Annotated in this window: 57 protein-coding genes (2 of these 57 cut by a window edge); 7 read left to right on the top strand and 50 right to left on the bottom strand. The window is 54.3% G+C overall.

Features of this window, described 5'->3' with window-relative positions; all coding sequences use genetic code 11:
- A protein-coding gene (gene coaD, locus M4I36_RS09675; protein WP_258111509.1) for a pantetheine-phosphate adenylyltransferase crosses the window boundary here: on the bottom strand, positions 1-203 show its 5' end (the start). 304 nt of this gene lie to the left of the window's left edge; only the first 203 of its 507 coding nucleotides appear in the window; the start codon lies at positions 201-203; its stop codon lies beyond the left edge, outside the window.
- Positions 200-787, bottom strand: coding sequence for a 16S rRNA (guanine(966)-N(2))-methyltransferase RsmD (gene rsmD, locus M4I36_RS09670; RefSeq protein WP_258111508.1), 588 nt, complete (start codon positions 785-787; stop codon positions 200-202). Before rsmD ends, coaD begins: the two co-directional genes overlap by 4 nt.
- A 348-nt stretch (positions 788-1,135) precedes the next feature.
- On the opposite strand from rsmD, the gene M4I36_RS09665 reads away from it, so the two are divergent.
- Positions 1,136-1,807: a CBS domain-containing protein gene (locus M4I36_RS09665; RefSeq protein WP_258111507.1), complete on the top strand. Its 672-nt coding sequence runs from the start codon at positions 1,136-1,138 to the stop codon at positions 1,805-1,807.
- Between the two features lie 97 nt (positions 1,808-1,904).
- A complete protein-coding gene (locus M4I36_RS09660; protein WP_258111506.1) occupies positions 1,905-3,317 on the top strand; it encodes an amidase in 1,413 nt (470 codons plus the stop codon).
- Positions 3,318-3,461: 144 nt separating this feature from the next.
- Here the strand turns inward: M4I36_RS09660 and M4I36_RS09655 are convergent, their stop codons facing one another.
- From M4I36_RS09655 to M4I36_RS09625, 7 genes are all read right to left on the bottom strand, one after another.
- Positions 3,462-4,622 (bottom strand): glycosyltransferase family 4 protein, encoded by a 1,161-nt coding sequence (locus M4I36_RS09655; protein WP_258111505.1) that lies wholly within the window; start codon positions 4,620-4,622, stop codon positions 3,462-3,464.
- A gap of 7 nt (positions 4,623-4,629) precedes the next feature.
- A complete protein-coding gene (locus M4I36_RS09650) occupies positions 4,630-5,778 on the bottom strand; it encodes an NAD-dependent epimerase/dehydratase family protein (RefSeq protein WP_258111504.1) in 1,149 nt (382 codons plus the stop codon).
- A gap of 354 nt (positions 5,779-6,132) precedes the next feature.
- Entirely contained in the window at positions 6,133-6,963 is an 831-nt protein-coding gene (asd, locus tag M4I36_RS09645; protein ID WP_258111503.1) for an archaetidylserine decarboxylase, read from the bottom strand.
- Between the two features lie 139 nt (positions 6,964-7,102).
- The gene (locus tag M4I36_RS09640; protein ID WP_258111502.1) at positions 7,103-7,306 is read right to left on the bottom strand and encodes an alpha/beta-type small acid-soluble spore protein; all 204 of its coding nucleotides are present in this window, start codon (positions 7,304-7,306) and stop codon (positions 7,103-7,105) included.
- Positions 7,307-7,505: 199 nt separating this feature from the next.
- Positions 7,506-9,551: an ATP-dependent DNA helicase RecG gene (recG, locus tag M4I36_RS09635; RefSeq protein WP_258111501.1), complete on the bottom strand. Its 2,046-nt coding sequence runs from the start codon at positions 9,549-9,551 to the stop codon at positions 7,506-7,508.
- Positions 9,552-9,557: 6 nt separating this feature from the next.
- A complete protein-coding gene (locus M4I36_RS09630) occupies positions 9,558-11,273 on the bottom strand; it encodes a DAK2 domain-containing protein (protein ID WP_258111500.1) in 1,716 nt (571 codons plus the stop codon).
- A 9-nt stretch (positions 11,274-11,282) separates the two neighbouring features.
- A complete protein-coding gene (locus M4I36_RS09625) occupies positions 11,283-11,651 on the bottom strand; it encodes an Asp23/Gls24 family envelope stress response protein (RefSeq protein WP_258111499.1) in 369 nt (122 codons plus the stop codon).
- A 294-nt stretch (positions 11,652-11,945) separates the two neighbouring features.
- On the opposite strand from M4I36_RS09625, the gene rpmB reads away from it, so the two are divergent.
- Entirely contained in the window at positions 11,946-12,137 is a 192-nt protein-coding gene (gene rpmB / locus M4I36_RS09620; RefSeq protein ID WP_258111498.1) for a 50S ribosomal protein L28, read from the top strand.
- Positions 12,138-12,271: 134 nt separating this feature from the next.
- Here rpmB and spoVM read toward each other — a convergent pair whose 3' ends face one another.
- From spoVM to M4I36_RS09545, 15 genes are all read right to left on the bottom strand, one after another.
- The gene (spoVM, locus tag M4I36_RS16870; RefSeq protein WP_374985940.1) at positions 12,272-12,352 is read right to left on the bottom strand and encodes a stage V sporulation protein SpoVM; all 81 of its coding nucleotides are present in this window, start codon (positions 12,350-12,352) and stop codon (positions 12,272-12,274) included.
- Between the two features lie 97 nt (positions 12,353-12,449).
- Positions 12,450-13,106: a ribulose-phosphate 3-epimerase gene (rpe, locus tag M4I36_RS09610; RefSeq protein ID WP_374985938.1), complete on the bottom strand. Its 657-nt coding sequence runs from the start codon at positions 13,104-13,106 to the stop codon at positions 12,450-12,452.
- A 5-nt stretch (positions 13,107-13,111) separates the two neighbouring features.
- The gene (gene rsgA, locus M4I36_RS09605) at positions 13,112-13,987 is read right to left on the bottom strand and encodes a ribosome small subunit-dependent GTPase A (RefSeq protein WP_258111495.1); all 876 of its coding nucleotides are present in this window, start codon (positions 13,985-13,987) and stop codon (positions 13,112-13,114) included.
- Between the two features lie 34 nt (positions 13,988-14,021).
- A complete protein-coding gene (pknB, locus tag M4I36_RS09600) occupies positions 14,022-16,028 on the bottom strand; it encodes a Stk1 family PASTA domain-containing Ser/Thr kinase (RefSeq protein WP_258111494.1) in 2,007 nt (668 codons plus the stop codon).
- Positions 16,025-16,777: a Stp1/IreP family PP2C-type Ser/Thr phosphatase gene (locus M4I36_RS09595; RefSeq protein ID WP_258111493.1), complete on the bottom strand. Its 753-nt coding sequence runs from the start codon at positions 16,775-16,777 to the stop codon at positions 16,025-16,027. The genes pknB and M4I36_RS09595 overlap by 4 nt, the downstream gene beginning before the upstream one ends.
- A 112-nt stretch (positions 16,778-16,889) precedes the next feature.
- A complete protein-coding gene (gene rlmN / locus M4I36_RS09590; RefSeq protein WP_258111492.1) occupies positions 16,890-17,933 on the bottom strand; it encodes a dual-specificity RNA methyltransferase RlmN in 1,044 nt (347 codons plus the stop codon).
- A 27-nt stretch (positions 17,934-17,960) separates the two neighbouring features.
- Positions 17,961-19,331 (bottom strand): 16S rRNA (cytosine(967)-C(5))-methyltransferase RsmB, encoded by a 1,371-nt coding sequence (gene rsmB, locus M4I36_RS09585; RefSeq protein ID WP_258111491.1) that lies wholly within the window; start codon positions 19,329-19,331, stop codon positions 17,961-17,963.
- Positions 19,328-20,284 (bottom strand): methionyl-tRNA formyltransferase, encoded by a 957-nt coding sequence (gene fmt, locus M4I36_RS09580; RefSeq protein WP_258111490.1) that lies wholly within the window; start codon positions 20,282-20,284, stop codon positions 19,328-19,330. Before fmt ends, rsmB begins: the two co-directional genes overlap by 4 nt.
- Positions 20,281-20,790: a peptide deformylase gene (gene def / locus M4I36_RS09575; protein ID WP_258111489.1), complete on the bottom strand. Its 510-nt coding sequence runs from the start codon at positions 20,788-20,790 to the stop codon at positions 20,281-20,283. The genes fmt and def overlap by 4 nt, the downstream gene beginning before the upstream one ends.
- A gap of 42 nt (positions 20,791-20,832) precedes the next feature.
- Positions 20,833-23,175 (bottom strand): replication restart helicase PriA, encoded by a 2,343-nt coding sequence (gene priA, locus M4I36_RS09570; protein ID WP_258111488.1) that lies wholly within the window; start codon positions 23,173-23,175, stop codon positions 20,833-20,835.
- A 5-nt stretch (positions 23,176-23,180) separates the two neighbouring features.
- Positions 23,181-24,386, bottom strand: a complete 1,206-nt coding sequence (coaBC, locus tag M4I36_RS09565) for a bifunctional phosphopantothenoylcysteine decarboxylase/phosphopantothenate--cysteine ligase CoaBC (protein ID WP_258111487.1) — start codon at positions 24,384-24,386, stop codon at positions 23,181-23,183.
- A 92-nt stretch (positions 24,387-24,478) separates the two neighbouring features.
- Positions 24,479-24,682, bottom strand: coding sequence for a DNA-directed RNA polymerase subunit omega (rpoZ, locus tag M4I36_RS09560; RefSeq protein ID WP_258111486.1), 204 nt, complete (start codon positions 24,680-24,682; stop codon positions 24,479-24,481).
- A 14-nt stretch (positions 24,683-24,696) separates the two neighbouring features.
- Positions 24,697-25,317 (bottom strand): guanylate kinase, encoded by a 621-nt coding sequence (gene gmk, locus M4I36_RS09555; protein WP_258111485.1) that lies wholly within the window; start codon positions 25,315-25,317, stop codon positions 24,697-24,699.
- The gene (gene remA / locus M4I36_RS09550) at positions 25,314-25,580 is read right to left on the bottom strand and encodes an extracellular matrix/biofilm regulator RemA (protein WP_258111484.1); all 267 of its coding nucleotides are present in this window, start codon (positions 25,578-25,580) and stop codon (positions 25,314-25,316) included. Before remA ends, gmk begins: the two co-directional genes overlap by 4 nt.
- Before the next feature lie 213 nt (positions 25,581-25,793).
- On the bottom strand, positions 25,794-28,535 hold the full coding sequence (locus tag M4I36_RS09545; protein ID WP_258111483.1) for a calcium-translocating P-type ATPase, SERCA-type: 2,742 nt from the start codon (positions 28,533-28,535) through the stop codon (positions 25,794-25,796).
- A gap of 106 nt (positions 28,536-28,641) precedes the next feature.
- Here M4I36_RS09545 and M4I36_RS09540 point away from each other — a divergent pair, with 106 nt between their 5' ends.
- The gene (locus M4I36_RS09540) at positions 28,642-30,441 is read left to right on the top strand and encodes an Rqc2 family fibronectin-binding protein (RefSeq protein ID WP_258111482.1); all 1,800 of its coding nucleotides are present in this window, start codon (positions 28,642-28,644) and stop codon (positions 30,439-30,441) included.
- Here M4I36_RS09540 and M4I36_RS09535 read toward each other — a convergent pair.
- Positions 30,413-31,876 carry a DUF2254 domain-containing protein gene (locus tag M4I36_RS09535; protein WP_258111481.1) on the bottom strand — a complete coding sequence of 488 codons (1,464 nt, stop codon included), beginning with the start codon at positions 31,874-31,876 and terminating at the stop codon, positions 30,413-30,415. The two genes, M4I36_RS09540 and M4I36_RS09535, sit on opposite strands and share 29 nt — an antisense overlap.
- A 192-nt stretch (positions 31,877-32,068) precedes the next feature.
- Here M4I36_RS09535 and M4I36_RS09530 point away from each other — a divergent pair, with 192 nt between their 5' ends.
- Entirely contained in the window at positions 32,069-33,316 is a 1,248-nt protein-coding gene (locus M4I36_RS09530) for a Glu/Leu/Phe/Val family dehydrogenase (protein ID WP_258111548.1), read from the top strand.
- A gap of 100 nt (positions 33,317-33,416) precedes the next feature.
- On the opposite strand, the gene pyrE is transcribed toward M4I36_RS09530, so the two are convergent.
- The 10 genes from pyrE to lspA all read right to left on the bottom strand — a co-directional run bounded on the left by pyrE (position 33,417) and on the right by lspA (position 44,310).
- Positions 33,417-34,076, bottom strand: coding sequence for an orotate phosphoribosyltransferase (gene pyrE / locus M4I36_RS09525; protein ID WP_258111480.1), 660 nt, complete (start codon positions 34,074-34,076; stop codon positions 33,417-33,419).
- Positions 34,076-34,828 carry an orotidine-5'-phosphate decarboxylase gene (pyrF, locus tag M4I36_RS09520; RefSeq protein ID WP_258111479.1) on the bottom strand — a complete coding sequence of 251 codons (753 nt, stop codon included), beginning with the start codon at positions 34,826-34,828 and terminating at the stop codon, positions 34,076-34,078. The genes pyrE and pyrF overlap by 1 nt, the downstream gene beginning before the upstream one ends.
- Position 34,829: 1 nt before the next feature.
- The gene (carB, locus tag M4I36_RS09515) at positions 34,830-38,084 is read right to left on the bottom strand and encodes a carbamoyl-phosphate synthase large subunit (RefSeq protein ID WP_258111478.1); all 3,255 of its coding nucleotides are present in this window, start codon (positions 38,082-38,084) and stop codon (positions 34,830-34,832) included.
- Positions 38,062-39,183, bottom strand: a complete 1,122-nt coding sequence (locus M4I36_RS09510; RefSeq protein WP_258111477.1) for a carbamoyl phosphate synthase small subunit — start codon at positions 39,181-39,183, stop codon at positions 38,062-38,064. The genes carB and M4I36_RS09510 overlap by 23 nt, the downstream gene beginning before the upstream one ends.
- On the bottom strand, positions 39,180-40,484 hold the full coding sequence (locus M4I36_RS09505) for a dihydroorotase (RefSeq protein ID WP_258111476.1): 1,305 nt from the start codon (positions 40,482-40,484) through the stop codon (positions 39,180-39,182). Before M4I36_RS09505 ends, M4I36_RS09510 begins: the two co-directional genes overlap by 4 nt.
- Positions 40,481-41,401 carry an aspartate carbamoyltransferase gene (gene pyrB, locus M4I36_RS09500; protein WP_258111475.1) on the bottom strand — a complete coding sequence of 307 codons (921 nt, stop codon included), beginning with the start codon at positions 41,399-41,401 and terminating at the stop codon, positions 40,481-40,483. The genes M4I36_RS09505 and pyrB overlap by 4 nt, the downstream gene beginning before the upstream one ends.
- A gap of 19 nt (positions 41,402-41,420) precedes the next feature.
- Positions 41,421-41,981 carry a bifunctional pyr operon transcriptional regulator/uracil phosphoribosyltransferase PyrR gene (gene pyrR, locus M4I36_RS09495; protein WP_374985891.1) on the bottom strand — a complete coding sequence of 187 codons (561 nt, stop codon included), beginning with the start codon at positions 41,979-41,981 and terminating at the stop codon, positions 41,421-41,423.
- Between the two features lie 222 nt (positions 41,982-42,203).
- A complete protein-coding gene (locus M4I36_RS09490; protein ID WP_258111546.1) occupies positions 42,204-42,728 on the bottom strand; it encodes a YceI family protein in 525 nt (174 codons plus the stop codon).
- A 171-nt stretch (positions 42,729-42,899) separates the two neighbouring features.
- Positions 42,900-43,838: an RluA family pseudouridine synthase gene (locus tag M4I36_RS09485; RefSeq protein WP_258111474.1), complete on the bottom strand. Its 939-nt coding sequence runs from the start codon at positions 43,836-43,838 to the stop codon at positions 42,900-42,902.
- Complete coding sequence (lspA, locus tag M4I36_RS09480; RefSeq protein ID WP_258111473.1) at positions 43,831-44,310, bottom strand: signal peptidase II; 480 nt, start codon at positions 44,308-44,310, stop codon at positions 43,831-43,833. The genes M4I36_RS09485 and lspA overlap by 8 nt, the downstream gene beginning before the upstream one ends.
- Before the next feature lie 100 nt (positions 44,311-44,410).
- On the opposite strand from lspA, the gene comA reads away from it, so the two are divergent.
- Positions 44,411-45,253, top strand: a complete 843-nt coding sequence (gene comA, locus M4I36_RS09475; protein ID WP_258111472.1) for a phosphosulfolactate synthase — start codon at positions 44,411-44,413, stop codon at positions 45,251-45,253.
- A 22-nt stretch (positions 45,254-45,275) separates the two neighbouring features.
- Here comA and M4I36_RS09470 read toward each other — a convergent pair whose 3' ends face one another.
- Positions 45,276-45,878 carry a TraR/DksA C4-type zinc finger protein gene (locus tag M4I36_RS09470; RefSeq protein ID WP_258111471.1) on the bottom strand — a complete coding sequence of 201 codons (603 nt, stop codon included), beginning with the start codon at positions 45,876-45,878 and terminating at the stop codon, positions 45,276-45,278.
- Positions 45,879-46,048: 170 nt separating this feature from the next.
- Between M4I36_RS09470 and M4I36_RS09465 the strand changes: the two genes are divergently transcribed.
- Positions 46,049-46,228, top strand: coding sequence for a hypothetical protein (locus tag M4I36_RS09465; protein ID WP_258111470.1), 180 nt, complete (start codon positions 46,049-46,051; stop codon positions 46,226-46,228).
- Positions 46,229-46,325: 97 nt separating this feature from the next.
- On the opposite strand, the gene M4I36_RS09460 is transcribed toward M4I36_RS09465, so the two are convergent.
- The 14 genes from M4I36_RS09460 to M4I36_RS09395 form a co-directional block, all read right to left on the bottom strand.
- On the bottom strand, positions 46,326-46,829 hold the full coding sequence (locus M4I36_RS09460; RefSeq protein WP_258111469.1) for a DivIVA domain-containing protein: 504 nt from the start codon (positions 46,827-46,829) through the stop codon (positions 46,326-46,328).
- A 164-nt stretch (positions 46,830-46,993) separates the two neighbouring features.
- Positions 46,994-47,779: a YlmH family RNA-binding protein gene (locus M4I36_RS09455; protein ID WP_258111468.1), complete on the bottom strand. Its 786-nt coding sequence runs from the start codon at positions 47,777-47,779 to the stop codon at positions 46,994-46,996.
- The gene (locus M4I36_RS09450) at positions 47,772-48,068 is read right to left on the bottom strand and encodes a YggT family protein (protein ID WP_258111467.1); all 297 of its coding nucleotides are present in this window, start codon (positions 48,066-48,068) and stop codon (positions 47,772-47,774) included. Before M4I36_RS09450 ends, M4I36_RS09455 begins: the two co-directional genes overlap by 8 nt.
- A gap of 86 nt (positions 48,069-48,154) precedes the next feature.
- A complete protein-coding gene (locus M4I36_RS09445; RefSeq protein ID WP_258111466.1) occupies positions 48,155-48,937 on the bottom strand; it encodes a YggS family pyridoxal phosphate-dependent enzyme in 783 nt (260 codons plus the stop codon).
- Between the two features lie 134 nt (positions 48,938-49,071).
- Positions 49,072-49,878: a peptidoglycan editing factor PgeF gene (gene pgeF / locus M4I36_RS09440; RefSeq protein ID WP_258111465.1), complete on the bottom strand. Its 807-nt coding sequence runs from the start codon at positions 49,876-49,878 to the stop codon at positions 49,072-49,074.
- 55 nt (positions 49,879-49,933) lie between these two features.
- Positions 49,934-50,227: a YlmC/YmxH family sporulation protein gene (locus M4I36_RS09435; RefSeq protein ID WP_258111464.1), complete on the bottom strand. Its 294-nt coding sequence runs from the start codon at positions 50,225-50,227 to the stop codon at positions 49,934-49,936.
- Between the two features lie 66 nt (positions 50,228-50,293).
- Positions 50,294-51,073 (bottom strand): RNA polymerase sporulation sigma factor SigG, encoded by a 780-nt coding sequence (sigG, locus tag M4I36_RS09430; RefSeq protein ID WP_258111463.1) that lies wholly within the window; start codon positions 51,071-51,073, stop codon positions 50,294-50,296.
- Positions 51,074-51,268: 195 nt separating this feature from the next.
- Complete coding sequence (gene sigE, locus M4I36_RS09425) at positions 51,269-52,012, bottom strand: RNA polymerase sporulation sigma factor SigE (RefSeq protein WP_258111545.1); 744 nt, start codon at positions 52,010-52,012, stop codon at positions 51,269-51,271.
- On the bottom strand, positions 51,915-52,964 hold the full coding sequence (locus M4I36_RS09420; RefSeq protein ID WP_258111462.1) for a sigma-E processing peptidase SpoIIGA: 1,050 nt from the start codon (positions 52,962-52,964) through the stop codon (positions 51,915-51,917). The genes sigE and M4I36_RS09420 overlap by 98 nt, the downstream gene beginning before the upstream one ends.
- Positions 52,965-53,226: 262 nt before the next feature.
- Positions 53,227-54,354: a cell division protein FtsZ gene (gene ftsZ, locus M4I36_RS09415; protein ID WP_258111461.1), complete on the bottom strand. Its 1,128-nt coding sequence runs from the start codon at positions 54,352-54,354 to the stop codon at positions 53,227-53,229.
- A 41-nt stretch (positions 54,355-54,395) separates the two neighbouring features.
- Positions 54,396-55,625 (bottom strand): cell division protein FtsA, encoded by a 1,230-nt coding sequence (ftsA, locus tag M4I36_RS09410; protein WP_258111460.1) that lies wholly within the window; start codon positions 55,623-55,625, stop codon positions 54,396-54,398.
- Between the two features lie 170 nt (positions 55,626-55,795).
- Positions 55,796-56,161 (bottom strand): small basic family protein, encoded by a 366-nt coding sequence (locus tag M4I36_RS09405; protein WP_258111544.1) that lies wholly within the window; start codon positions 56,159-56,161, stop codon positions 55,796-55,798.
- A complete protein-coding gene (locus M4I36_RS09400; protein ID WP_258111459.1) occupies positions 56,161-56,895 on the bottom strand; it encodes a DUF881 domain-containing protein in 735 nt (244 codons plus the stop codon). The genes M4I36_RS09405 and M4I36_RS09400 overlap by 1 nt, the downstream gene beginning before the upstream one ends.
- A gap of 31 nt (positions 56,896-56,926) precedes the next feature.
- Positions 56,927-57,671 carry the 3' portion of a DUF881 domain-containing protein gene (locus tag M4I36_RS09395; RefSeq protein ID WP_258111458.1) on the bottom strand. The gene runs 8 nt beyond the window's last position, so only the last 745 of its 753 coding nucleotides appear in the window; its start codon lies off the right edge, out of view; the stop codon is at positions 56,927-56,929.

Raw genomic sequence — 57,671 nt, 5'->3', positions numbered from 1 at the left:
CCTTTTGGCAAGACTGCCGTCATCAGTTCCACTCGCTCCTCTACGCTAAACAGTGGTGTCTTAGCAGGGTTGTTTAAGACGCCAAAGACCAATTCGTCAAAGAGAGGTAGCGCCCGCCGTGCAATGGCCAGGTGACCATTCGTTATCGGGTCAAAGCTCCCGGGGTAGACAACGCGACGAATAACAATCCCTCCTCCACTCACTCTGCCGATTCACGAACTTGTCGAACTTCTTCAGAATCTTCGAAACGACGGTAGATAGACACGAAAATATCTCCGTACCGCCGCTGTCTGTCCATGGCGAGACTGCCTACCTGCGCGGACAGCTGTACGCTCTGGGGATGTTCCAATACCACCACGCGGACTCTGCTCGGGCTCTGCGCCAACACAGTGACCACTTCCGTCCACAAATTGGCAGGATAAGGCGGATCGACCAACGCCATATCCATTGGCACGCCGTCCGATGCAATGCGTTCCAGCGCTCGCCTCCAATCCAGCCGCCACAGTTCGCAACGGCTACGGGCGTGCAAATGGTCGACATTTCTCGCGACCACTTCCAGGCTACGCGCACTACTGTCGACAAAAATTGCATGAGACGCTCCGCGACTCAGCGCTTCCAAACCCAAAGCTCCAGAACCCGCAAACAAATCGAGAACCACTCCTCGACAGCCGTTCGGTCCGAGCAAATTAAACATCGACTCTTTGACACGGTCTGTCGTCGGCCTTACGGCTTTGCCGACCGGCGCAACCAAGGAATGGCCTTTCCATTCACCCGCAATGACACGCATACACCGACAGGCTCCTCACACTCCATTTCACCTACTGTAACACACTGTGACGAGTCGAGAAAACCGCAGCAGGAATGGACATTCCTGCTGATGAGAGGTTTATCATGAGAAAATCTTGTCCATGCTGAGAGTACCAACAGCGCGAGGTGTTGTTGGCAACCGAGAGTTCTGCGAGGTTTCCCCATCCTCACGAACTGCGGTTTCTCCTCTCCCAGAGATTGGTGTCCGCGTCTCGATGTGCCATGCGTCGAGATGCGGACACAGCAGAACTCACGCTTACCCGGGCGTGAGTTTTCTGCTGTTTTGATAGACGTTGCTCTGCAACCCGTGAAAGAACGTAGTATAATTTTGAAAACTGAATATAGTTTTGAAGAAGTGGAGGGGAGCACTCTGTTTATCCGTAACTGTCTGACCAAGCGGGATGCCTTGAACATCATCCATCCTGACGAGACGATTGCAACTGTATTAAAAAAAATGGAGAAGCACCTGTCTCTTCCCTGCGCTACGGCAAACCATGAATTTCTCGGCCTCATCAGCAAACGGACCATCTTCGACGCATTTTTAACAGCCCATCAAGAAGGCATTCTTTTTGATGAGTTTGCCAAAGAAAGCTGTGAGGTCTGTATCAATCGCGAGGTCTCTACCTTGACTCTCCGAAATCATTTCGAAGAAACGATTGAGATTATTACGCGGCAACCCTTTGTACCGATTGTCGAAGGAGACGTTTTACTAGGTATTGTCAAGCGTTCCGACGTTCAGCGCTCGCTGGCCATCGCTTTCGCGACCAACATCCACGCCGACCGACTGCTGCTCGGTGTTGCAGAAGCAGAGGGCGCTTTACAACGACTATTCACGGTAACACACCGACTCGGAATCAACGTTGTCACCTGTGTGGCGCTGGATGCCGAGGAATCCGCTCTCAATCGTCGCGTCATCCTGAAAGTTGAAAAGACACAAAAGTTGGACCAACTCATCCAACAACTCGAGCGAGCCGGATATCTCATTATTTCCGTCAACTGACCGGTGCGACCTCTGCTCGGCTGGGAGATGCGTCAGCCTACCTCCAGCCTCAGAGGGCCGCTCGTGGAATTTTGTTAGGGAAGGAACTCAGACCAACATGACGGCTTCAGGAACCCTCGCTCAAAATTCCCGCGATTTGCAGCAACAGCACATAAGTGCGGAAGAGTTGTGCACGCAATGCTTAGCGCAAATCACCGCGGGGAATCCCTCCCTTCACGCCTTCATTCACGTCCATGAGGATGTGGTAAAAGAAGCCAGGGCCATCGACGAGCAGCGTGCCCGTAACGAAACGCTACCACCTTTAGCGGGAATTCCCATCGCCATAAAAGACCTTTTCGATACGTCCAATCTCCCTACCAGCTACGGCGGTCGTGCACACGGTCACGCTCCAGCCCGTGCAGACGCTACGGCTGTCCTGCGCTTGCGCCAAGCTGGTGCACTGATTATCGGAAAAACCAATCTACATGAGTATGCATTCGGAACGACCAGTGAGAACCCGCACTTTGGAACCGTCAAGAACCCATACGGTCGTGGAAAAATTGCTGGTGGTTCAAGTGGCGGATCGGCCGTTGCTGTGGCCACTGGTATGGCCCCAGCTGCCCTCGGAACCGACACCGGTGGGTCGATCCGTATTCCTGCCGCCTTGTGTGGCGTGGTTGGCTTTAAGCCAACGTATGGAAGCATCGATGTAACGGGCGTCTTTCCACTGGCTCCGTCGCTCGATCACGTTGGGCCCCTGACCCGAACCGTTGACGACGCGGCTTGGCTGTTCAGTTTGTTGACGGCACCATCGACCTCGGCGATGCTGCGGATGAGCGCAGGGGATCATCCCTATATACCGATTCCTTTGACAGGGCCAATTCGCGTGGGAATTCCCAAGAACCACTTCTTTGAAAAATGCCATCAAGGTGTGAACGACACCGTTCAAGCCGCGCTCCGCGTTCTCGCCAGTCAGTGGTTGCGCCCTATCGACGTGTCCGTACCGCACATGGATGTTCTTCCAGAATGGCAACGGATTCTCATCACAACCGAAGCGTATTCGGTACATGCAGAGACTCTCGCGACGAGTCGTGCCCTCTATGGGAGTGACGTTTCCGAGAGACTGGAAAGTGCATTGGATATCCGAGCACCGCAACTCTTAGAGGCACAGCGAGGACAAGCCATGATTCGTGAGGAAATGAACAGGCTGTTTGACCAAATCGACGTCTTGGTCTCGCCAACCGTGCCTATGACGGCCACTGATACGGGACAGAGTAAGGCATTCCTCGGAGCTCTCGAAGTCCCCGTGCGAAGCCATTTGAACCGCTACACCAATCCATTCAACTTCTCAGGCCTTCCAGCCATCTCGATTCCCTGTGGATGGAACGCTGGTCTACCCGTGGGGCTTCAAGTCATCGGTGCCGCTCATTCGGAACGAAAGTTACTCTCGATTGCCAAGCTGTTCGAAGCCGCTTTGTCCTCTATCACGGAACCGACTTCGGAGCGATTTCACAAGCCCACAACGTCATAAAGCTACTCTCGCTTCTTACTCGGCTTGCACAAAGCAACTCGTGTGGCGCTAGTGAGGATGACATGCCATCTTCTGACTTATCGCCTCGAGTAGGACGCTGAATGTGGTACAGCCACGACAAAGACATTAAACCAAGGGAATCCATCAACTATGGGAGCGGCCGCTGACCATGGAACGCATGGGAGCCGTGCGCAATCCGAGCACAGATTCATAGTGCGAGATGAGTTGTTCTGTAGGACGGTCCCAGTCAAGAGTGGACGAAATTTCCTCCGCACGCGCGCAGACGCGATTCAGTCGATCGTTCTCTTCGAAAATGCGATTCGCAGTCGATAGAATCGAGCCGGGTTGCGTACTGTCATAAATGTAACCAGCGTCTCCGCCTTCTAGAATTTCCCTTGTTGGGGGGCTGTCTGCCGCGAGGATGGGCAGCCCACTCGCCATGGCCTCAAAGAGAACCAATCCCAGCGTCTCTGTCGTCGACGGGAAGGCGAAAACATCGGCCGAGCGATACGCCTCTGCCAAATCAGTCCCGTGCAGGTAGCCAAGAAATTTCGTGCGAGTACCCGCAAAATACGACTCTAACGCCTTGCGGTGCGGTCCATCCCCAACGATGGCAAGATGATACCGTGTGTCTCCTGTCAAACATTCCCGCAACTGTTCAATGTGCTTCTCAAAAGCCAATCGTCCGACATAAAGGAGAATTTTATCCGACTCTTTTGCCGTGGGTGCCAGCTTGCGGCGCATTTCTGGAGTTGAGTGGGAGAAGCGATACCTGTCCAAATCTACGCCGCGCTCCCACAGCTCCACGTTTTTGAACCCTTGTTGCACCAAAATTTCCTGCGTTGCTCGAGACGTACAGAGATTCATGACCGCCCGGTTGTGCAACGTTCGAAAGTACCACCATAAAGCTGGCTCGAGGAAATCGAGACGATAGTGCCGAGCATACGCTGGCACATTGGTGTGATAGGAAGCGACGAGAGGCAAGTTGTGGCGCCACGCATAGTAAATAGCACTGAGCCCTATGAACGCCGGATTGAGCGTATGAACGAGATCTGGTTGAAACTCAAGTAGAGGTTTTCGAACTTTGCGCGAGGGCATAGGAAACCGTTTTTCTGGATAAAGAAAAAAGCGCATGGATGGCAACGAAACAATTTTTGCTCCAGCATATTCGGGAGGAGCACCGTCGGGAGCAAAAAGAAGGACTTCGTGCCCTTCCTGCTGCAATCTCACCAGAGTGGCGACCAACCGCGTGACAATCCCGTCCGTACTTGGCAAAAAAGTTTCGGTGAACATCGCAATGCGCATAGTAGCTCTACCTCCAAGTCGCCGTCGGTGCAATCACGTTAAAATTGACTCGATCTCGATATTTCGTCGCAACCTCAATCAACTCCTGTATCATCCCATCGGAGAGCAGATGCGGCTTCAATCCTAAATCGAGTAATTTTGTATGAACGGCATGATAGTAGTGCTCTTCCTTTTCAACGCGAGGGTTTTCCAAATGTGCGATATTTGCTTGGAGCCCCATCTCAGCGGCGACACGCTGCACCCTTTCCGCCAACTCCAAAACAGAAAATTGCTCTGTGAATTGATTGAAGACGCGGAACTCTCCTCTGTCTGCAGGATTTTCTGCTGCTAACTCGACACACTGCAACGTATCCCGGATATCCAAAAATGCTCTTGTTTGACCGCCCTTACCATAAACGGTCAATTCGTGACCAACAGCCGCTTGGATGCAGAAACGATTCAAGGCGGTACCGAACACTCCGTCGTAGTCAATTCGGTTGTACAGTCGCTCGTCTCGCTTTGTCTCCTCGGTCCATAGACCGTATACGACTCCTTGATTCAAGTCGGTAGCCCGAATACCCCACGACTTGCATGCAAACATGATATTATGACTATCGTGAACTTTGGAGAGATGATAGAAAGAAAACGGCTGTTTGGGATACGGCAATACATCGGAGCGGCCATTGTGCTCAATCTTAATATAGCCTTCCTCAATATCTATATTTGGCGTTCCGTACTCTCCCATCGTGCCAAGCTTGATTAAATGGCAGTCCGGCACCAACTCTTTCATGGCGAACAGTACATTGAGATTTCCGACTACGTTATTGACCTGAGTAAATACCGCGTGTTGTCGGTCAATCATGGAATACGGCGCAGAACGCTGCTCCCCGTAGTGGACGACTGTTTCCGGGCGAAAAGACTCGAAGACACTGTGCACAAAATCAAAATCCTGCAAGTCCCCACGAAACAGAGTGATGTGTTTTCCGGAAACTTCTTTCCACGCTTGAATCCGCTCCTCGATTGAAGAAATGGGCGTTAAAGATTGTGTGCCCAACTCTTCATCCCAATCCCGTCGAATCATGTTGTCCAAAATACCGACATCATGTCCCCGTTCCGAGAAATAGAGTGCGGTAGGCCACCCGCAAAATCCGTCTCCACCCGCAATTAAAATTTTCACGTAGTCGGTTCACCCCATAGATGATATTCGGCCAAATGTCAGCCGACTTCCGCTCACTGGCAGTTCTGATGAGTACCAGCCTTGCGATTCATCTACACTCTACAATTTTTCTACTTCTACGGCAAGTTTGGGGTCGCTTTGAGAAGTTTGAGCGACCCCGCTGCAAAGTGGATGACTACCAAGGTTGGAAATGTTCTCCCAGTCGGTCGCTGGTTTCTACCCACCACCGCCAATACGTCTTCATTCCTTTCTTACATACAGAAGCAATCACTTTCGCAGTACGCATGACTCTCACCTCAGTCAGAGTCTGCCCACCGTGCGGCAATTCATGCACGCACGCGCCTCTAAGTAGCTTCAATTCGGCACAGCAATCTGCTGCCCCATGCGCACCACCTGCCCGACGTCTACAGTCCAGGAGACGGGAAAACCCGATGAAATGAGCAGAATGACCGTTGAGCCGAGCTCAAATCGACCAAACTCCTCGCCTTTAGTCTCTTCCACAGAGCCTTGGTATAGAGATGCGCTTGCTTTCCAGAGTCGGCGGTGAAAGGGATGAATTCGCGGCATGTGACGAAGGGTCACCGTACCCACGCCGAATGCCCCAACGGAGACCAAGACATAATCTGCGCGATGGTCGATGCGAAACTGAGAAACCACTCGTTCATTCTGGGCGTAGAGTTGGCGAACACACTGTTCACCCAAGTTGTTGACCGGAAATAGCGTGCCGGGAATATGCCGATGTGCCACCCACAGTGACGTATACGGAATATGGATACGGTGATAATCGCGCGGGCTCAGGTAGAAGACGATGTACTGCCCGCCCGTCATTTTGGCAGCCAGTCCTTTATCCCCCAGCAGGTCTTGCAAAGCATAGGACTGCCCTTTGACGCTCATCACCATTGCTTCAGACACGTAACCAAGCGCACGAATTGTTCCGTCAACTGGAGCAACCATACCCGAATCGGCCAGAGGGCGTGCAAAGTTGTGCAAGCCCCGACAAAAAAATGCATGTAGCGTCGGATAGTGATGGATTTCTTTATCCAATTCCCAAATATTGATATCATAATGCCGTACGTACCACGGAATCCATCTTCGACTCATGCGCGTTTTTGCGAATTTCCCAAGGAGATAGGTCATGAGTGCTTTAGGTATCACTCGCAAACCAATTTGCCGAATTTTTTGCATGTCGCACCTCGCGCACGGGTCTACTCGGAACAAAAGCCCTGGTTTTGTGCAAATACCCTGTTCGCATACTACCACAGAAAAGAGCCGAACGAAGTTCGGCCCTTTTCTTTCTTGCCAGTCTATAGACTTTGACGCCTCATTAGTAGTTCTGACGCCCCGCCAACTGCTGTTCCGCATAAGCGACAAGACGCTTTGTGATTTCTCCACCAACAGAACCGTTCTGACGAGCGGTCGTTTCAGCACCCAACTGAACGCCAAACTCAGAAGCAATTTCGTATTTCATTTGGTCGAGAGCACGTGTTGCGTTGGATACCACCAAGTTGTTGCTACTGCCCTGTGCCATGATGTTTCACCTCCCCCTCGGTTGGTACACCTAGTATGGTGCGCAGGGGGAGGAATTATGTTTTCCATTTTAGTCCACGCCGCTTGACTCTCAACGTCCGGCGCTGCGCTTCACATGCAGTGCTGCCATCCATAACGAAGGCCAACGCTACCGGCTTGAAGTCGGGCTGAAATGGCAGCCTTGCAACCAGGTGCTAAAGTCAATAACGAAGGCCAACGCTCGCTGCCTCAAGCAAACGATCTCGCAACAGGGAGAACTTTGGTTCAATCCAAAAGCCATCTTCATCCAGCAGCTGTTTGGCCTCGGAACGCGCCGCCTCCATAATATTTAAATCGCGACTCAAATCCCCAACCGTGAATTCAGGTAACCCACTTTGCCGAACGCCGAGGAATTCCCCAGGCCCCCGCAGTTCCAAATCTTTCTCAGCAATGACAAACCCATCTGTCGTGGATACCATTGTCTCCAACCTCTGCTTGGCAATTTCTCCAGACGGCTCTGCGAGCAGAATGCACACACTCGGGTCCACACCTCGGCCAATTCGACCACGTAGCTGATGAAGTTGAGCCAAACCAAATCGGTCAGCGTGATAGATGAGCATACCCGTCGCATTCTGCACGTCGATGCCCACTTCAATGACCGTAGTTGCGACTAACACATCGACTTCTCCAGCAGAGAAAGAGCGCATCGTCGCGTCCTTATCCGCACTCGATTGCCGTCCATGCAAAAGTGCCACGCGAAATCCAGCAAGTTTTTCCTGAATCTCAGCATAGATGGATGTAGCCGATGTCAACTCCAATTTATCCGAGTCTTCAATCATGGGCGCGACCACATACACTTGATGATGTTTGACCAGCTCACGCCGCAAAATACGAATGGCTTTATCCTCTTCTGAAGGTAGGTACCATTTGGTTTCTATCGGCTGTCGTCCTTTCGGACGCTCAGCCAGTACAGACACCTCCAAATCACCATAGACAGCGAGTGCAAGCGTTCTCGGTATCGGCGTGGCTGACAGATACAACACGTCGGTGCGCTGCCCTTTCCATTGCAATCTGCTCCGCTGAGATACCCCAAAGCGATGCTGCTCGTCCGTCACGACTAACCCGAGGCGGGGAATGTCTACATCCTCTGTCAAGAGTGCATGCGTGCCAATCAGGAGGTCGACTTTCTGTTCACGGAGGTTCTCGAGGACTCGCGTTCTCTCTCTGCTCGGCAGCGAACCCGTCAACAAAAAAGCAGCCATCCCGAGTGAATCCAACCGGCGCTTTGCTTCGCGAAAATGTTGTTCCGCCAAAATTTCTGTAGGCGCCATCAAAGCAGACGCAAAGCCGGCACGGAACATGGCATAAGCTGCAAACAGCGCAACCCACGTCTTTCCTGAGCCAACGTCACCTTGAAGCAGGCGAGCCATGGGTCGGACGCTTCGCAAATCCTGGAGAATGTCCGCACAAGCGTCTGCCTGCGCCGCGGTGAGTTGATTCGGAAGTAATGTTTGGGAAAAGCACTGAAGAGTATCGTCGGCGATAGCTCGAGCTATCCCGGTATTGGCATCACTCGAAAGGGAACGATGATATTGAAGCTGAAGTTGAAACAAAAAAAACTCTTCGAACGCCAATCGTCGATGCGCTTGTCGGAGTGCTTGTGATGAACTCGGACGATGCATCCAGGAAATTGCCTCAGGTCGGGAAACAAGTCGATACTTTTCCCGCAACCGATAGGGCAACATATCCACCATATTCGAAGAAAATTGGCGAATCCCCTGTTCGATGACAGAAGCCAGTTGTGGCGAGGACAATTTTTGCGTGGCTCGATAGACAGGAAACATCTCAAGCTTTGCATCATGGACTCCCGCGGTAGAGAACGCCGTGTGAGACACGGACAGCCTTCGATATTTAGCATCCCACTTGCCCTGCAGAACGACCATTCGACCGTCGCACAAGCGCTGCTGCAGATAGTGTTGATTAAACCAGACAGCCGTGCCGGAACGCACGCCATCAATAACCACGTCTGCTTCCAACATGGACTTTCCACCTTGCCAGCGCAAGCGGGAAGTCCCTTGAATGGTAGCCAGTACGCGCACCCGCTCTCCTGTTCCGAAAGCAAGCAGCGGCTTGACCCGCAAATCATCGTACCGTTCGGGAAAATAAGTCAGCAAATCAGCAACCGTATGAATTCCGAGATCCGCCAAAGCCCTCGCTTTCGCTGGCCCCACGCCAGCGACCTGAGTGACTGGAATCTTTTCGAGCAAGAGACCTCACTCCACGACAATTAGGTAATCAAAAACTGGCTGACCGCCTTCCTTGACTTCACAGGAAAGAGGAAATCTCTCTTCGACCAACTTCTGCAAACCGATCTGCTCGTCGCGAGACACCGACTCTCCACAAAAAATGGTCATGAGCTCGGCATTGTCCCGATATATCCACCTGGCCACTTCCATCAACGCCTCTTCACGGGTCGAACCAACGACTTGCAATTCGTCGTTTAACAATCCCAAATATTCTCCGGCACGCACCGGTTTATCTTGATAGACTGTATCCTTAACTGCCATGGCGACTTGACCCACGACGATGGCTTCGACAGCAGCCGTCATTCGCTCAACATTCGCCTCCAAACTCTGCTCCGGCAAATAGGCGACAGCGGCCTCAATACCGTGCAGTGGCGTCAATGTTGGAATGACGACGACGCGTTGGCTTTTGACCAAAGACGGCACCTGCTCCGCAGCCATCCAGACATTTTTGTTGTTTGGAAGCAGAATGCAGTTCTCGGCACCAGCAGCAGCCACCGCTTCCAGCCACTCTTCAGTACTCGGATTGCCCGCTTGTATTCCGCGGACGACCGCAACTCCGAGCGAAGTGAACACCTCTTCAAACCCCGCACCCGAAGCAGCGCTAATCACCGCCACAGCTTGCGAGCGGAGCGATTGTGGCGCGCCTTTCTCAGCGGCCGGCGCATCGCTCTTATTTTTGCTATTGAGTTCATCATCACTCACAAGCTCACGATGTTGCTCCGTCATATTCTCGACTTTCACCTGAAGGAGACTTCCAGCGGTCAACGCATCTTCCAATACCTTACCCGGATGCAAGGTGTGCACGTGGACACGAACTATCGTGTCTGCCGCAACCACCACGAGGGAATCCCCGTATTTGGAGAATTTGTCGCGAAATTTCCGAGCGACTGCATCGGCCGATCCCGCTACACGCACGAGCACTTCAGTACAGTATCCAAACTCGCCAAATTCGTGTCGGGAATCAGCAGCGATAGCAACGGTCGCAAGCTTAGAGTCCGTCGTCTGCAAAGACTCATACATCCCATCTAGAAGGGCAGGAGGTACTCCACCGCCAGCCTCGGCGAGACCCTTGACATACCGAAGAAACCCTTCGCAGAGAAACACAAATCCTTGACCGCCAGAATCAACCACACCTGCTTGACGCAGCACTGGCAACAACTCAGGTGTGCGACTGAGAGTCTCTTTGGCGGCAGTTACGACTGCGTCCATCACGCCGCAAAAGTCGTTCGACTCATGCGCAGCAAGAGAAGCAGCTGCGGCTGCTTCTCTTGCGACTGTTAAGATGGTCCCTTCGACCGGTTTCGACACCGCTCGATACGCGATGGCCACACCCGCCTCCAGCGATTGGGCAAACAAGGTCGGTGTCAGTACCGCGCTGGTTCCAATCCCCTTCTGAAAGCCTCTGCACAGCTGCGACAAAATAACGCCCGAATTTCCACGCGCACCCATCAACAGACCTTCTGCAAAAGCCTTCGCCAATCCAGGCAGCGTCTGAACGTCATTTTTCAAGACCGCTCTCATACCTGACGCATAAGACATTTCCATATTTGTTCCAGTGTCTCCATCCGGCACCGGAAATACATTTTGCGCATTTACCTGGGCTACATGTTGTTGTAACGATGCATGACCGAACCCAAGCAAATTACGGAATTCATCCATGTTGAGTTCCGATATCTTCCTCATCCGCCGCTCCTAACTCTCGCCCGCAATGCGAACTCCTTGGACGAAGATGTTGACTTTGCCAACCTCCGTCCCAACGGTTTCCTGAAGCACATAACGGACCTTTTCGCGAACATTTTGAGCTACTTCAAAGATGTTGGTGCCATACGACACAATTGTATACAAATCCACTTCTAAGTCGCCAGTATCTTTCACTCGAACTTCTACACCTTTTCCAGGATTCTCTCTACCAAGCAACTCGGTCAAACTATCCTTGACCTGACGCCTGGACGCCATGCCGACTAATCCATAACAGTCCATGGCAGCATACCCCGCGATGGTCGCAATCACATCTTCAACAACGGTCACCTGGCCGAGCGGAGTTTCGATGGCTTTCGGCATGGTCAACCTCCTTTGGTCGTCTCTGCTAAGTTTTTGCTAAGTTATATTGTACTATAAGGTTTGTGGCGTGGAAACCAGCCGCGAGTCAGTTACAACCACTTTCTGAAAATACACAAAAGGAGTCACTCAGGCCATTTCGTGCAAAGTGAGATGCCTCGCTCAGAGAAGTTCAGAAGGATTCGAGTGCGACAAGGATTGCAGTGACACAAGGGCTGTGCTAATATAGCTTGGGTTAACGAACGGCTGCGATTTCTGCCGGCAAGGCGGTATCGGATGCCTAGGAGGTGCGATGACATGGCGAGACGGTGTGATGTGTGTGGCAAAGGCCCACAGGTCGGCCACAAGGTCAGCCACTCCCATATTCTTACGAAGCGCCGCTGGCTCCCAAACATTCAGCCCGTTCGCGTCAACGTGAACGGAACCGTGAAGCGGATGCGAGTGTGCACAAGCTGCCTGAAAGCTGGAAAAGTGACCAGGGCAGTTTGAAGAATGTGGATTATGGCGAAAAAAAGCACCCAAGGGTGCTTTTTTTCGTGTGCTGGTCCGACACGGGATGTGGCGCGGAAGATGAGAGCGGTGACTCAAACAGACCTGGCGAGGAAATGTTCGAAAGCAGCGAATCAGTCTTTTGAGACCGTTCCCAAGAACGCCTTGACAATCCCGCCCAGGAATCTCGGAAGTTTAATCGTGTAAAATTTCAACACACTTTCCCTCCCCTGTGGAAGCACGTCGGCGAACGTGACGGAAGTAACGGTCACCATCCCTAGATGTATATTCCTCGGTTCCGGAAATGTGCGCTCAGGTCCAAGCTGGCCCAGACATTAATTCACGCATCCGCGCACCCCGATGGTCCGCTCCAAAGAGAGCGGTACCCACCACGAAGACATTGGCCCCATGGGCGGAAGCAGCGCCAATCGTCTCCGCCGACACACCTCCATCAATTTCGAGGTCCAACGATGCCGTTGACAGTTCGTCCAGCATACGCCTCGCTTCTCGAATTTTCGGAAGCATCGTGGTCAAAAATTGCTGCCCACCAAAACCCGGGTTGACCGTCATCAAATTGACATAGTCATACTCGCCCGCCAACCAGCGAAGCACCTCGAGCGGCGTCCCTGGATTGAGTGCAACGCCTGCCTTGCATCCAGCTTGACGAATTTGTTGCAAGGCTCGGTACGAGTGGTCCGTGGCCTCCACATGAATCGATATCCTGTCCGCTCCGGACTCAGCAAATTGCTCAACATATCGCTCTGGTGAAACGACCATCAAGTGTACGTCCATCTCCACCGAAAAATGTGGGCGCAACGCCTTAACCACAAGGCTACCCATGGAGAGGTTAGGAACAAATTGTCCGTCCATGACGTCAATGTGTAACCACTCCGCACCCGCTTGCACGACTTCGTCTACTTCCGCTCGCAAGCGTCCGAAATCCGCCGATAAAATCGACGGTGCAATGATATGCTTCAATACTGACGCGCCTCCCGTTCCATCACATCCTGAACAATCTGACGATAGTGAAAGAGTCGCAACGGCGCCACGTCACCGCGCGCCGCCGCCCGTTCCACGCCGCAATCGGACTCATCCAAATGTAGACACCCGCGATACTCGCACTCTTCCTGGAAACGCAGAAAGTCCGGATAATAGCTGCGAATGTCTCGAGACGGGAGATTGACATCCAATTGGCTGAAGCCAGGTGCATCGGCGACCCAGCCATTCTCTAAAATCGGCCAAAGCTGGACATGCCGAGTGGTATGTCGCCCTCGCCCCAGCTTTTCGCTCACATCGCCTGTGGACAGTTGCAAGCGTTCGTCCAACTGATTGGCAAGCGACGACTTACCGGCGCCAGAGGGGCCAGCGAAGACTGTGATGTGCTGGCTGAGCAAAGGCGCGAACAAAGTCTTCGCGTTCCCTTCCAGTCGATTCGTGGTCAAAACCGGAAACCCCGTCTTGGTGTACATCGCCACTGCCTGGTCTAGTTGTTCTTTCTGCGCCAAATCGGTTTTCGAAAAAACCACCACTGGCGCGACACCAGCTGCCTGCACCACGACCAGCAGTCGGTCTAGCAAAACATATGCAATGTCTGGCTCTACTAACGAAAAAACCAAGAGAGCCTGGTCGACGTTCGCAATCGGAGGTCGCACTAAGAGCGTTTTTCGCTCGTGCACCGCAGCGACAATCCCCTCTTCCGTGCCAATTGGCTCGAAATCAACGTGATCGCCCACAAAAATTTTCTTTCCATCCCGTTTCAGAATGCCGCGCGCGCGGCAGCGCCGAGAGACGCCTTCTGCGTACACCTGAAAAAAACCACCACGCGCACCCGTGACAATTCCTGTCGGCACCGCCATCACCTCTTTCAGCGACGCATCCGCCGCGTCATCCTTGGACCGTGAATTGCTTTGCCAATTGACCGTTCAAATAGACATCCACTTGACCCGTGGTGCCGGGCATGAGATAGATGGTTTCCGTCCAAGACGTGGTTTTCGTAATCGTCTGCTGAACGACCGTCTGGTCATTGCCTTCTGCATCATTGACATCAATCTCCACCTGCACTGGCGGACTTCCCGGATTGACTGGGACGGTCACCTTGACTTCGTGAGCGGTCGATCCCGCTGGAGGTTCCGATGGACTTGTTGGCGTACTGCCAGACGGACTGGTGCTATTGCCTGTCCCCGTGCTATTCGTGGGCGATGTGGTCTGACCTGTATTGTCCGCGATGTCGAGGTTGACGACGGTATTCGGTTTGACGGTCGTACCGACGGCAGGCGACGTCTGGACAACCGTTTGATTCGGCTGAGTGGATGCCACTGGCGTCACTTGACCTACTTGCAAATTGGCTGCTTGCAGAGCTTTCAATGCATCTTGATAGGTCATTCCGACGACATTTGGCACCACCGTGGTCGCTGGCTGAGACGATACATAGAGTGTCACCGTCGCGTCACTTTGAACCTCTGACCCTGCCGTCGGCTCTGTGGAAATCACCTCACCCGACGGTGTATTGCTACTCGATTCGGTTTTGACAACAATGTGGCTGTCCGAAAAGCCAGCGTCCATCAACGTCAATTTGGCCTCGTCTTCGGTCACTCCAGTCAAATCAGGCATCTTTAAACGGGGAGCACCAGTGCTCACATAAAGCGTGATGGTTCGAGTCTGCTTGACCTTCGTTGGCCCTTGTGGGCTTTGGTCAAAGACAATCCCTTTGTGCTGTTTGCTCGTGCCAGTCTCTTCGTGAATTTGACTCGCTTTGAATCCTGCCGACTCGAGCGTGGCCACCGCTTGACTTTCGGTCTCACCAACGACGCTTGGCAAGGCGACGTTCGGTACTGCCAGGACTCGCATCAAAATATACAGTGCCGCAAGACCGCCCAGCACTATCACAACCAACACTAAAATCACCATCAAGAGGCGCTGCCACCAACTGCGTTTCTTCTTTTGCTTTTTTTTACCCTTCTGTTTTCCTTTGTTGCGGTCTGTGCTCATCAGCGCTCCATCCCGGACAACCGGAATGGCGATGGTTTCCTCGGTTGCCTCTTTAGGCAGAATAAACTTCGGTACATTCGGCGTCTTTAGGGCATCGTTCAAATCGGCCAACATGCTTTCCATGTCAGGATAGCGTGCAGACGGAGATTTGGCCAACGCTCTCAACACGATATTTTCTATGCTTTGCGGAATACTCCGGTCGATTTGTCGAGGCTCGACAAACTCTTCGCGCAAATGCTTAAGCGCCACGCTGACCGGCGAGTCTCCAGAAAACGGGAGCTCACCAGTGAGCATCTCATACATGACCACGCCGAGACTGTAAATGTCACTCTTGACATCTGTCTGTCCGCCGCGCGCTTGCTCCGGCGAAAAATAGTGAACCGACCCGAGCACGGAAGTCGCCTGGCGGTCCGTGATGGTCGTCCCTGTAACGGCCCTTGCAATGCCAAAGTCCGTTACTTTTACAATTCCAGACTTCGTCAGGAGAATGTTATGCGGCTTGATGTCCCGATGAATGATGCGGTGCTCATGGGCGTGCGCCAGAGCTTCACAAATCTGCGCCGAGATGTCGACGACTTCTTCAACAGGAAGAGCGCCTTTAGATTTAATGAGATCTTTCAAAGTTGGCCCATCGACATATTCCATGACGATGAAGTACTCGTTTCCGGACATTCCAACATCGTATAAATTCACGATATTCGGATGCGATAGTTTGGCCGCAGCCTGCGCCTCTTGCCGAAATCGCGAAACGAACTCCTCATCTCCAGCGAATTGGGGACGGAGCATTTTGACGGCGACCGTTCGACCCAACAACTCGTCGACGGCTCGGTACACCACGGCCATTCCGCCACCACCGATGGCTTCCTCGATTCGATATCGGCCGCTGAGAATTTGCTCCGTCACTCCACTTCACCTCCAGGGCCATGGCAAATCAAGATCAGCGTGATGTTGTCACTGCCACCGCGATCGAGCGCCAATTGAACGAGCGTGGACGTCACCCGGTCTAAAGCGGATTGCGACGGTGCTGCAGAAACTGCCTCGACATACGAGGCGATTTCAGATGGGCTGACTAAATTCGACAGGCCATCTGAGCACAGGAGAAGCATGTCGCCAAGAACCCAGCGAAAGGTCTGCACATCTGGATAATGGTGCTCTTCTGCTCCCAAAGAACGCGTGACAATATGTCGCTGCGGATGATGGCTGGCCTCATCTTCCGTCAGTTGTCCACGCCGCACTAACTCCGCGACCAAGGAGTGGTCTTCCGTCACCTGCTGCAAACTTCCGCCGTGCCAAAGATACGCCCGACTGTCCCCAACATGAGCCACGCTCACCGAATCGTCATCGACCAGCGCTCCGACGACCGTGGTACCCATACCAAGATAGTCGGCATTGGCGCGAGAGGCCTGGAAAATCTTCTGATTGGCAACGTAGATTGCGCGCCGCAAAGACACTTCGGGATGGGACAGGTCTTCTTTGCGGATGATTTCTTGCACGGTCTCCACGGCAATTTGGGAAGCTACCTCACCAGCCGATGGCCCTCCCATACCGTCTGCAATCAGGTACAGTCGTTTTTGCGGAAGGTCTTCCAGCACCGCGTAACTGTCCTGATTCATCGGTCGAACAAGACCGATGTGAGATCTTGCTGAATGCATCACAACCGCCACCTCCATCCACAACATACCGTCTATCTGCGGTCCAACCACTCGTGCCTAAGATCAAGCTGATACGCTCATCCGTTGACCCATCGCCATATGATACAAGGACTCAAGTTTGCATCATATGCTCTGCCCGCAGCTGTCCACAAGCTGCGGAAATATCGTGTCCCATCTCGCGACGCACCGTCGCATTGACCCCAAGCCGCTCAAGTTCCATCCGAAATGCCGTGATTTGGTCTTTGGATGTTCGGGTCAAATTCCGCTCCGGAACGTAGTTGACAGGAATCAGATTGACGTGACACGGTAAATTTTTGAGCAAAGCGGCCAGTTGACGAGCGTGATCTAAACGGTCGTTCTTCCCTCCAACCAGCGCATACTCAAACGAAATTCGGCGGCCCTTTTGCTGATGATAATAATGACAAGCTTCCATCAGTTTCGCAATTGGATATGCTTTGTTGACTGGCATCATGGCCGACCTCAACTCATCATTGGGAGCATGCAGAGAGACCGCAAGCGTCAGGGGTCGCGGGTTGTCGGCAAGACGGAGGATGCCGGGAACCAGCCCAACCGTCGAGATGGTGATATGCCGATAACCGATATTCAATCCGTCTGGCTCGTGAAGAATATCGACAAAACGCATGGTCTCGTCGTAATTGTCCATCGGCTCGCCTGAACCCATCAAAACCACCGAAGAAACCCTGTCTCCTTTGAGGTCCAGATGGCGCTGACTATAGAGCAGTTGCTCGACCATTTCGCCTGCCGTCATTTGCCGAATCATGCCTCCCAACGTCGAGGCACAGAACGTACAGCCCATCTTGCAACCCACTTGAGTCGACACGCATACACTGTGTCCATAGTCATGTTTCATGAGGACTGTCTCGACCGAGACGCCGTCTTGAAAGCCAATTAAAAATTTGATGGTTCCGTCGACTTGCGACGTCTGGCGCGTCATCTCACGCGAAGTCTGCAACTGCGTGGTTTCTGCCAGTCGACTGCGCAGTGTCTTCGACAAATTCGTCATATCTTCCACTGTCGTGACACGATGACGATATAACCACTCAAACACTTGACGCCCTCGGAATGCTGGTTCCTGAAATTCCTCTTGTAGAAAGGCCACTAATTCGCCAAGCGTATTATTGTATAAGTGCTTCATGCCCAGTATCCCTCCTCTCTCAGCTTGTCACGACAAGCTTCTTTGCAAACGCGAAATATAGAAACCGTCCGTGGAGAACATCTCTGGAGTCACTTGTACCCCCGTGTCCACGCGAATTTCCGACAGAACAGAAGCTGAGATGTCTGACTCCGTTGGAGGAAGTAAGTGAAAGTCGGGTCTCGAAGCTAAGAAGTTTTCGATAACCTGCTCATTTTCCTCCTTCAACAGCGTACACGTGCAGTAAACCAATCTGCCACCCTTTCGCACTCGCTTGGCAGAGGCGACCAACAACTCTCGCTGTAGGGCCGAGAGGGCAGTCACATCGGAAGCTTTGCGGCGCCAACGGATGTCGGGCCGATGGCGCAGCACTCCGAATCCCGTACACGGGGCGTCCACCAACACGGCATCATATAGAAAGTCGTCTGCGACGGGTTCTGTGCGTCCGTCGCACAGACGCGGTCGAATCGACTCCAGACCGAGGCGAGCGGCGGCAGACTTGAGTAGTATCATCTTGTGCAAGTGAACGTCCCATGCGTCAATCTGGCCCGCATCGTCCATCCATTCCGCCACATGCGTCGTCTTTCCACCGGGCGCTGCGCAGACATCCAAAATCCGCTCTCCCCGCTGCGCGTTGAGAAGCGGAGCGACGAGCATCGCGGCCTCGTCCTGGACGGAGACTTTCCCTTCCCGAAACGGATTGAACTCAGCAATATCCAAACTGCCTGTGATGCGAATTCCGCTCTCCGACAGAACAGATGGCTCGACCATGCCCATGCCCAATTGCTCAGTCAGTTCAACCACCAACGCGTCCCGGTCTGACTTGCGCCGATTGACGCGCAACGAAATGGGCGCTCGACGATTTTGTGCCGCGAGGATGGCAACCGCTCGCTCTTCGCCATACTGATGGATGAGCTTCTCCATCAACCAGGACGGCACCGACAATTGGGTCGCCAACCGGTCCACTTCCGAAGGCATGCGGTCAATCAGTCGCTGCAAAACCTGTGATGGCGATCCCGCTCGCATCACTGCTCTCAACACGGCATTGACAAAGCCCGCTGCTCGTGGCACCTTGCGCTTCGCGAGTTGCACCGCTTCGTTGACGGCCGCATAAGCCGGGACTCGCTCTAAGTAGACCAGTTGATACAGGGTCAGTCGAAGCAGCACCCGCACGATGCTCTGCAGTTTGTCCACCGGTTGGCTGGAGTGCGCACTTATCACTAGGTCCAGAGGGCGCTGCCGCTGTACAGTGCCGTAGACCAACTCTGTGCAGAGATTGCGGTCGCGCACGTCGAGGGAAGACGAGCCGAGCGCTTCTTGCAGCGCCAAATTCACGTAAGCCTGCCCTTCCTCCACGCGCGTGAGAACAGACAGCGCAATCTCGCGAGCTGTTGGTTTCATTCCTCGCTTCCTTTCGACAAAGTCAGTGGGTGACTGCGTGCTTGATGCGGTCGCCACCAATCTCCGGCCGCCATCCGTCGCTTCCCAGCCGGCTGCACGGTCAGCAACTGGATGACTCGTCCATCTCCACAGACCACGCCAACTTCGTCCGATGAAAGCGCCAAGACTCGTCCGGGGGGAAGGACTTCTGTTCTTTCGAGCAGCGCTGCGGACCAGATTTTGAGCGGCTGCTGGCCAGCCAGAGTGACTGCTCCAGGCTGCGGTGCCAGACCGCGCACGCGACGCCAGACCGCTTCTCCAGCATCGTCCCAATCAATCCATTCGTCTCTGCGCAGAATGCGTTTTGCGTAGGTCACGCCCTCGGTGGGTTGGGCGACCGCTGTCAATTGCCCGGCGAGGTACGCCGGCAGCTTCGCCACGAGCAGTTCTGCCCCAAGTTGGGCCAAACGGTCATGCAAGGTCCCCGAGTCATCCGTATCTGCGATACGCGTGCGAACTTGTGCCACCATTGGGCCAGCATCCAGTGCCAAGACCATTTCCATAAGCGTCACGCCAGTTTCCCTGTCTCCCGCCAAAATTGCCCGCGCAATCGGCGCTGCGCCGCGCCATCGCGGCAGCAGCGAGGCATGGACATTGAGCGCACCAGCACGGGGAAGGGCCAGCACCTCGGCAGACAGCAACTGACCATACGCTGCCGTGACGAGCACATCTGGCCGAAACGCGGACAGGCGCAGAAGCGACTCAGTGGCACTTACGCGCTCAGGTTGAACGACCTCTAATCCAAGCGACTGCGCTGCCACTTTCACCGGAGGCCCTGTCCATTCGCGCTTCCTACCCACGGGCCGGTCGGGCTGCGTGACAACCAGCAGTTCATACCCAGCCTGAGCCAACTGCACCAGCGATGGTACGGCGAAATCGGGGGTACCGAAAAAAATCACGCGCTGTCCCGTCATCGACCCTTCGACTCCACGCGCGAGCGACTCTTCGACTCCACTTCGTGGCGCAGTTGACCGGGAAGAACGTGGTCCGTAAATAAAATCCCATCCAAATGGTCCACCTCGTGCTGAACGCAGCGCGCGAGCAAATCCACGGCTTCAAATTCAAAGGGCTGCAGATACCGGTCGTAAGCGCGCACTCGAATAAACTTAGCACGCTCCACATCTCCGCGTAAACCCGGTAAGGACAAACACCCTTCCGACGAAACCTGAGAGCCCTGGCGCTCAAAAATTTCTGGATTGACCAATTCCATCAGACCCGGTCCACCTTCTCCGATATCGACGACGACCAACCGCTTGGCGATTCCCACTTGGTTGGCGGCGAGTCCAATTCCATCTGCAGCGTACATCGTCTCCGCCATGTCATCCAGTAGTTTCCGAAGCGCATTCGTCATCTGTGGCACTGGCTTCGCTATTTGGCGCAACACTGGGTCATCCCCAGTGCGAATCATTCGTCGTGCCATTTCCTCACCTCCATAGCCTGTTGCTGCTATTTTCAAGCGGACCTAACCAATTCTGCCGGCCGAAACGTCCAGCGTACAGGTTCCACCCAATTGGTTCATCTTCGCGTGAACTGCGGCGAACGCCGTAACCATCCAGTCCCGCACGGCATTCCATCGAGGATACTTTACCACAACTTGATAGCGATATTGATCTTCTTTCCGTCGCAACAACGCTGGCGTCGCTGGTAGAATCGTGACGTCATCAGGCGGTTCGGTGCGCTGCAGTTCGCGTACAAAACGTTCGGCAGCTCCTTTCGCGTAGGCCTCGTTGCTATGGGTCGCAAGAAATGCCGCCAACTCGCAGAAAGGAGGATAGTCATAGCGCTCACGCTGCTCACGCTCACGGCGATAGAACGAAGCGTAGTCGTGCGCGGCGGCCGTGCTCACGACGAAATGCGTGGGCCGATACGTTTGGACGATGGTTTTGCCTCCCGCCTCTGCCCTCCCTGCCCGGCCTGCCACTTGCGTGAGCAGTTGAAAAGCGCGCTCTTCCGAGCGAAAGTCGGGAATGGACAGCAGAGTGTCCGCCGAGATGACGCCAACCAGAGTCACGCGCGGAAAATCCAGTCCTTTGGCAATCATTTGCGTTCCAATCAACACGTCCGCCTCACGTCTTGCAAACGCGTCCAAAATGCGCTTGTGCGCCCCCTTCTGACGGGTGGTATCAACGTCCATACGCAACGCGCGTAGTTCTGGAAAGCGCGCCTGCAACGCGGACTCCACCTGTTGGGTGCCAAGCCCATAAGGCCGAATAGCGTCTTCTTTACAGGTTGGGCAGACCTCTGGCATGGCCGTCACGTACCCACAGTAATGGCAATGCAGCGAATACTCCGCTCCGTGGCGATGCACAGTGAGGGCGATGCTACAGTGCGGACATTCCAATCCTTCTCCACACTGTCGGCACAGTAAAAATGAGGCGAAGCCACGTCGATTCAAGAAGAGAATCGCCTGCTCTTCGCGTTCCTTGACCCCCCGCAGTTCCGACTCTAAGGCGCGGCTGAAGAGACTCGTGTGTCCGGCACGCAATTCTTCGCGCATGTCGACCACTTCGACTGGCGGTAGAGGCCGTCGGTTGGCTCGCTCCGGCATGGTCAGCAGAGAAGCAATGCCCGTCTCAACCAAATGCATCGCGTAAAGAGATGGCGTGGCGCTACCAAACACGACGGTCGCACCAGACTGGCGGGCGCGCTCAAGAGCAACGTGGTGCGCACTGTAGCGAGGGCTTTCCTCCTGCTTGTAGGTCGACTCATGTTCTTCGTCCATGACAATGAACCGCAAGTTTTGTACGGGTGCAAAGATGGCCGATCTCGCTCCAACCGCGATATCTGCATCGCCTCGGCGCAACCGCATCCACTCGTCGCGCCTCTCACCGACGGACAACAGCGAGTGCAGGAGCGCCACGCGATTGCCAAAGCGCTCCGTGAATTGGCGCACCATCTGCGGTGTCAGTGCAATTTCGGGTACGAGAACGATAGCGCCGCAACCCTCTGCCAACACCGCCTCAATCACGCGCAGATAGACTTCTGTCTTGCCGCTACCGGTCACGCCGTGTAGTAAAAACACGTTGGGCACGTCGACGGCCGTGGCGTCGGTGAGGCGCCGCAGTGCGCGCTCTTGCCAACTCGTCAGAGTGCGTTCTGTGGAATTGCTGCGAGAACTCAGTCGAACTGACTCCTCAGAAGTAGAGCTCGGTCCGCGTTCTTCTACGTCTCGGTAGAACTCCCGCCACTCGAGCTGAACCAAACCGGCGGCAAGAAGAGCGCGAAGGCTAGGATTGGAAGCGGTCAACCCAAGCTCTGACAGTGAGATTCCTCCTGCTTTCTCAACGGATTCCAAAATCCCCCACTGACGCCGCGCTCCATGCGCCACAAGGCGCGCTTCTCGAACTGCCTGAAGACCATCGCGAAGCGCACCAGCTGGCATCAAGAGCCCGAGACGTTTTGGCCCAACGCGATCGGACAAGACCTCAGCCGGACCACGGGCCTTCATGCGAAAAGCCGCCGGTAGCATGGTCTCGATGGCCTGCAAGTGAGTGGCTGCGTAACGATAGGACAGAAAGCGCGCGAGGTCTAGCAACTCTGATGTCAGAATGGGCTCGTCGTCTAAGCGCTGGAGGAGCGTTTTCAACGCTTTGTGGGCTCCGTCTGGCCCCGCGTCTCTTGTATCTTCATCTTCGCGATAGACGTGAATGACGTAACCGAGAATACGCCGATTCTGAAATGGAACCAAGACGCGACAGCCAACGAGATGGTCCGGCAGCCAGTCGTCGGGAACAATGTAGTCAAACGGCTTGTCCACTTGGCGAGCGGTGACTTTGACGATGACTTGTGCAATGAGCGTCGACATTGACATCACCTAGTCCGGTGGCGCCAGGCGAGAATTTCGTCCCACAGTGCGTCAGCCACGGCTGTTTTCGGCATAGTGGCAAAATCTTTGATGTCTCCGTTCGCCTTGAGCAAGGTGACATGGTTCGTATCGACGGCAAATCCGGAGCCCTCTTCTTGAATGTCATTCACCACCAGAAGGTCGAGGTGCTTAGACGTCAATTTGCGCCGACCATTGGCCAAGACGTCCTCAGTTTCGGCAGCAAAGCCGACCAACGTCTGGTTGTGCGAAGTACGCCGCTCTCCCATCGACTTCAGTACGTCGGGTGTCCTCACCCACTCGATGCTCGGCGTACCTAGTTCTTTCTTCCATTTGCCCGCCAGGCGCTCCTTGGGGCGAAAGTCAGCCGGAGCAGCCGCAGCGACGAATACATCAGCGGTAGAAAAATGTTTCTCGACTTCCACAAACATGTCTTCCGTCGAGCGAACGGCCCGCAGTTTTACACCCTCAGGAGGTGCCAATGTGACCGGACCGCTGACGAGAACCACCTCCGCACCGCGCGCGGCAGCAGCGGCGGCAATCGCGTAGCCCATTTTGCCAGTGGATGCGTTCGTGATGTACCGCACCGGATCGATCTCCTCAATAGTCGGCCCTGCCGTCACCAAGACTTTCAATCCGAGCAGGTCCTGACGCCGAGCGAGCACCGCCTGGAGGACGGCGAAAATGTCTTCCGGCTCAGGCAGTCGTCCTTTTCCTGTGTAGCCGCAGGCTAAAAGCCCCTCTGCCGGCTGCAAAACGATGGCGCCGCGCTCTTCCAGCATGCGGAGATTGGCCGCCACGGCGGGATGCGCAAGCATATGCACATTCATCGCAGGTGCTATCAACAGTGGACACGTTGCCGCCAGTGCCGTCGTGGTCACCATGTCGTCGGCGAAGCCATGCGCCAACTTGGCCACGACGTTCGCCGTGGCCGGTGCAATCACGTATGCCAGAGCATCATCCGCCAGTTGGATGTGGGCAATCTGCGCCGGGTTGGGTTCCAGAAACGTGTCTACCACGACCGCACGCTTCGTCAAAGACTGAAATGTCAGCGGCGTGATGAAACGAGTGGCGTGCTCTGTCATCAGGACCTGGACCTCATATCCGCCCTTCACCATCAGACTAGCCAAAGACGCCGACTTGAAGGCCGCGATTCCGCCACTCACCCCGAGCAAAATATGCTGTTTCGTCATGTCAACACCTCTCTCTCTGTTATGCCGCCTAAACAGAGAAGGGGCTGAACAACCGCATTGGCTGTCCAGCCCTCCTTAAAATTTGTAACCGCTCAGGATATGGACTCCGTGCGCTCGTAGCGAATCGTGCCGTCCGAGATTTCCCAGAGTGCACGACTCACATTCATGGTTGTGGAAGAACCCGGCATGCCAATGCTACTCTCTTGCAGTCGACGGGCTCTGCGCGCTGTCGCTACGACGAGAGCGTACTTGCTGTCGACAATATCCAACAACTTGTCAATCGATGGATACAACATGCTACACACCTCTTTCACCAATGTTCGAGTAAATGCAAATTGCGCTTCACGCTGCAATGCTCCGCCTCGATGATGGACTCAATCCGATTGCAGGCATGCTCAACCTCATCATTGACAATCACATAGTCGTACTCCCGCATTTGCTGAAGCTCCTGATGGGCCGCACCGAAGCGCAATTGAAAGGTCTCTTCCGTCTCCGAACCGCGACCAAGGATGCGCGCTTGGAGTTCCGTTGGCGATGGCGGAACCAGAAACAAAAATACGCCATCCGCAAAGCGCCGTTTCACTTGCATAGCACCTTGAATGTCGATCTCCAGAAAAACATCATACCCCATTGCCAATCTTGATGCAACGAAATCCTTTGGCGTCCCATAATAATTGTCGTAGACTTTTGCCCATTCCAACAATTCGTCCGCTTCAATCATTCGTTCAAATTCCGCTTTGTCACGAAAAAAATAATTCACGCCATCGACTTCGCCATTTCGTGGAGTACGCGTTGTCACCGAGATAGATAAGTGGAGGCCGAGCTCCCGGCGCATCAAAGCCGTGCAGACCGTTCCTTTGCCGGCACCGGAAGGACCACTCAACACAAACAATATTCCCTGATTCGCCCTGCGATTTCCGCGAGTGCTCATTCGTCCTCCTCAATGACCTGTTCTTTACTAACCATGCGATGGGCAACTGTTTCCGGTTGCACCGCAGAGAGGACCACGTGACCGCTGTCGGCAATAATGACCGCACGCGTCCGGCGCCCATACGTGGCATCAATCAGCGTTCCGCGCTCGCGCGCCTCTTGAATAATACGCTTAATCGGCGCAGACTCTGGCGCCACAATGGCAACAATTCGGTTGGCCGACACCATGTTGCCAAACCCGATATTGATAAGCTTCGTGCTCATGCACGTTCCTCCCTGCCCATGTCATTCGCGACAATCCCTGCGTGATGCCTCATCTCGGCCTCGTTCTCGGCACCCTCAAAATTGTTTTCATTCTACTGCATGTCCTGACAGGGAACAAGCCACCTGGAGAATCGACGTGAATCCTCACGACGAATCCGGTGGCTTGATGCTTGAACTCAGTCGACACTTCGAGTCACGTCACTGTGCACAGACTCATGCAGCGCGGCTTTGCGACTTCTCTGCCTGCTTGGGCCGAATCGCGTTTCGACCCGCCCTGCGTAGCGACAGCGCAAACGTGGGAATGGCTGCCATCACGAGAACAATCACCCACTGCGAGAGAGACAAAGGCACCGTTGAAAACACTTTGGCCAGCGGTTCCACGTAGACCGTCGCGAGAAACATAGCGACCGACGAGAGAACCGCAAAAATGAGCCACAGATTGCCGAACAGATTTCTCTTAAAAATCCCCCCGTCCAAAGAGCGGCAGTCAAAGACGAGAATCAACTGAGACATCGTCAGAGTGGCGTACGCCATCGTCTGGGCAAGCGCCAGATTGTCCGGATACGCATGTCGCACCCAGAGGAACACGGCCAACGTCGACAGGCCAATCAATGTGCCCCGACTGAGAATTTTTGTCGCCATTCCTTTTGCAAAAATGCCCTCATGCACGTTGCGAGGAGGCCGGTGCATGATGTCCTTTTCAATCGGATCGACCCCAAGCGCGATGGCCGGAAGTCCGTCGGTCACGAGGTTGACCCAGAGAATTTGAATCGGCAGCAGCGGCAGTGGAAGTCCCATCAACATGGCGATAAACATGGTCAAAATTTCTCCGACGTTCGACGCGAGCAAATATCGAATGAATTTTTTGATGTTGTCGTAAATGCCACGGCCTTCTTCAATGGCTGCCACGATGGTCGCAAAATTGTCGTCCGCGAGCACCAGTGCCGAGGCTTCCTTGGCCACGTCTGTTCCCGATTTACCCATGGCGATCCCGATGTCTGACTGTTTGATGGCAGGTGCGTCATTGACGCCATCGCCCGTCATTGCGACAATCTCCCCACCCGCTTGGAGAGCCCGCACGATGCGCAATTTGTGCTCGGGCGTGACCCGCGCGTAAACACACGTCTTCTTGGCTGCGGCCGCCAACTCGTGGTCGTCCATCTCGTCCATCATCGCGCCCGTCAAGATTTCGCCACCTTCAGGCAAAATACAGAGACGCTTCGCGATGGCTGCGGCCGTCTGTTGGTGGTCACCCGTAATCATCACCGTCCGCACGCCAGCCCGTCGACAAGTCTCAATCGCCTCGTAAACCTCGTCTCGCGGAGGATCGATCATGCCGCACATCCCGACAAACACGAGATCATCTTCCCAGTTTGCTTGAGACGCGACTTCGAGGGAAGGAAATTGTCTGTACGCAAAACCCAAATTGCGCAGGGCCGAAGACGCAAACTGTTCGTTCACCGTTTGAATCGTCTTGCGAATCGACGGCGTGAGACCTTGTTCTTTGCCGCCCGACAGGACGCGCTTCGACATGTTCAGGAGGATGTCCGGAGCGCCTTTCACAAAAGCGAACACTCCGGCTTCGCTTTGCACGAGCACGGACATGCATTTGCGCTCGGAGTCAAACGGATTTTCGGCAACGCGGTGGTAGACTGCGTCCGGTTCTAAAAAGCCTGCTTTCGCTGCGAGGACGAGGAGCGCGCCTTCTGTCGGATCGCCCTGAACTGTCCACGTCACAGAGTCTTCGGCGGGCCGCTCGACCATCACCGCATTGTTGCAGACCGCGCCAATCTCCACGAGACTCTTTAGCGCTGGCCGACGGCTCGGCGAGATGACTTGGTCGCCGAGCAGAAACTGTCCGTGTGGGTCGTAGCCTGTACCACTGACTTGATAAGTCACACCATCTGCGTAGACGTGCTGCACCGTCATTCGATTTTGCGTCAACGTTCCTGTTTTATCCGAACAGATGACCGTTGCGCAGCCGAGCGTTTCGACCGACGGCAATTTGCGGACAATCGCATTGCGCTTGATCATCCGCTGCACCCCTAGGGCGAGCGCGATGGTCACGATGGCGGGTAATCCTTCGGGAATGGCGGCGACCGCCAGCGAAACTCCGGCAAGAAACATCTGCACCCATGGGTGGCCGTGAAGGACGCCCGTCACCACCACCAGCACGGTCAAAACGATGGCCAGCCAGACCAAGAATTTCCCGAGTTCTTCTAATCGCCGCTGCAGCGGTGTCACCGTCTCTTCGGACTGCTCCATCAGGTCGGCAATTTTGCCCATTTCTGTATCCATCGCGGTGGCGACCACGAGCACTTCCGCCTTTCCGCGGGTCACCATCGTCCCCATGTAGACCATGTTCTTTCGGTCACCGAGTGAAGCACTCGCGGCCGCCACGAGGTCCGGCTGTTTGTTGACTGGAACCGACTCTCCTGTGAGTGTGGACTCTTCGACGGAAAAGCTGGTACAGGACATAATGCGCCCATCGGCCGGCACCCGGTCCCCATCTTCAAGCAGAACCACATCGCCTGGCACCAAATCTCTGGCTGGCACCTCTGTGACCTGACCTTGTCTGCGCACCTTCGCCATCGGTGCGGTGAGTTCTTTGAGCGCCGCCAAACTCCGCTCTGCCCGGACCTCTTGAACAAAACCGAGAATCCCATTCAGAATGATGATGGCAATAATGGTGATGGCGTCGGTGTATTCGCCGAGCAGTCCGGAAATCAACGTTGCCGCGAGCAAGACCAAAATCATAAAGTCCCGAAATTGGTTGAAGAACACGGTCAGAAGCGAGACTTTCGTGCCTTCCGCAAGGAGATTCGGACCGAAGACGCGCTGCCGCTCTGCGACTTCGCCCAGGGCAAGGCCGTCTGGATTCGAATTCAATTCGGCGACACAATCGCTCACCGTCCATGAGTGCCAGTCTTTCTCCACCGGAGCCACTCCTTTCATGCGTCTCCGAATCGATGATTATTCGGACGACCAGTTGTAATGCGTGTCTCTGCATGTCTATGCTTGTACAGACTCCGCTAGACCCACGGAAAGGAGGTCGTCCGAGATGGACGGTCTGACCTTGCGCGCACTAGTATTGGAATGGCAAGAACGGCTCATCGGCAGCCGCATTGAAAAAATTCATCAACCTTCGGAACGCGACATCCTTCTGACGCTGCGCCATCGGCACGGAACAGAACGCCTGTTGCTGTCAGCTCACCGCGAGTTCGCGAGGGCCCACCTGCAGACTGGTCCAAGGCCCGCCTCTCCAGCCGAGCCTCCACGCTTTTGCAACCAACTGCGCCGTCACCTTGAGTCCGGGCGCTTGGTTGGTGTGGAGCAGGACGGCCTCGACCGAGTGCTCCTACTGACCGTCGATTCCTTGGACGATCTCGGTGATCTCAACCGCTACACTCTCGTCGCTGAACTGATGGGCAAGCACAGCAATTTGATTCTCTGCAAAACGGGCACAGACGGTCGCCCGAGGGAGATTGTCGATGCGGCGGTTCACGTGCCGCAGACCGTCAGTCGGGTGCGCCAAGTTCTTCCAGGTCTCACCTTTGCTCGGCCTCCTGCGCAAAATAAAATGTCACCGAAAAATTGTTCCGCAGCCGAATTGGCCCCACTTCTTTCCGGAGAGTGGACGGGCAAGCGGAACCAATTGGCCCTTATGAAAACGGTCTCGGGACTTGGCCCGACCTCCGCGCGTGAAGCATTGTGGCGAAGTCGCGACGAGCAGAGCGCGCAAAAACTATGCCACGTTCTGTCTGAACTGGCTCACCGCGTAGACACTCTGCAAGAATTACAGCCGCATGTTGGCTTAGATTCGCTTGGACGGCCAACAGAATACGCTCCGTTTCCACTGCTCTCGGCCGTCGCCACCCGTTCCGCTGAGAGTATGAGTTTCGCTCTTGAAGCCGTCCACATGACGGCCTACCAAAGTTCACTCGAAAACGGACTTGCACGGGAATTGCAACAAGTTGTCCGCACGGCCAAAGACCGCCTGCGCGGAAAGTTGGCAAAAATAGAGGAGCTCGAGACGGCGAGTGCCGAACACGAGCGCCTACGCATGTACGGCGAGTTGCTGCTCGCCTATGGATATTCTCTGGAAAAGGGCGCGACAGAAGCGAATTTGCCGAGCTTTGAAGAAGACGGGGGCCTCGTCTCCATTCCGCTGGACCCCGCTCTGACCGCGATGGAAAATGCCCAGCGGTTCTTTCGCCAGAGTGCAAAGCGCAAGCGCAGCATCGCCATTTTGGCGGCCGAGCGCGCTTCCAGCGAACGCGACCTGTTCTACTTGGATAACGTTGAGGAACATTTGTTGAGCGCCAATCCGGAGCACTTGGAATCCATTCGCGAAGAGTTGATTGCCGAAGGTTTCCACAAACGACCGACTCAACAGACGCCAAAAAGCAAAAACAAATCGGCTGCGAAATCTCACAAAAAACCAAGTCTTCCGCAACCCGATAGTTACACATCCAGAGACGGGTTCACGCTCCTCGTCGGACGCAATAACTATCAAAACGACCGCTTGACACTGCGCATGGCAAAACCACACGACATCTGGATGCACGCCAAAGACACGGCCGGGAGTCACGTGTTAATTCGCAACGATAACGGTACAGAGATTCCCGCGACGACCCTCGAAGACGCGGCACTGTTGGCCGCCTACTTCAGCCGCGCGCGAGATTCCTCGCAAGTCGCCGTCGACTACACAGAGGCTCGCCACGTGTGGAAGCAAAACGGCGCGAGGCCAGGCCACGTGCTCTATGACCACCAGCACACCCTGTTCATCACGCCCCACCGCGAAGCCGTGTTTGCGCTTCTTAACGGCCGCTCTAGCGACGTGTCAGAACAGCCGAATTGAGGGCATGTGCCGGAAACAGCCCGTCGAACAAAACCCGCAAGTCGAGACCGGGCACCTGAAACAACTCGGCACCACTGATCATCTCAAGAAGAAGCGGTTGCCACGCCGCCTCGAGCGTGCGCTCCGCTTCTTTGCGACCAGCTTCGGCAGCCAAGAGGCGGGCAAGCGCCATGCCGATGTTGCGCAGGTCGATGCAATCTTCCAGTTGCCGCCCCCACCAATCCGCCCAGACCAGCACATCGGTCAGTGCTGCCACGCCAATGAACGACTTGAACAAACGGAAGTAGGCGGTCAACAACGGACCGGCTCCGTCCGTCTCGTCAGTCCGCTGCAACATCGATGGGACTGCCTCATGTGTGAGGAAAGTCGGCAGTTCGACCCCTCCTTGACGAAAGACGGGAGCGGACACTTTCTCAACCACCGCGAGTGTGCGCAGCGCGAACAATTGGCCACGTTCATTCGTCCGCGCACTCTGCTCAGCCAACTGATACAAGTAGTCCACCACCGATTCCACATAAAAACCTTGACCTTCTGGCAGCAGATGACCTAGAACCAACTGTTTGTAAGCTTTGACGACTCGCTCAGCGGTTCTCCACGCTCGACCTTCAATACACAGGCAACCTTGTTGATACATGGCCTCTAATGTAGTGAGCAACAACCCCGTCTCTCGCTCTTTGACAGCCACACCGACAATTTCACTCCACTGGTCGAGAAAACTTTGATGTACGGCGACAATCGGGTCGTCCGTGTCGCGCGGCAGAGGTAGTTTCGTGGCGACTTCATGCATCGTCCGCAGACAGTTGGTTCCGGTCACCGTATCACTGACGGAAGCGGCTCGCTTTGCAATGTCACAAATTTGCTCAATGTTGTCCAAAGCAGCACGCCATTTGCCACGCGCCACCGCCCGGTGATAATCGCGCAAGATGAGGGCCACAATTCGGTCCGGTTTGAGCAGTTGAACGACTGCGTACATGTACAAGAGAAGCGATAGGAAGCAGATGATGACCAATACCAGGTCAGCGCTCATCTCCAGTTGCAGGTGAGGGGAGAGCGGATCGGCCACTGGGTCGTGAATCTGTGCCATCAGAAAAAAACTGTGCATGATGGTGACGAGATAAATCAAAAAAAGTGACCCGTTATAAGGAAGTCGAACGTAAAAATCGAGTACGCGATGCGTGTAATTGGAAGCGGTCATTTGAATGGCAACCAAGATGATGGAGATACATAAAGCTAGAATTGTGGATAAGGAGGAGACGATGGTATTCAAATAATTGCGCGCCGTATCCGTGTCTCCAGAAAAGACGTTCGGCGGATGAACGAACACCGCCAGAATGATGAGCGCGGAGACGACGACGTGAACCAGGAAAGACGAGGAAATGGTCGCCAACTTGTGAGAAATTTTGCGAACCTCGGCGCGAAGACGAAGCGTTGCCATGAGTACCCTCGCTTTCCTCAAAGGCAGAAATGATGTGGAGAATTTTGCAGAGTCGACGCGATGTCAACACCGTTGTACTTTTCATCTTGCCCCAAGTGATTTATGATGAAACTTGTTATGCGTTCATCTCGAAGGGAGACCTATACCATGGCAATTGAGCCCGTCAGTAAACGACTTGCGGCAGGGGCAAACATGCCGCCGCCGGGCGACAATGTTCTCACCAATACACAAAATGCGGTGAAGGAAGCACTGTCCCGCTTAGGATACGACGATGTGGTCTACGAACTTCTGAAAGAGCCCATTCGGGTGCTCACGGTGCGTATTCCAGTCCGCATGGACAACGGGGAGACACAGGTTTTCACTGGCTATCGAGCGCAACACAATGATGCTATCGGGCCGACAAAAGGTGGGATTCGCTTCCATCCGAGTGTAACGCTCGATGAGGTCAAGGCTCTGTCCATCTGGATGAGCTTAAAGTGCGGCATTTTCGGCTTGCCTTATGGTGGAGCAAAAGGCGGCATTATTTGCGACCCGCGAGAAATGTCCATCAAAGAACAAGAGAGGTTGGCTCGAGGCTATGTTCGAGCTGTCAGCCAAATTGTCGGACCAGCCAAAGACATTCCTGCTCCGGACATTTACACCAATCCTCAAATCATGGCTTGGATGTATGATGAATACAGCCGGATTAAGGAATTGGATTCTCCCAACTTCATTACGGGCAAACCGATTGTTCTCGGTGGGTCAAGAGGGCGCGAAAAGGCGACGGCACTCGGTGTCTATATCGCCATGCGCGAAGCAGCGCACAAGCTCGGCCGTGACGTACACGACCTGACGGTCATGGTTCAAGGATTTGGAAACGTAGGCAGCAATTTGGCACTCATATTGCATGAGTTGGGTATCAAAGTCATTGGGATTAGCGACGCGGGTGGTGGACTTTACCATCCAGAAGGACTGCAGATTCCCGACTTAATCGACCAGAAAGATTCCTTTGGCATGGTCACCCCAGCGTATCAAAACGTCCTCAGCAATGAAGAATTCTTGGTGCAACCGTGTGACGTGTTGATTCCTGCAGCACTGGAAAATCAAATTCACTCCGGCAACGCCGAAGACATTAAGGCATCCATCGTGGTCGAGGCCGCAAATGGTCCCACTACGCCGAAAGCGGATGAAATTCTCACTCACAAAGGCGTCCTGCTCATTCCTGATGTGCTTGCCAACGCGGGGGGTGTCACCGTTTCCTACTTCGAGTGGGTACAGAATAACCAAGGATGGTATTGGACGGAAGAAGAAGTCAATCAGCGGATGGAAGAGATGATGGTCAAGTCTGTTCAAACCATTCTGCAGACTGCAGACCGCTACCGCGTGACAACCCGCCTGGCAGCCTATATGGTCGGTGTTCGTCCATTTGCGGAAGCCATGCGTTGGCGTGGCTGGATGTAAGCTTCCGGCAAGCAGAATAAGGGTGCCTGCGTCGGTTTGGCCGAGTGGCGCGACCAACGCAGGCCTATGTCCTCTTTATGCCATGCTGTTCCCCTAAGACTCAATGGCCATACTGCTCGGGATGCAATCGCCACTCCTGAAGCGAGCGAACCTCGCTGTCCGAGACAACGCCGAGCATGGCCGCCGCATCAATCAAAGACGCATAATCGACCGCGCGAAAGGCGGTCAGTTTGCGTTCGTTTAAGGAGTCGCGACAAACATCGAAGTCATATGAAAAGATGGAGACTACACCGAGCACATTCATGTGCTCCTCCTCTAGAGCCGTCGCAGCATCGAGGGCGGATCTCCCCGTGGAGAGGGTGTCTTCGACAATCACGGTGCGAAGGGACTGACCTGTTCGTCCTTCAACCCGCTTGCCTTTCCCATGTTCTTTTGCCGACGAGCGGACATACGCCATGGGTAGGTTAAGCCGGTCCGCCAACGCCGCTGCATGTGGAATACCCGCGGTGGCGGTTCCAGCGAGCACCTCGACCGCAGGAAAGTACCGTCTTATGGCCTCCATAAATTCGGCCAACACCAGATTCCACAAGAGTGGATAGGCCATAATCAACCGATTGTCGCAGTACATCGGCGAGTGCCATCCAGAAGACCACACAAAGGGCGCATGCGGTCGAAGCTCGACTACGCCTGCCTGAAGCATGCCCCGTGCAATCCGTTCCGTCTGTTCTTTGCTTCCTGCCAACCATACACTCTGTTCCATCAGACACCCTCCCCCAATCCCACACGCATCTCATCCCACACCCTTTGGAGCGCAACCAGTGGATTCGACTGAGAAAGCACACCTCGCCCTAGCACCAGATGGTCTGCCCCTTTTTCGATAGCTTGTAAGGGAGTGGCAATCCGTTGTTGGTCGTACGTGTCGGCCTGTAAAGGTCTCACTCCCGGCACCACACGCACAAACGGGCGCTTGATGGTCTCGGCAACCAGAGGTAGTTCAGACGCCGACAAGACCACCCCGTCCAAGCCGGCTTCGTCGGCCAAGGACAAGAGTCGTCGGCTCCATGCGGTCAGTCCTCCATGCACACCCAGCAGCGATACATCCTCTTCCGACAGACTCGTCAGCACGGTCACCCCAATCAACAGCGGCGGTTGCTCTACGTCTTCCCACGCCGATTTTGCCGCGCACAGCATTTCGAGGCCACCCAGCGTATGTACGTTTACCATCTCCACTGGTAGGTCTTTGAGGGCACGCAAGGCCCCCGCAACCGTATTCGGAATATCGTGAAGTTTGATGTCTAAAAAGATACGCTTACCGAGTTTCGCTAATGTTTCAACGACAGACCGTCCTGCAGCATTGTATAACTCCAAGCCCACTTTGTAGCCCGTCACTCCGGCACCAAATCGCTCTACGAGTGCCAGTGCTTCACTGGCACTCGGTACATCGAGTGCAAGATACGTGCGGTTCCGGACAACATCGTAACGGCTGTCTAAGAGCATCCCCGAGTCCATCATCTCAACCTCTCTTCTTTGCTTCGACATGGCCTGGTCCCTGGCCGATTGGGACTGTTTGAAAGCGGATGGTCTCCAGCACTTCGAGCAGCGATGCCGCAGTATCTACCGATGTCAGACAGGGTACTCCATGTTCCACCGCCGTTCGACGAATGCGAAATCCGTCCCGCTCCGGTTTTAGTCCACGCGTCAATGTATTCAACACGAGTTGAATCCGACCATCAGCAATGTCATTGGCAAGATTCGGTGTCCCTTGTGCGAGCTTATTGACCACACGGACCTCCAATCCTTTAGTGCGGAGAAACTTCGCCGTCCCTTCAGTCGCTGCCAATCGAAAACCAAGGTGCACGAAGCGCTGCAAGAGCGGAAAGACCTCTTCTTTGTCTTTGTCGGCAATCGTGGCGAGCAGCGTGCCGTGCGTCGGCACCTTCGTACCAGAGGCAATCATCCCCTTGTACAGCGCTTTGGCATACGTTCGGTCGGTTCCCATGACTTCACCAGTCGACTTCATCTCTGGGCCGAGCGTGATATCCACTCCGCGCAGTTTCGCAAAAGAGAAGACGGGGACCTTGACTGAGACAAAATCAGGCGTTGGCAACAAGCCTGTGTCATAACCGAGACTCGCGAGGGATTCCCCCAACACAGCGCGCATCGCCAGGTCGACCATCGGAACGTGAGTCACTTTCGACAGAAATGGAACAGTTCGAGAACTGCGCGGGTTAACTTCAATGACGTAAACAGTCTGTTTGTGAATGACGAATTGAATGTTGACCAAACCACGCACGTGCAGCCCCCGCGCCAAACGAGTTGTGTAGTCCACTAAAGTCGCCTGTACTTCACTTGACAAATGTTGCGGCGGAAACACGGCAGTAGAATCTCCCGAGTGCACGCCAGCGCGCTCAATGTGTTCCATAATCCCAGGAATGATGACGGTTTCGCCGTCTGAGATGGCATCAACTTCCACTTCCACTCCCTGCAAATAGCGGTCAATCAACACTGGTTGACTCAAGGAGACGTCGACCGCTTCCTGCATGTACAATTCGAGGTCCGCATCCGAGTCGACAATCTGCATCGCGCGACCCCCAAGAACGTACGACGGCCGAACCACCACTGGATAGGACAGCGCATGCGCCGCATCAAACGCACCTGCAACAGAGGTTACGGAGCGACCCTCCGGCCTCGGAATATCCAATTCGGCCAACAGTTGGTCAAATTTCTCGCGATTTTCGGCAGCATCAATGTCTCCGAGCGCGGTCCCATAAATTTTCACGCCCGCCGCCGCAAGGCCGGCCGCCAAATTGATGGCCGTCTGACCGCCAAACTGCACAATCACCCCGTCTGGCCGCTCGCGGTCCACTACATTCAGCACATCTTCCAGGTGCAGCGGTTCAAAATAGAGTCTGTCCGACGTATTAAAATCGGTTGACACCGTCTCCGGATTGTTGTTGACGATAATCGCCTCGTATCCCGCTTGACGAATGGCCCAAACCGCGTGGACCGAACAGTAGTCAAACTCAATACCTTGGCCAATGCGAATCGGGCCGGATCCTAAAACGAGCAATTTTCTCGTCTCGGCACTTTCTAGCACTTCATCTTCTTCGTCATACGTGCTGTAGTAATAAGGGGTGTGGGCGGCAAATTCTCCTGCACATGTGTCGACCATTTTGTAGACTGGCGACAGACCTTGTTGAATGCGCCATGCCCGCACGTCTAAGGGATGCGTCCGCAGCCAGCGGGCTAGCGCCGTGTCCGGAATGCCTCGGCGTTTGGCGAGCACCAGCAACGCACGATGGCGTTCGGCAAATTCTCCAAAACTCCTGTCGTAGCCCTCTCCCAATCTGCGAAGTTGCCGCTCTAAGTCAACCAAATTCATGACCTTGTGGAGAAACCAGCGGTCAATCTGAGTCGCGGCATGTAACGTCTCTAAGGACATGTCACGGCGCATGCATTCGGCCAAGACAAAGAGGCGCTCATCATCCGGTTCTTTGAGGTGGTGTTCAAGATAATCTTGAGTCCAAGTCGACGCCTTCGGGTGTTCCAGGGAGTCGACTCCGACTTCTAGAGAACGAATTGCTTTCATCAACGACTCTTCGAGCGTTCGGCCGATGGCCATGACTTCCCCAGTCGCTTTCATCTGCGTGCCTAGGCGCCGATTTGCACTGTGAAACTTGTCAAATGGCCAGCGTGGAATTTTAGTGACCACATAGTCGAGACTCGGTTCAAACGAGGCATAGGTCTCACCCGTCACCGGGTTGCGAATTTCGTCCAGACGATAGCCGAGGGCAATTTTAGCGGCCACTTTAGCAATTGGGTAACCCGTCGCTTTAGAGGCTAGAGCACTCGACCTCGAGACGCGGGGATTCACTTCAATCACATAATAGTTCTGACTGTCCGGATGAAGAGCAAACTGCACGTTGCACCCGCCCTCAATGCCGAGAGCACGGATAATTTTTAAGCTGGCCGTGCGCAGCATCTGATAGTCGCTGTCGGAGAGTGTTTGACTCGGAGCTACCACAATGGAATCGCCCGTGTGGATTCCGACCGGATCGAAATTCTCCATATTGCAGACGACAATCGCCGTGTCATTGGCGTCACGCATGACCTCATACTCAATTTCTTTGTAACCAGCAATGCTCTGTTCGACGAGAATTTGATGAATGGGAGACATCGCCAGACCAAGTTCCACGATGTCGCGGTACTCCAGTTCGTCATGAGCAATGCCGCCTCCCGTCCCGCCGAGTGTATACGCCGGGCGAATAATGATGGGAAAACCAATCTCTTCGGCAAATTCGCGAGCTTCTGCATAGGAGCGCACAATGCGGCTATTGGGCACTGGCTGGCCGAGTCGATGCATCAAAGCGCGGAATTTTTCACGGTCTTCCGCCTCTTCAATGGCAGACAGCGGCGTTCCCAACAAACACACGCCTTCTTCCGCCAAAATGCCTGATTCCGACAGTTGAACGGCCATGTTCAATCCCGTCTGGCCACCCAGCGTCGGCAGCAAAGCGTCCGGCCGCTCCTTGCGAATGATTTGAGATACAAATTCCAGAGTGATGGGTTCAATATAGACTTTGTCGGCCATCCCTGCATCCGTCATGATGGTGGCCGGATTCGAGTTGACGAGCACCACTTCGTAGCCCTCTTCGCGCAGGGCCTGGCAGGCTTGTGTGCCGGCATAGTCGAACTCGGCGGCTTGGCCAATCACAATTGGCCCACTCCCGATGACGAGAATTTTTTTAATATCTGAGCGCTTCGGCATGCACAGACCAACTCCCCTTCAAAACAGCATCCATCATCGACATAAACTCTTCGAACAGAGAATCAGAGTCATCTGGGCCCGGCCGCGCCTCCGGATGATATTGAACAGAAAACACAGGCCGATCGCGATGGCGCAATCCTTCCATAGTTCCATCATTGACGTTGACATGCGTCACTTCGAGGGGCGTTTCTTGCAGCGACTCGCGAGTCACTCGATAACCGTGATTTTGCGAGGTGATGGACACTTTGCCAGTCCGTAAATCTTTCACGGGATGATTCGCTCCGCGATGCCCAAAACGCATTTTCTCGGTCTTACCGCCGCACGCCAGCGCAATGAGTTGGTGTCCGAGACAAATTCCAAACATCGGTACTCCCCGCGCAATCAGCGCCCGCACCGTATCGATAGCATACGCTGCATTCTCCGGATTGCCAGGTCCGTTGGACAACATCACCCCGTGCGGCTGCCATGCGAGAATCTCATCGGCCGTCGTCGTCGCCGGTACGACCACCACATCGCATCCTCGTGCGAGCAGCGAGCGCACCACCCCGGACTTCATGCCAAAATCCATGGCCACTACGCGCCGTCCTTCACCCGGAGCGCGGTACGGAACTGGAGTTGTCACTTGTAAAATTTCATCCGTCGGAAAAGGTGCAGAAAGGCGGTCCAAGAGCTCAGCGACAGGCGTATCGAGAGTCGTGAGTACGGCTTTCATCGTTCCTTGACTGCGAATCGCCTTGGTCAATTTGCGCGTATCAATTCCGGATATCCCGATAATCTGGTGCTGTGCAAGGTACGCGCCGAGCGTGCCCGTGCTCTTAAAGTGACTGGGCACCTCACTCCACTCATGCACAACGAATCCACGCACATGCGGGGCGTGCGATTCGATATCGTCAACATTGACTCCATAATTGCCAATAAGCGGATAGGTCATGGTGACAATTTGACCGCAATAGGATGGGTCGGTCAAGACTTCCTGATATCCAGTCATTCCTGTATTGAATACGACTTCTCCAAAAGACTCGCCTTCCGCTCCAAATCCTGATCCGTGGAAGACGAGGCCATTTTCTAGAATGAGCCGGGCTGAACGTGGTTCCGTCATACCGAACCTCCTGTTCCTGTGTGAACCAAATCATCGTGAATCACTTTGCCGTTGCACATAGTCCAGACTGGCCAACCCGCCGCCGACCATCCGGCAAACGGCGTGTTGCGAGCCTTGGAGTAAAATTTTTCGGGCTCAATCACGCGCCGTGCCTGCAGGTCTACCGCCGTGATATCGGCGCGGCCCCCAACCCGAATCGTTCCCCCAGGAAGATGAAAGGCCGCGGCCGGGCGGGTCGACATCCGGCGCACCAACTCCGCGAGGCTCAGTCTCCCAGTTTGAACGAAATGTGTGTAGAGGAGCGGAAACACCGTTTCAATGCCGACCATCCCAAACGGAGCAGCCGCGAGTCCCAGCTGTTTCTCGCTCTGGCTGTGCGGAGCGTGGTCAGTCGCCACCATGTCGAGCGTTCCGTCCAAGAATCCTTCCCGACAGGCCTCCACATCACGACGGCTCCGTAGGGGAGGATTGACCTTGTAGCGCGCGTCGTCTTTCACAATATCGTCCTCGGTCAACAACAGGTGGTGCGGAGTGACTTCCGCGGTCACGCGAATTCCTCGGAGTTTCGCCCAGCGGATGAGGCTCACAGCGGGTTCCACCGACACATGGCAGACATGCAGATGGGCGCCCGTTGCCTCCGCCAACAAAAGGTCTCGCGCAATCATCGCCGACTCCGACTCCCCAGGTTGGACGGGTAGTCCAAGCCTCGCCGCAGCACCAGGATGTAACACCCCGTCACGAGCAATAGACTCGTCCTCCGCGTGAATGGCAATGGGAAGATTCCATTCGCTGGCGACAACCATCGCTTGGCGCATCAATCCCCCGTCTTGCACCCCTTTTCCATCATCTGAAAGGGCCACAGCTCCCGCCAGTTGAAGCGCCCGAAAGTCGGTCAGCTCTTCCCCACGCTGCATCTTCGTGATACACGCGATGGGCAACACTTGAGAAGCCTGTGCCGCATGAGCCAGGCGACGTACATTCGCGACTCGATCCGGTGTATCGAGCGGCGGATTCGTATTTGGCATACATAGTATTTGCCCAAATCCTCCGGCCGCGGCAGCTCGCGCTCCGGTGGCAATCGTCTCTTTATGTTCAAACCCTGGTTCCCGCAGATGCACGTGTACATCGATAAAACCTGGCAACAGCACTTGCCCACTCAGTTGCACCGTCTGGTCCGCCTCCGGCAGTTCAGTACCGATAGCCAACACCATCCCGGCTTCGCTGTCCACCAGCACATCCACCGCCGTCAGAGACTCCTCGACTAAATCCAGCAATTGTCCACCGGTCACTTTAACCTTCACCGGAGCACCCCTCCCAAAATTTCATCCATCAGCGCCATCCGAATGTACAGCCCATTCTGCACCTGCCGGAAGTACGCTGCCCGCTCATCACCGTCTACTTCCAAATGAATCTCATTGACGCGCGGTAGCGGGTGCAGAATTCGCGCCGTCGGAGCTAAGATGGGCAGATGCCGTGGCAAGATAGCGAAATCCTCTTCATCCTCAGCGGTCAATTCAGACGTGATTCGCTCGCGCTGGATGCGTGTCTGGTAGACAACATCTGTGCTCGCGAGGGCTTCATCGAGATCATCCGCAACGTCGAGTTCCAAGCCAGCATCAACGAGTTCGCGGTGGAGTGATGGAGGCAAGGCGAGTTCGGCAGGAGACACCAAAGTCACGCGAATCCCCGAAAATCGCGTCAACAATCGGAGCAACGAATGCACCGTTCGCCCATACTTTAAGTCTCCCACCATACAGACCTTCAAACCGTCAATCCGCCCAAACTCGCGCCAGAGCGTGTATAGGTCGAGAAGACTTTGCGTAGGATGCTCGCCGCTACCGGCTCCAGCATTGATAACGGGCACCGGACTGTAGGGAAGCGCTGCAGCAATTTCGTCATTTTCGTGATGCCGGATGACAATCGCGTCGGCATAGGCCCCGACAACACGAAAAACATCCGCCAGTCGTTCGCCCTTCTTCGCCGAAGAATTCTCTCGAGCGTTCTCTGCGCCCACCACGTTGCCACCGAGCCGAGCAACCGCAGCTTCAAAGGACAGTCGCGTCCGCGTACTTGGCTCATAGAACAAAGTGGCAACCAACGTGCCTTGGAGGCGAGCTCGTAGAATATGACGGGGTGACACTCGAAACTCCTCAGCGATGCGAATCAAACGTTCGACGGTTGAGCGCGTAAAGTCATCGGTAGAGATGGCATGATACATTTCGGTGGTCCTCCCTATTTCAGCGGTTCGCGCGCGAACCTTTGACAATCCAAACCCCATCTTCTCCGTCCACTTCGCGAAAGCGAACCACAATCCGCTCCTCTTTGGACGTAGGCATGTTCTTTCCAACAAAATCCGGACGAATCGGCAATTCGCGATGTCCGCGGTCGACCAGCACCGCCAGTTGAACCAACGTCGCTCGCCCCTCGGCCATCAACGCGTCCAGCGCCGCCCGGACCGTTCTACCCGTGAAGAGTACATCGTCCACAAGGACCACTTTTTTTCTTTCAAAACGGTGCTTGTCCTCACTCTCGACGGCTCCATGACCTCCACGCCTAGCAACATCGTCCCGAAACGGTCGCACGTCAAGTGCTACAAGCGGCGGACGCATTCCCTCTATCCGTTCCAGAGCCTGGCACAGACGCTCGGCAACAAAGTGTCCACGCGTTAAAATTCCAGCTAGAACCATCTCATCCAAAGTCCGATTGCGCTCTAAAATCTCGTGGGCAATGCGCGTCAAAGAGCGACTGACTGCGAGGCCGTCCATGATTTGCGCTTCCGTTTGCACCGATCCTGTCATGACCCATCACCCCCAGCCTGCCGCCAAAAAGGCCGCCCTCCAAGGTAGGAAGGCGGCCTCTATCAACCAGTGAACCATACACTTTGCTCAAAGTGCGTTCACCCCATGGACGACTCCTTACCAACCTCACAGGATTGGCTTCAAGGCAGTTGATGTTTTGTACACTATAACAAGCGAATCTGTGCCCGTCAATGAATTCGTCCAGAACATCTCGAACGCACGTTATGCCTGTTTGACAAACTCCATCTCGATGGTCAACTTGACGGTGTCCCCAATCAGGACGCCACCCGTCTCAAGCGCAGCATTGTAAGACATACCAAAGTCACTGCGATTGACATTTCCGGTCGCCACTACGCCAATACGGCGTCCGCCGTACGGGTCGGTCATCGGTCCCGTAATTTCGCAGTGCAACGTCACTGGCTTAGTCACGCCTTTGATGGTCAGATGTCCGTCGACACTATGATTCTCTCCACCATGATGCTTCAGCCCGCTCGCTTTAAACTCGATGACCGAATGCTCGTCACTTTGAAAAAAGTCTGCCGAGCGAAGATGTTCGTCACGCTGAGAATTTTTCGTATCGATGCTCGTCGGTTGAATGGTGACGTGAATGTCTGCCGTCGTGAGGTCTTCATCTTCACTGGTTACAGCCGCATCAAATTCATTGAAGCTGCCACGAACGTTCGAAATCATCATGTGTCGCACGCTGAAAGTGACGCTACTGTGCGCCTTGTCCAAAGCCCAGTTCACTTTTGCCAAATTGGTCGCCTCCCGTAAGGTATATGCCTTTTCATCAGAACCGAACTGCCGCGGACATGCGGCTCAGGCTCACGTCTATAATTGTACTATTTTAAAGTAACAACAATCAAGTTAGTTATGAAAATTCCTTGTAGAGCAATGTTCACGTGACGTTCGCCGTTGTCACCCATCTCGCTCGAGCCATTCTACCAACTGCTCCATGTCCGTTGGCAAGGGCGCCTCAAACTTGAGATGGGCTCCCGTCTGCGGATGCACGAAGCCGAGCAGGCCAGCGTGCAGCGCCTGACCGATGATGGGCAGCGTGTGGCGCGGTCCGTAGAGCGGATCGCCCGCTAGAGGATGGTCAATGTACGCCATGTGGACGCGAATTTGATGGGTTCGCCCCGTCTCCAACTGGCACGTGAGTCGAGCATAGCGAGCATACTGCCTGTCCACCCGAAAGTGCGTCACCGCATGCTTCCCGCCAGCGACCACAGCCATCCGCTGACGATTCTTCGGGTCTCGCCCAACCGGCGCATCCACTGTCCCCAACGAATGTTCCAGGGTGCCGTGGACGATGGCCGTGTATTCCCGCTCCATGGCGTGAGTCCGCAACTGTTCTGTGAGACCGCGATAAGCCATCTCCGTCTTTGCCAAGACGAGCAGACCCGACGTATCTTTGTCGATCCGGTGGACCACACCGGGCCGCATCTCGCCTCCAAGCGGGCAGAGAAGCGTGCCGCGGTGCACGAGTCCGTTGACCAGCGTCCCGCGTGCATGCCCAGCCGCCGGATGAACGACCAGCCCGCGCGGTTTGTTGACAACGACGAGACTGTCGTCCTCGTAAACGATGTCGAAAGCCACTTCGTCCCCTGCTAACTCCACAGGCTGCAGCTCTGGTATCTGAACGATGTAAGTGCTGGTTGCGACCACTAAGTCGCTTGACTTGACAGCTTTGGTCGAATCCACGCGGGCGATGAGTCCGCGCTTAATCCACTCCTGCAACTGAGTGCGCGACGCGTCCACCTGAAGTTCGAGAAGACAGTCAGCAAGCCAACGGTCGAGGCGCTGCCCTTCCTCATCCTCATCCACTGTAAATTGTAACCGATAGACCTCAGTCATGATGGTCGTCTCCATCCCCGTCATCCGATTTCTTGGATTGGCGGAACGTCTGAATGATGAGAATGGCAACACCCACATCAATACTCACATCGGCCAGATTGAAGATGGGGAAGTGAATAAACTGAAGATAGACATAGTCCGTCACCCTGCCGATGACTATCCGATCCGTCATATTGCCGAGTGCTCCGCCAAGCACGCAACCGAGCCCAACCTGAGTAAACCGACTCGGCCGATAGCGAATATGTACCCAAATCACGGCAAGAATAACTAAGATGGCTACGCTGACAAAAAGCCACGTGTGATGCGGAAAGATACTGAACGCACCGCCTGGGTTTTGAATGTAATCGAGGTCTACAAACGGTGGGAAAACAGGAACCAATACGCCTTGGTGAAGATGGGTTCGGACGATGAATTTAATGATTTGGTCTGCAGCATAAATACAAAACGCGATGACATAAAGAATGTCCAGCACCCCTCTTGTGCACCCACAACCATGGTGATGATGGTGCTTAATTCCGGACCCCGCCAACGCCGTGCTCAATTCACCACGAACGGACGGGAGGCCAGTCCTAGTGATTTTAACAAAGAACGGTCCATTTGCTCAAACGATGACCCTGCCGATTCAAAGGATTCACGCCAAACCACGCAGCCATGGCCTAACGATGATTCTCGACAAGGGCTTAGGAATGTATGAATTGTCCGATTTATTGACAACTGGCGGTGCGTATGTGGACTTTCTCAAGCTCGGTTTTGGTACGTCACTGCTTTACCCCGCAGACGTTTTAAGACAAAAATTAGCCTTGGCGAAGACGCATGACGTCATCGCCTACCCAGGCGGAACACTCACCGAAATTGCCTACAGCCAAAATAATTTTGAAAAATTTTGTCGAGAAGCAACAGAAATAGGCTTTGCCGCTTTGGAAATATCCGATGGAACCATCTCACTGTCGGAACGCGAACGAACGGCCATGATAGCAACAGCCCGCCGTTCCGTGAGCGTCGTTCTCAGCGAAATTGGCAAAAAGAACGGCAGCACATTTTCCCCGAAAATCATGGCCCGCCAAGCTGAGCGAGACTTGGCGGCAGGTGCAAACTACGTCGTCGTAGAAGGCCGTGAACACGGTCACAGTGCTGGCATCTACGACAACCGCGGCGAGATTGACGTGTCCCTATTCGAAGAGTTTCTAGACCACCTGGGGCCCGAGTCGACAACGCGGATTCTTTGGGAAGCACCGCAAAAGACGCAACAAGTAACTTTCATGAAACGATTTGGCAGCGAGGTCAATCTTGGCAACATCCCACCAAACGACTTGCTTGCGGTCGAATCGCTTCGTTGTGGCTTACGCAGCGATACGCTTGCCACAGCAATGTGTTTCTCTCCACAGAATGTCGAAGTTGGGGAACAGCGCGAATAACCACATGACCTGCCGTACTCGCTCAAGACAGCGTGGACTTCCATTCCTCGTTGGTCACCCCATCGAGAAGGTCGACGCGTTCGTCTTCCAGCCACGGTTCACAGCCGACATCTTCGGGGTCTGCGGCAGTGGGTCGAGCGTTCATGCGCTGTAACGCTTGCCAGGTATCCTCTCCGTCAAACATCGTGGCATCTTTGCCATCCAAGTTAGAGGCTGCAAAATTCCCGTGAAGCACACTCTCCTCGACGGGACGATGGTGAAGAAGTCGCGCACCTTCGGCCGCGCGCTTACAGCGCACACAGGTCAGCGCCGTCGGATACGCCTCAAGCCGCTCCGGCTCGAGCGGCACATGACAAACTCGACAGACACCATACGTCCCCGCATCGATGGCCGCCAACGCCTCGTCGATTTCCGTCAAATAATCCGTATCTGCAACCCATTGTCCGAGCCGCACCTCTCTGTCCAACACTTCCGACGCGACATCCGCCGGATGATTGTCATAGACGGATAATTCGGATGTTTCTTCATTCATAGCAAGACCAAGACTGGAATTTCCAGAAGGGACCCATCTCGCAGCCACTTCGTCTCGCAGTTTTTGGAGTCGCGTTCGCGCGGTATTTGGCACTTTCAATTCCTCCCTCACGGATACCCCATGGACTTGCGATGTACCTCTAGTGTGAGAGAAGCGAAGTGCGTCCATACAGACTTTATTTTGGCATGGATTGTTCACCCATCTGTCACGTCTGACGAGTCCAGGGGATGATATGATGGGCAAGGAGGGAGTTGGGGTGTTCAATGCAACGACATGGGGTCCGGGTGCTGGCGCTCGTTCTAATCTGGGTGAGTGCCATCGACCTGCTTGGCAAGTGGATTGTGGATGGTTGGTTTCACATGCAAATGCCACTCTCACCCTGGTTCTTGTTTCTGCTTATTTGCGGCTGCGTGCTCTACATATACTCACGCCGTCGGCGATGAAGAAAGCGGCGCGCCGAGAGCGTTTCCTTAACAGCGGGAACGGTCAACGCTCTGCACGCCACCGGATGTCACCATCGGACATGCCTCTGATGTTCGTTTACGAAGAGGCTTGACGAAATTGCAGGTCCACCTGATGTGCGTCGTCGTCAAAGTGTTTCCAGTCGCCAGACTCTAGTAACTCCAACTGCGCCTGAATGAGCGACCGAAAGCGAGCGCGAAAGATGGCAGCATGTTTTTGAATTTCTTCGACTTCTAGGGCCATTTTCCGCGACTTTTGCAGCGCCTCGCTGACAATTCGGTCGGCGTTCTTTTCCGCTTCTTTGATAATCAACTGAGCTTCTTTTTTTGCATTGTTTTTGACTTCTTCAGCAGTCTCTTGCGCCACGATGATGGACTTACTGAGACTCTCTTCAATGTTCGTGAAATGCCGTAGCCGCTCTTGCATTTGTTCCATGCGCTCTTCCAAGTCTTTATTGGCGCGAATCATGCCTTCATAGTCTTGAATGACGCGCTCGAGAAAATCATCGACCTCATCTTCCGCATAGCCTCGAAATGAACGCCCAAACTCTTTATTGTGAATGTCCAGCGGTGACAACGGCACTCACGGCACCCCCTGATTCCTTTGATTTTCCATGAAATTCTCATCGCATCGCGTACGGTGCAAAGGACCGTGCTACTTCGTTTCGACAGCAGAGCACAATCTCCTTCCAAATGCGACAAATTCCCCATCCCAAGCCATCAGCACAGCATCGATTTCTCTAAAAATTAGCGGTCGCCACGCAGAACACCGATCTGCACCCAGAGTCGATCCGATTTCGTCTGACCCGTAACCGGGCCAATACGAATGCGCCCAAACCCGCGAACTGACAAGGTATCGCCGTCTTCCAAACGCTCATCGGGAGCATCCAGTACGCTGCCGTTGAGTCGAATCAAGCCACTCTCGACAGAAGCCTTAGCACGCGCCCTCGACAGGCGAGACACATGCGCCAAGACAGCATCCAAGCGCAAGGAGGGCAAACTCATCTCCTCCCACACATAGTCGGCAGGGCTGAGATGAAGAGGCGTTTGACACACTGCCACCAAGATTGCGGCTTGTCCAGCGTGCGTCCAGTGTTGACGAATGAAGTCTGCCATCTCCGCTTCAACGAACGCATAGAACGTCTCGCCAGACTGCGCAAGGTCGCCAACCACGCGTCGGTCGACTCCTAGCCCCAGCAGAGAACCCAGCACCATTCGGTGCGTCAACGTGTCCTGTCGAGACTGGGCTTCAATCTGCAGAGCAACAATCGAAAAGTCACTCGCCTCCGGATACCACTGGTCCGGCATGACCAAAAACCGTTCCCGCTCCGCACCATCGTAACCGCCACTACCCGCTACTTCGAGTTGCGACTGACCGGCCATACTTCGCAACAAAAATTGCTCACGGGCGTTCAAAAAATCAGTGAGAATCCACTTCTGCCGGTCACGGACGCGCCGCACCACGTCTCTCGCTTTCTCTGCAAACGCCCGCTCACTCGGTCGAATCCAACCTTCTCGTTGACTGTCAGACACTCGTCATCACGCTCGCCATAAGGCTACTGAGCACACTGCTGATTGCGGCTTGGATAAAGAAAAAAGCCAGAATCCCAATCAGTGTGGAGAGGTCGAAGCGAAATCGACCGACGGAAAAGGTCTTGCTGACGCGGCGAAACGGAGCAAAGTAAGGAGCCGTCAGCCTCTGCAGTGCCAGTCCAACTTGTGTTCTTCCAAAGTCGGGAACATAGGTCAGCAAAACACTCGCAATCAACGCCACTAAGTAGAGTGTGAATAAAGCCCGAATGATATCCACCAGAATGCCCATTGTTGTCCCCCATTTCAAACACTCTCTGCCTACATCGCAAGAGACTAATTCTCCTACGACCGTCCCTGCGCTTCAGCCAGACCAGCCTAGAGCTCCTCGGACCTCTGCTGCACAGACGACGGTGCCTCGGAACGATACGTCGCAGGAAGCACCAGACCACGCCCCAATCGGAGCATGGTGGCCCCTTCTTCGACCGCGATCGGAAAATCATGAGACATCCCCATCGAGAGATGCACCAAATCTTGGTACGATAGCTTTTGTTGGTACTCGTCTCGTAATTCCCGCAGTTGCGCAAAGACATCCCGAATCTGCCGGGTGTCTTCCGTTGCAGTAGCCATGGTCATCAAACCCACCAAGTGTAGGCGAGAACTCTTCACCACTTCTTTCAACAATTCAGACAATGCAGCGGCAGGGACGCCGTGGCGGTTGGCTCCCCCGTCTAAGTTGACTTGAACGAGCACGTCCAGCGTGCGGTCGGCCAGCGTTGCCTCGCGCTCCAGCAACCGCAAAAGCGACACATTATCCAAAGAATGAACCACGTCAAAAGCGCGCGCGACGTATTTTGCTTTATTGGACTGAATCGGCCCGATAAAATGCCAGCGAACCGCATGCGCATCCTTCATCGACAGTTTTTCTCGCGCCACCTGCCAGCGATTTTCGGCAAAATCACGCAGTCCCAGCTGGTGCAGAAGTTCTGCTTGCCAAGTTTCTAAATACTTGGTCACGGCAACGATTTGAATGTCCTCTCGATGCCGTGAAGAGACCTCAGCATGCTCGTCAATCGTCGATTGAATTTGCGCTAGCGATGCTCGGCACGCCTCCAGATATCGGCATTGTTCCTCCAAACGACCTTGTCCGTCCTCTGCCATGCTATGTACCCATCCTTTGTGTGTCGTTGCACAAACCAGCCCAGACCATTCCAGGAAATTCCCAATCATCCCAAAACTCTTCAACGCCGATGCGTCCTGCTCCGTGTCTGCAACCGATGGAAGCAGTTTGAAACTTATTTCAAGCAGACCACTGCCAACGAACGTCCCGTCCGACCTTCTTTGCGATACGAAAAGAACAAGTTGTGATGACAACTGGTGCAGATGCCTACATCCTCAACATGGTCAGGCAAGACTCCGGACTTGTCCAAGTCTTCGCGAATGCAGTCAACTAATGATAAGTATGCATGCTTAGGCCGAGCCGATGGAGAGACCACGAGAGGCGAAAATTCACTTTTCACCTTGTCCAAGACGGCATCATCCACTTCGTAGCAACAACGCCGGATGGACGGCCCCAGGGCCACTCGCACATCACTCGGATGGGTCCCAAACTGCTCCTTCATCACGTCCACCGTCTTTGCCGCCAAGTGCAGAACGGTACCACGCCACCCCGAGTGAATCGCCGCAACCACGTGACGTGCCTCATCCCACATTAAAATGGGGACACAATCGGCGACGAGGATGGCCAGCGCCAAGCCGCTCTGATTGGTCACCAAAGCGTCTACCCCTGGTATCGCCGTGGCGAGATTCCTCGCCCCTCGCCCCGCGTGCTCGTGGGTCACGACCGCAACGGCGCTGCCATGGACTTGCTCCGCAAAGACAAAGTGCTCGAGTGGCACCCCACAATATGCGGCACACTGCTCACGACTGCGGATGACCTGCAAAGGGTCATCCCCCACATGCAGTCCTACGTTCAAACTCGCAAAGGGGCCCGTTGAATCGCCTCCCACGCGGCATGAGAAGGCGGCCAGCACAGAGCCCTTCGCCTGCTGGGGGTGAACCCACGCGCGCCCGTTTACCTCTCCCACGATTGTCGACAGCATGCGCACCCCTCCCTCTTCGATCATACAAAAAGGACGGGCGTTTGACCACTCTTGGTCAATATCCGCCCGTCGTCCGCTTCCCCGAATCTTGTGGTAGATAATACGAGGTCTCGTGAACTGGTCGCAAGTCGACCAGAATCACGTCCGATCCGATTTTTACAATTTGGTTCCACGGAATGATGTAATCCTGCCCGCCACCCACCACGCCAAAAAAACGACCAGATACCGGAATGATGATGGCGCGAATCAGCCCTGAATCGGGATCGACATCAAGATCTCCAATCGTGCCGAGCCGCTTGCCATCCCCCACATTGACCACGTCTTTTGATTGCAAGTCGGAAATCCGCACAGTTGGATCGCCGCCTTCCTCAAGAAACCCGCTGTTGTCTTATGTATATGCTAACCATGCGACACATTACGACTGAATATGTTTATTCATACGGTGTATGGCTGTTTTTTCTAGACGAGACACTTGCGCCTGGGAAATACCTATTTCCTCAGCGACCTCCATCTGCGTCTTGCCCTCGTAAAAGCGCATCGCTAAAATTTTTTGTTCCCGATCCGTCAATTTCTGCATGGCCTCACGCACCGCAATCTCTTCGACCCAGGTTGTATCTTTGTTTTTGTCGTCGTGAATCTGGTCCATGACGTAAATGGGGTCGCCGCCATCGTGATAGATGGGCTCGAACATCGAAACCGGATCTTGAATCGCATCCAACGCAAACACGATATCTTCTTTCGGAATTTCCATTCTCTCAGCAATTTCCTGGATGGTTGGCTCGCGCAGATTTTGGTTTGTCAAGAAGTCGCGCATTTGCAGCGCTTTGTAGGCGATATCCCGCAAAGACCTCGAAACGCGAATCGGATTATTGTCGCGAAGATAGCGACGGATTTCGCCGACAATCATGGGAACGGCGTAGGTGGAAAAGCGGACGTTTTGACCGAGATCGAAATTGTCAATCGCTTTCATCAGTCCGATGCATCCCACTTGAAATAGGTCGTCCACATACTCTCCACGATTGTTGAACCGTTGAATCACGGACAATACGAGACGCAAGTTGCCATTGACCAATGTCTCCCGCGCCGCCACTTCACCACTTTGAAGCTTGGTGAACAACTCGCGCATTTGTATGTTGGACAGAACTGGTAGTTGAGACGTGTTCACTCCGCAGATTTCAACCTTATTGCGTTTCAACCCAAGTCTCCCCCCAAGATGCGAACCGTGCTGCATGCCTCGACTGGTGACGCAATGGTCGCCGCTGTGGTTTCAGTATTTCCCGAGGCGACCAATGTATGCACAGAGAGGTGGGCAGACGGGGGGAGCGGTCGACTTTGCAAGTGCGTTAAAGGACGTTCGATTCGCTCTGGACGCGGAGTCTGAAATATCCGCTCAAATCATCCGATTGAACTCTTTTTGGAGACGGCGCAATATCCGCTTTTCCAGGCGGGAAATGTACGATTGAGAAATGCCGAGCAAGTCGGCGACGTCCTTTTGCGTCATTTCTTTGCCGCGACCGAGACCGAAACGCAACTCCATAATGCGCTTTTCGCGCTCACTCAGTTTTTGCAGTGCGTCGTAAAGCAACTCGCGGTCGACTTCTTCTTCCAAATTGCGGGTAATCGTGTCGCTCTCCGTGCCAAGAACATCCGACAGAAGAAGTTCGTTTCCGTCCCAATCTACGTTCAGCGGTTCATCGAACGACACTTCCGATTTCAACTTGTTGTTCCGGCGCAAAAACATTAAAATCTCATTTTCGATACAGCGCGAAGCATACGTGGCGAGTTTGATTTTTTTCTCAGGATCGAACGTATTGACCGCCTTGATGAGTCCAATGGTTCCAATCGATACTAAATCTTCAATGTGAACACCCGTGTTCTCAAATTTGCGAGCTATGTACACGACCAGTCGCAGGTTGCGCTCAATCAACAGGGACCGGGCGACGCTGTCTCCTTTAGGCAATTTCTGGATTAAAATTTCTTCCTCTTCACGCGTGAGTGGCGGCGGAAGAGCCTCACTGCCTCCAACATAGTAGACCTCATCCGCTCCGCCCTGGAGTTTGACCCGGACCCGCACCCAGAGTAGACGAAGGCGAAGGCGAAGTTTGCGTGCGACCAGCGGATTTAGCCGAAACATCTTCAAGTGAGTCATCTCCTAGAATTAAATGAGGATGTAAGATTGCTTGAAATCGACCGTCTCGCGACAAGGGCTGGGGTGATAGCGCTAACCACGAACGAGATGCCGTTTCTGTCCACGCTGAGTTTAGTTCTACGGAAATGTTACTTGGCAAAATTGCGAGAGCCATCGACTGACCTTTGCCCGCGCCTCGAAAGGGAATCAGTGCAAAGCGCAGAGACCGGTCGTCCAAATCGAGCGCATAGAGCGCAGCAACTGGGTCTTGTCCGGACGTGAGGGCAGTAACTAAAGACGACGGTAGACTGTCTGAGACGACAGCGAGATCGACAAAAGAAACTGGTAATCGAGAGACTGGGTCAAACAGCGAATTTCCGGTGTCTACTAAAGCCGTGCAGGGATACGTCTTGTCCGCCACTTTAATGGACACCTTGAGCAAAGAGCCCTCGAGTCGTCGAACATCTCGCACTCGCCGAGTGATCTGAGAAATGAGTGCAAACGCGACGGGAATGGCCACCAACACGCCCAAGGTGGCACCGCTTGTACCGAATTCAATGCCGCGTCTGGTGATGACGGTTCCGGACGTGAGCGAGACGCCTGGAATGGCGAAGTGCAAGGCTAGGGCCGCTCCTGCTAGAACGAATGCGACAAAGTAGAGGGCGAGACAATTTCTTGCAAGGTCGAGCCAATGCTTCCTCCCGACGCCAACCCAGACCATAATCAGGGAGGCTATAGCTTTGCCGGGCCACGATGTCATCCAGTCTAGTGGCGGTACGAACAGCACCAGAGAGTAAACGGCTCCGATGGCCGCTCCCAACATGAGGCGCCGCCAGCGGATGGGGCGCTTGGTGACCCAAGCCGTCATCGCTAAGAGCACGGCGTCCATCACAAGATTGATAAGGAACACGATATCAATATAAATCACTGGTACGACAGGGATGACAGGTTTTGCCACTGGGGTCACCTCAGTCCGTGATGCGACCCAGTATACTTTAGGTCTATTACAAACGATGTCGGAACATGCCTTAAAATCTCAGGAGGTTTTGTCGAAACGGGGGCGCTACGGAAGACATGCTCGTGGCTCGCAACATGCCCATCCGACTGCAAAATCGAAAATCGCGTCGTCTCCCCAAGGAGCCGACGCGATTTTAAGCGTTGTGACAAGAGGCCACGCGCTTACTGCGCGTATCCTTTTTCGCGGTTTATGCTGTGTGGCTTCAGCGGTCGCGATTCAATTTGCCCTCACGCCTGCGGATAAAGGCTGGTACATCCCATCCATTGCCCGCCGCCGGGGTGCTTGGTGGGTTCGCATTCGTGCTGACTGTAGCAGCAATGTCCCCCAAAACATTGGCACGCGCTGGCTCACGGGCAGGCATCTGGGCTGCAGACGCCTGCCGTTCAAAGCCCGTGGCTATGACCGTGACGATGATTTCATCTTCTAACTCAGGGTCAATGGCCGCTCCAAAAATCATGTTGACATCCGTATCTGCTGTGGTCGACACGATATCGGCCGCCTCATTGACTTCCCACAGGCTCAAGTTATTGCCACCCGCGACGTGCATCAGCACACCACGAGCACCGTCAATCGAAGTCTCGAGCAGCGGACTGGAGATGGCTTTTTTAGCCGCCTCCGTCGCCCTGTTTTCCCCAGACGAAATGCCAATACCCATCAACGCCGAGCCACGCTCGGTCATGATGGCCTTGACATCCGCAAAGTCGACATTGATGAGAGCTGGCGTTGCTATCAAATCCGAGATGCCAGAAACACCTTGACGCAAGACATTGTCTGCCTCTCGGAAGGCTTCTAGTACAGGCGTATTCCGGTCGACAATTTCGAGCAGTCGGTCATTTGGAATGACGATGAGCGTGTCGACTTTCTCTTTGAGCTGAGCCACTCCTTGTTCCGCTTGATTCATTCGTTTCTTTTGCTCAAATCGAAACGGTTTTGTGACCACTCCGACGGTCAATGCACCAAGCTCTTTCGCAATCTCGGCGATGACTGGTGCAGCACCAGTTCCTGTGCCGCCGCCCATCCCTGCCGTAACAAAAACCATGTCGGCGCCGCGAAGCGCATTCGCCAACGTCTCGCGACTCTCTTCAGCGGCTTTCTTACCGATTTCAGGATTGGCCCCAGCACCCAATCCGCGAGTTAATTTTTCTCCAATTTGCAGGCGCACTTCCGACTTGGCTAATTTCAACGCCTGTGCATCGGTATTGACCACGATGAACTCGACGCCTTTCACGCCCGACTCAATCATGCGATTGACGGCGTTGCAGCCACCGCCGCCGACGCCAATGACTTTTATATTGGCCAGCGCGTCCGCTTCAAAATCAAACTCCAGCATGTGTGCTCCTCCTCGATTCGTCCACTCACGAAACGTCAATTTTATACGAAGTCGCGCCACCAGTCGCGCAATCTGGCCATCCAGCCTCCACCCGTTCTGGTTGGTCGCGATGAGAGAACCGATTCTACTGGCTGCGACCTCAAATGGGCCCGCACAGCATACGACAGAATGCCCACACCATTAATGAAAGAGGGGTCACGAACGCCCAGAAATTCAGGGACCGCGACACGCACTGGTGCACCGAGCTCCTCCGAAGCTAATCTCCCGGCACCCTGCATGGCCATCACGCCACCGTGAAAGACATACCCTCCAGGTAGTTCCTGCCCGTAGCCCATTTTGTCAATTTCTTTGCGAACGAGAGCAAATATTTCTTGCATGCGCGGCTCGATAATCGTCGCCAAATCGTACTGTGAGTACTCTGTCTCCTGATTGCTGCCCATTCTTGGAACTCGGAAATGTTCATGCTCCGACGCCACTTCAACCATAGCGCAACCGTGTTGCAATTTGGCCTGTTCGGCAGCAATCGTCTGCGTTCGCAGACCTATGGCAATATCGTGCGTGACATAGTCGCCTCCCATTGGAATAATGCTTGTCCCTGACAGAACCCCATTCGTGAATACGGACACGGAGGTCGCTCCGGCACCAACATCAACCAATGCCACACCGAGTTTGCGCTCGTCCGACGTGAGTGCCATGTGACTCGCAGCGAGTGGCAGCAGAACTAAGTTGGCAACTTCGATTCCCGCTCTCTCGACACACCGGACCACATTGTGAATCGCTGTGCGGCTCCCGGTGATGAGATATGCGTCGACTTCAAGGCGAACGCCGAGCATACCACGAGGGTCGACAATGCCTCGCAGACCATCGACAACATACTCTTTCGCGACCACATCAATAATTTCCCGCTCCGGCGGAAGTGCAATGACGCGTGCCTGCTGCAAGACGCGCTCAATGTCCTCATCACCAATTTCGCGGTCCGGAGAAGAGACAGCCACGACTCCATGGCTGGACTGCAACTGAATATGATTTCCTGACACGCCGACATACGCAGCAGCGATGTGAATGCCGACCATGCGTTCGGCATGGTCGACTGCCTCACGAATCGACTCTACTGTCAAATCTATATCGACAATCGCGCCATGGCGAATTCCCTCACCATTGGCTGAACCTACCCCAATCACATTCATGCTCGTTCCATTTGACTCTCCAATGATTGCACGGACTTTCGAAGTGCCTATATCCAAACTGACAATATAATCCCCTTTGGCCAAGCGTCTGGCACCTCCTGAGAGCCGTAGACTACGTCTGCTTCATACTTTCCACATACTTTCCGACAATCCTCTTGCCAAAGATAAAACTTTTTAAAGATAGGCTATCCATGCCCTCTCCAATTGTCGAATGCCATGGCCTTCAAAACGGCTTCTGTTCGACAAAAACCACTCTAATTCGACGTTTGGCGCGCTTTTCGTCGCGCTTGGGCCTGCTCGACCACAATCCGTCGAATGACCGCGATGTTTTGGAAAAGTCGGACGCCGAACGCGACGACCGCAGCGAGATACAAATCCACACCCAACTGCACCCCGATATATGCAAGGAGCGCCGCGACCAAAATATTGGTAAAAAAGCCGGTGAGAAACACGGTATCATCAAATGACTTTTCTAAGCTGGCACGAATTCCACCGAAGACCGTGTCGAGCGCTGCCAAAATGGCGATGGACAAGTAGCTAGAGTATTCGACGGGAATGGTCCACTTGGACACCAGTCCAATGGCTGCGCCGACCACCAACCCAAGAACCGGGAGCCAAATCACGGGTTGGTCACCTCCTTCGCCCAGGTGCCTGGTAGCGGACCCGTGTACGCTGGTACGGTCAGTCCATCTTTCCCGGAGTACGTCTTGACCACAAAATTCTCTCCCATGGCCGCTAAGTAGTTTTTGATTTGAAAGACCGTCAGTGCTGCTTTCATGTCACCAATGTTGCCGATGGCCGTAATCACATACGGCATTGCAATCGGATGCGTGTTGATTTGTAGTCCCCCCAAGCCATCCAATCCGACCACCAGTCGAATAGACGACGTCGTTACAAGACGCTGCCCATTGATGGAGATGGCTGCTGCCCCATTCGAAAACAAGTAATTGACGATTAACTGTATCCACTGGTCTGATTCTTTATAAAACTGACCAGCGAACTGCGGAACAAACGGCAAATAGGGGTCGTCTTCAATCGTTGCCGTAATGCCCGGGCCCCGAAACGGCGCCGTGCCTGCTTCTTCTGCAACCGTCTCTGCGTCTTCGCGCAGTGCCTGACGCATGCTCGCCTTACTGCCACTCGCTGCATGATACTCTGCCAAGAGAGCCGCCTGTTTGGAGATTTCGGCAGCGAGAATGCGATGTTCCTGCGCTTGCTCCGTAAGCTGAGTGCGGACGTTGACGAAATTATCGTCGGAGGCGTGACTCGAAGGATGCTGGCTCCATTGAACGGTGAGCAAGAACCCAAATACCGCAGCCACTCCGGTCCAAGTCCACATGGTCCCTCGCTTCATTCCGACCTCACCTTTTCTTCCCAAATCCCTATCATTGCACTGCGCCAGTGGTTGAAAGTGAAGGCGTTAGCGTATTGATACTGCCCGGTAGACTGCCTGTAAATGCAGGCATGACAAGATGCTGCTTTATTTGTGGAATGGACACACGCAGCCCTTGTTGCCTCAACACATCCAAAATGCCTCCAGGGATATCCAAGGCGGAACGCAGCGTGGTAGGGTCCCCAATCGCATCAATCGTGAACGGTGCACCGAGTCGATGCCCGTTGACACGCACCACCGGTCCACTACAAAAGACGCCGGAAGTCGCAACCACTCGGTAGCCGTTAATCGAAACGGCTTCTGCCCCGGCCGTAAACATCTCATTCATGACGCTGCGAACGTTCCAATCGTGCGTCAGAATCTGTTCGACGTCCGATCCGCCCGAAGCACCATCATTCAGCGTAACAGAGACGCCTGGGCCCTCGACAGCCGTGATGCCTGCCAAAATGCGCTCGTCCGTGAGGCGCGTCTGTAGCGCCGTAAGACGTGCACTCGAACCAGCAGACTCCCGCTCATAGGTTGTCAACTCAGCATTGAGGTTGGTCAATTGTTGCTCCGCCGTCTGATTAGCCGCGCGCAACGCCGACAATTCATGGAGGGTGCGCGCATCGACATCACTGGAACGGCTGTAGCCCAGACCGAGCGCGGCAGACGCAGCCGTCTGTCGATACTGAACGCCAACCATCAGCCCCAAAAAAGTAGAGACTACGGTGAGCGAAACAGCGAGTTTTGCGCGC

It is taken from the genome of Alicyclobacillus sp. SP_1, from assembly GCF_024706985.1.
Lineage (GTDB): Bacteria > Bacillota > Bacilli > Alicyclobacillales > Alicyclobacillaceae > Alicyclobacillus_I.
The sequence above is the reverse complement of the archived record's forward strand: the minus strand, read 5'-3'. Positions and strand labels throughout refer to the sequence as shown.

Bases quoted from the DNA above. Each gene is read 5' to 3' on its own strand.
- rsmD (WP_258111508.1), bottom strand. From the start codon at position 787: ATGCGTGTCATTGCGGGTGAATGGAAAGGCCATTCCTTGGTTGCGCCG.
- M4I36_RS09660 (WP_258111506.1), top strand. From the start codon at position 1,905: ATGACGGCTTCAGGAACCCTCGCTCAAAATTCCCGCGATTTGCAGCAA.
- M4I36_RS09655 (WP_258111505.1), bottom strand. From the start codon at position 4,622: ATGCGCATTGCGATGTTCACCGAAACTTTTTTGCCAAGTACGGACGGG.
- asd (WP_258111503.1), bottom strand. From the start codon at position 6,963: ATGCAAAAAATTCGGCAAATTGGTTTGCGAGTGATACCTAAAGCACTC.
- M4I36_RS09640 (WP_258111502.1), bottom strand. From the start codon at position 7,306: ATGGCACAGGGCAGTAGCAACAACTTGGTGGTATCCAACGCAACACGT.
- M4I36_RS09630 (WP_258111500.1), bottom strand. From the start codon at position 11,273: ATGAGGAAGATATCGGAACTCAACATGGATGAATTCCGTAATTTGCTT.
- M4I36_RS09625 (WP_258111499.1), bottom strand. From the start codon at position 11,651: ATGCCGAAAGCCATCGAAACTCCGCTCGGCCAGGTGACCGTTGTTGAA.
- rpmB (WP_258111498.1), top strand. From the start codon at position 11,946: ATGGCGAGACGGTGTGATGTGTGTGGCAAAGGCCCACAGGTCGGCCAC.
- M4I36_RS09595 (WP_258111493.1), bottom strand. From the start codon at position 16,777: ATGCATTCAGCAAGATCTCACATCGGTCTTGTTCGACCGATGAATCAG.
- rlmN (WP_258111492.1), bottom strand. From the start codon at position 17,933: ATGAAGCACTTATACAATAATACGCTTGGCGAATTAGTGGCCTTTCTA.
- rsmB (WP_258111491.1), bottom strand. From the start codon at position 19,331: ATGAAACCAACAGCTCGCGAGATTGCGCTGTCTGTTCTCACGCGCGTG.
- fmt (WP_258111490.1), bottom strand. From the start codon at position 20,284: ATGACGGGACAGCGCGTGATTTTTTTCGGTACCCCCGATTTCGCCGTA.
- def (WP_258111489.1), bottom strand. From the start codon at position 20,790: ATGGCACGACGAATGATTCGCACTGGGGATGACCCAGTGTTGCGCCAA.
- priA (WP_258111488.1), bottom strand. From the start codon at position 23,175: ATGTCGACGCTCATTGCACAAGTCATCGTCAAAGTCACCGCTCGCCAA.
- coaBC (WP_258111487.1), bottom strand. From the start codon at position 24,386: ATGACGAAACAGCATATTTTGCTCGGGGTGAGTGGCGGAATCGCGGCC.
- rpoZ (WP_258111486.1), bottom strand. From the start codon at position 24,682: ATGTTGTATCCATCGATTGACAAGTTGTTGGATATTGTCGACAGCAAG.
- gmk (WP_258111485.1), bottom strand. From the start codon at position 25,317: ATGAGCACTCGCGGAAATCGCAGGGCGAATCAGGGAATATTGTTTGTG.
- remA (WP_258111484.1), bottom strand. From the start codon at position 25,580: ATGAGCACGAAGCTTATCAATATCGGGTTTGGCAACATGGTGTCGGCC.
- M4I36_RS09545 (WP_258111483.1), bottom strand. From the start codon at position 28,535: ATGAAAGGAGTGGCTCCGGTGGAGAAAGACTGGCACTCATGGACGGTG.
- M4I36_RS09540 (WP_258111482.1), top strand. From the start codon at position 28,642: ATGGACGGTCTGACCTTGCGCGCACTAGTATTGGAATGGCAAGAACGG.
- M4I36_RS09535 (WP_258111481.1), bottom strand. From the start codon at position 31,876: ATGGCAACGCTTCGTCTTCGCGCCGAGGTTCGCAAAATTTCTCACAAG.
- M4I36_RS09530 (WP_258111548.1), top strand. From the start codon at position 32,069: ATGCCGCCGCCGGGCGACAATGTTCTCACCAATACACAAAATGCGGTG.
- pyrE (WP_258111480.1), bottom strand. From the start codon at position 34,076: ATGGAACAGAGTGTATGGTTGGCAGGAAGCAAAGAACAGACGGAACGG.
- pyrF (WP_258111479.1), bottom strand. From the start codon at position 34,828: ATGATGGACTCGGGGATGCTCTTAGACAGCCGTTACGATGTTGTCCGG.
- carB (WP_258111478.1), bottom strand. From the start codon at position 38,084: ATGCCGAAGCGCTCAGATATTAAAAAAATTCTCGTCATCGGGAGTGGG.
- M4I36_RS09510 (WP_258111477.1), bottom strand. From the start codon at position 39,183: ATGACGGAACCACGTTCAGCCCGGCTCATTCTAGAAAATGGCCTCGTC.
- pyrB (WP_258111475.1), bottom strand. From the start codon at position 41,401: ATGTATCATGCCATCTCTACCGATGACTTTACGCGCTCAACCGTCGAA.
- pyrR (WP_374985891.1), bottom strand. From the start codon at position 41,981: ATGACAGGATCGGTGCAAACGGAAGCGCAAATCATGGACGGCCTCGCA.
- M4I36_RS09485 (WP_258111474.1), bottom strand. From the start codon at position 43,838: ATGACTGAGGTCTATCGGTTACAATTTACAGTGGATGAGGATGAGGAA.
- M4I36_RS09465 (WP_258111470.1), top strand. From the start codon at position 46,049: ATGCAACGACATGGGGTCCGGGTGCTGGCGCTCGTTCTAATCTGGGTG.
- M4I36_RS09450 (WP_258111467.1), bottom strand. From the start codon at position 48,068: ATGGGCATTCTGGTGGATATCATTCGGGCTTTATTCACACTCTACTTA.
- M4I36_RS09445 (WP_258111466.1), bottom strand. From the start codon at position 48,937: ATGGCAGAGGACGGACAAGGTCGTTTGGAGGAACAATGCCGATATCTG.
- pgeF (WP_258111465.1), bottom strand. From the start codon at position 49,878: ATGCTGTCGACAATCGTGGGAGAGGTAAACGGGCGCGCGTGGGTTCAC.
- sigE (WP_258111545.1), bottom strand. From the start codon at position 52,012: ATGTTTCGGCTAAATCCGCTGGTCGCACGCAAACTTCGCCTTCGCCTT.
- ftsZ (WP_258111461.1), bottom strand. From the start codon at position 54,354: ATGCTGGAGTTTGATTTTGAAGCGGACGCGCTGGCCAATATAAAAGTC.
- M4I36_RS09400 (WP_258111459.1), bottom strand. From the start codon at position 56,895: ATGAAGCGAGGGACCATGTGGACTTGGACCGGAGTGGCTGCGGTATTT.